Genomic DNA, 55446 nt, shown 5'->3' with positions numbered 1-55446 from the left:
CGCGAGCGCTTGTACAGGTCGGTGAGGTCCTTCGGGTCTTCACAACGGTAGCCGAAGCGTACGCCGTCGAAGCGCGACAGGTTGGAGGAGGCTTCCGCCGGGGCGATCACGTAGTACGCGGGGATTGCGTGCTGCATGTTCGGCAGGCTGATTTCCTTGACCACTGCGCCGAGCTTTTCCAGCTCCTTGACGCTGGCCAGGACCAGGTCGGCGATGCGTGGGTCGAGGCCGGCACCGAAATATTCTTTCGGCAGGCCGATGCGCAGGCCTTCGAGCGGCGCATTGAGGTTGGCGCTGTAGTCCGGCACCGGCTCATCGATGCTGGTCGAGTCCTTGGCGTCGAAGCCCGCCATACCTTGCAGCAGCAGTGCGCAGTCTTCGGCGGTGCGCGCCAGTGGGCCACCCTGGTCGAGGCTCGAGGCGTAGGCGATCATGCCCCAGCGCGAGACGCGGCCGTAGGTCGGCTTGAGGCCGGTGAGGTTGGTCAGCGCCGCCGGCTGGCGGATCGAGCCGCCGGTGTCGGTGCCGGTGGTTACCGGCAGCAGGCGTGCGGCCACGGCAGCGGCGGAGCCACCCGACGAGCCGCCAGGCACGTGCTCGAGGTTCCACGGGTTTTTCACCGGGCCATAGTGGCTGGATTCGTTGGCCGAACCCATGGCGAACTCGTCCATGTTGGTCTTGCCCAGGGTGACCATGCCGGCTTCGGCCAGCTTGGCGACCACGGTGGCGTCATACGGCGCCTTGAAGTTGTCGAGCATCTTCGAGCCGCAGCTGGTGCGTACGCCGTTGGTGCAGAACAGGTCCTTGTGGGCGATTGGCGCGCCCAGCAGCGCACCGGCTTCACCCGCGGCGCGGCGGGCGTCGGCGGCACGCGCCTGGCCCAGGGCCAGGTCTTGGGTGACGCTGATGAAGCTGTTCAGTTGTGGGTCGAGTTGCTTGATCCGCGCCAGCAGGGCGCCGGTTAGCTCTTCGGAGGAAAACGACTTGTCGGCGAGTCCGCGGGCGATCTCGGCCAGGGTCAATTGATGCATGGCAGGTGCTATCCCTTACTCGATGACTTTCGGAACCAGGTACAGACCGTTTTCGGTCGACGGGGCGATGGCCTGATAGCTATCGCGCTGATTGCTTTCAGTGACCTGGTCGGGGCGCAGGCGTTGGCTGGCCTCCAGGGGGTGGGCCAGAGGCTCGATACCGCTGGTGTCGACGGCTTGCATCTGGTCGACCAGCCCGAGAATACTGTTCAAGGCATCGGTGATGCGTGGCAGTTCGCCTTCATTCAGGCCCAGTCGGGCCAGATGGGCGATCTTTTCCACGTCGGAGCGTTGAAGCGCCATTGGGGATCTCCAGGGAAACAAAACGGATTAGGTCCGCGATGAGGAACATGCCAGCATTTTGGCGGTCAAAGGGCCGCGATCATCTGCAGGCTTGCTCGGAAAAACTGCCAATTTAACATATTGGCTCCTTGCCCAAAATCCCTGCCATTGTTAGAGTTTGCCGCACTTTTTTACCCACGCTTTCCCCAGGGTCACTTTCCCATGTTCAAGAAACTGCGTGGCATGTTTTCCAGCGATCTTTCCATCGACCTGGGTACTGCCAACACCCTTATTTACGTGCGTGAGCGCGGTATCGTCCTGAATGAGCCCTCGGTTGTTGCCATCCGTACCCACGGCAACCAGAAAAGCGTCGTCGCCGTCGGTACCGAAGCCAAACGCATGCTGGGCCGTACGCCTGGCAACATTGCTGCCATTCGTCCGATGAAGGACGGCGTGATCGCAGACTTCAGCGTTTGTGAAAAAATGTTGCAGTACTTCATCAACAAGGTCCACGAAAACAGCTTCCTGCAGCCCAGCCCACGTGTGCTGATCTGCGTGCCGTGCAAATCGACCCAGGTCGAGCGCCGTGCCATCCGTGAGTCGGCCCTCGGCGCCGGTGCACGTGAAGTGTTCCTGATCGAAGAGCCAATGGCTGCCGCTATCGGTGCCGGCCTGCCGGTCGAAGAGGCGCGTGGTTCGATGGTCGTCGATATCGGTGGTGGTACCACTGAAATCGCCCTGATCTCGCTCAATGGCGTGGTCTATGCCGAGTCCGTTCGCGTTGGCGGCGACCGCTTCGACGAAGCGATCGTGACCTACGTGCGCCGTAACTACGGCAGCCTGATCGGCGAATCCACCGCCGAGCGCATCAAGCAGGAAATCGGCACCGCCTACCCAGGTGGCGAAGTGCGTGAAGTCGACGTACGCGGCCGTAACCTGGCCGAGGGCGTGCCACGCGCCTTCACCCTCAACTCCAACGAAGTGCTCGAAGCCCTGCAAGAGTCGCTGGCGACCATCGTTCAGGCGGTCAAGAGCGCCCTTGAGCAGTCGCCGCCTGAGCTGGCCTCGGACATCGCCGAGCGCGGCCTGGTGCTGACCGGTGGTGGCGCCCTGCTGCGCGACCTGGACAAGCTGCTGGCCCAGGAAACCGGCCTGCCGGTGATCGTCGCCGAAGACCCACTGACCTGCGTCGCCCGTGGCGGCGGTCGTGCGTTGGAAATGATGGACAAACACGCCATGGACCTGCTCTCGAGCGAGTGATCCACGGCGTAGTCCAACGTTCGGTAATGATCGCCCGGTTTACAGGTGGCACGTGCAGTGCTACCTGTATGCGCTGGGCTGGCGTCCGTTGGGCGCTGTTTCCGTCAACCCGCAGCAGGCCGGTGCATTGCTCCATGTCCAATGACCTCCTGAATCGTCGTCCACGAGGAACGGCCCATTAAACCGCTTTTCTCCAAGGGCCCTTCGCTGGGCGTTCGCCTGCTGGTGCTGGTGGTCCTGTCGGTCGCGCTGATGGTGGTCGACTCGCGCTTTGCCTTGCTCAAACCGGTACGCAGCCAGATGGGGCTGGTGCTGATGGAATCCTATTGGCTGACCGACCTGCCGCAGCGCGTGTGGCAAGGTGTGGCCAGCCAGTTTGGCAGCCGCACCGAGCTGGCCGCCGAGAACGAGAAGCTCAAGACCGAGGCCCTGCTGCTGCAAGGGCGGCTGCAGAAGCTGGCCGCGCTGACCGAGCAGAACGTGCGCTTGCGTGAACTGCTCAATTCTTCGGCACTGGTCAACGAGAAGGTCGAGGTCGCCGAGCTGATCGGTGTCGACCCCAACCCCTTCACCCACCGCATCCTGATCAACAAGGGCGAGCGCGACGGCGTGTTCCTCGGCCAGCCGGTGCTCGATGCCCGTGGCCTGATGGGCCAGGTGGTCGAGTTGATGCCGTACACCTCGCGGGTCCTGCTGCTGACCGACACCACCCATAGCATTCCGGTGCAGGTCAACCGCAACGGTCTGCGCGCCATCGCCAGTGGCACCGGCAACCCGGAGCGCCTGGAACTGCGGCATGTCGCCGATACCGCCGACATCAAGGAAGGCGACCTGCTGGTGAGCTCGGGCATGGGCCAGCGCTTCCCGGCAGGCTACCCGGTGGCCACGGTCAACGAAGTGATCCACGACTCCGGCCAGCCGTTTGCCATTGTCCGCGCCATCCCTACCGCCGCGCTGAACCGCAGCCGCTACATGCTGCTGGTGTTCAGTGACCGGCGCACACCGGAAGAGCGTGCCACCGAGGCGGCGATTGCCCAGGAGGAAGCCGACCGTAAAGGTGTGGCACCGGCTCCGCTGAGCGGTAGCCCGTCCACGGCGCCCGCCGCCCCGGCCCCCGCTGCGCCGACAGGTGCCGCGCCGGCCACCCCGGCCGCACCTGCTACCCAGGGCGCAGCCCCCGTCAATCCGGCAGCGGCGCCTGTGGCGCCGAGCCAACCTGGGAGGCATTGATGGCCAGTTCGCGCAGTAAGAACGGTTGGTTCATCTGGCTGACCTTCGTCATTGGCTTGCTGCTCAGCGTTTCGCCGATGCCGCAGTTCATGGAAGTCTTCCGCCCGATGTGGCTGGCCATGCTGGTGTCGTTCTGGGCGCTGGCAGTGCCGAACAAGGTCGGCATGACCACCGCGTTCATCCTCGGCCTGGCCGAGGACGTGCTGTATGGCACGCTGTTGGGGCAGAACGCATTGATCCTGACCCTGATCACCTTCCTGGTGCTGTCGCTGCAACAGCGCCTGCGTATGTTCCCCATGTGGCAACAAAGCCTGGTGATCCTGGTGATCTTCGGCATCGCCCAGCTGATCCAGCTGTGGTTGAGCGCGCTCACCGGCAATCGCCTGCCAACCCTGGCGCTGGTCTGGTCAGCGGTGATCAGTGCCTTGCTCTGGCCGTGGATCAGCTTTGCCTTGCGCGATATTCGCCGCCGCTTGCACATCCACTGACCGGCAACGCCGCGACTGACAGGGAGCTGTCCCATGACCCCGCTGTACCTAGCCTCCGGCTCGCCGCGCCGTCGTGAACTGCTGACCCAGATCGGCGTGCCGTTCACCACGATCAGTGCCCCCATCGATGAAACCCCGTTGCCTGATGAAACTGCTCCGGCCTATGTCGAGCGCTTGGCGCAAGCCAAGGCCGCCGCAGGTCTTGGCCAGGTGTCAGGCCCGGCGGTAGTGCTCGGTGCAGATACAGCAGTGGTGCTCGATGGGCGCATCCTGGGCAAGCCTGAGAGCCGTGAACATGCCATGGCCATGCTCGCCGACCTTGCGGGCCGTGAGCATCAAGTGCTCACTGCGCTAGCGCTGAACGATGGCCAGCGTTGCTTGAGCGTGTGTGTCAGCAGCACTGTGCGCTTTCGCCCGATCAGTAGCGACGAAGCGGCCCGCTACTGGGCCAGCGGCGAACCGCTGGACAAAGCCGGTGGCTACGCCATCCAGGGGCTGGGCGCGGTGTTCGTCACCGGCCTGGTCGGTAGCTACTCGGCAGTGGTTGGCTTGCCCCTGAGCGAAACCGCCGATCTGCTCGGTCAATTCGCCATTGCCTGCTGGCAACTGCCGGCGGCTCAGCCAGAGGATTGAACGCTTCGCTAGCCAGGGATCGGTCAGCGATCCATCATTATCCAAGACCTTTGACGAGAGCCTGCCATGAGTGAAGAGATCCTGATCAACATCACCCCGATGGAATCGCGCGTGGCAGTGGTGGAAAACGGTGTCCTGCAAGAGGTGCATGTCGAGCGCACCCAGCGCCGCGGCATTGTCGGCAACATCTACAAGGGCAAGGTGGTGCGGGTGTTGCCGGGCATGCAGGCGGCCTTCGTCGACATTGGCCTGGAGCGCGCGGCGTTCATCCATGCCTCGGAGATCTCCCAGCGCGAAGGCTCGGCGGTGGAAACCATCACGGCGCTGGTGCATGAGGGCCAAGCCTTGGTGGTGCAGGTGACCAAGGACCCCATCGGCACCAAGGGCGCTCGCCTGACCACCCAGCTGTCGATCCCCTCGCGCTACCTGGTGTACATGCCGCGTAGCAGCCATGTCGGGATTTCCCTGAAGATCGAAGACGAAGCCGAGCGCGAGCGGCTCAAGCAGGTGGTCAGCAACTGCGTCGAGCAGGAGAACATCAAGGACGCCGGTGGCTTCATCCTGCGCACCGCCGCCGAAGGCGCGCGCCAGGAAGACATCCTCCAGGACATCCGCTACCTGCGCCGCCTGTGGGAGCAGATCGGCAGCCAGATCCAGACCTGCGGCGCGCCGACTGTCATCTACGAAGATCTCGGCCTGGCCCTGCGGACCCTGCGCGACCTGGTCAACCACAAGATCGAGAAAATCCGCATCGACTCGCGGGAAACCTTCCAGAAGACTACCCAGTTCGTCGGCGAGCTGATGCCTGAGATCGCAGATCGTCTGGAGCATTATCCTGGCGAGCGACCGATCTTCGACCTGTACGGCGTCGAGGACGAGATCCAGCGTGCCCTGGAGCGCAAGGTACCGCTCAAATCCGGTGGCTACCTGGTGGTCGATCCGGCCGAGGCGATGACTACCATCGACGTCAATACCGGCGCCTTCGTCGGTCATCGCAACCTTGAGGAAACCATCTTCAAGACCAACCTGGAGGCGGCCACCGCCATTGCCCGGCAACTGCGCCTGCGCAATATCGGCGGGATCATCATCATCGACTTCATCGACATGGAAGACGAAGAGCATCAGCGCCAGGTCCTGCGCACCCTGGAAAAGCAGCTTGAACGTGATCACGCCAAGACCAACATCATCGGCATCACCGAGTTGGGCCTGGTGCAGATGACCCGCAAGCGCACCCGTGAAAGCCTTGAGCAGGTCCTGTGCGAGCCATGCGCCGGCTGCCAGGGGCGCGGCAAGCTGAAAACCCCTGAAACCATCTGCTACGAGATCTTCCGCGAGATCCTCCGGGAGGCGCGCGCCTACCAGGCCGAGGGCTATCGAGTGCTGGCCAATCAGAAGGTGGTCGACCGCCTGCTCGATGAAGAATCGGGCAATGTCGCCGAGCTTGAAGCCTTCATCGGTCGAACCATTCGCTTCCAGGTCGAGTCCATGTACTCCCAGGAACAATACGATGTGGTGCTCCTCTGACGCGTTCTGAAACCCTTCGCCAGCTGGCGAAAACCAGGCTTGGGGCCATAGTTAAGGCACGACTTGGAGGGCCATGGCCATGGGACGTCTGACCCGCGTTCTGAGCGCCTTGACCCGCTGGGGGCTGGGCCTGTGCGCCCTGTTGGCGGTGCTGGTGGCGCTGTATGTCAGCCTCGGTCGGCAACTGGTACCGCTGGTAGCCGAATACCGCGCTGATGTAGAGAGCAAGGCCGAGCAGGCCTTGGGCTTGCCTGTGCACGTAGGTGCGCTGGAAGGGCGCTGGAGCGGCCTGGCACCGGTGTTGCGCGTGCGTGATCTGCAATTGGGCGAGGGCGCTGACGCCCTGCGTCTGGACGATGTGCGGGTGGTGCCTGATCTGTGGGCCAGCCTCAAGGCCCGCGAAATACGCCTGGCACGTATTCAACTGGGCGGCCTGCAACTGATTCTGCGCGAGGACGAGCAAGGCGCCTGGGTGCTCGAAGGCCTGCCGAAAAAAGACGATAGCCCGCTCGATCCTGCGCAAGCGCTGCAACTCTTGCAGCAACTGGGCCGTATCGATGTGTTCGACAGCCAGGTGACCCTGCACCCCTGGCAGCGCGACCCGCTGACCCTCACCTACGTGAGCCTTGGTCTGCAGGCCGGCGCCTCGCGCCAGGCCGTCGACCTGCGTGCCACCTTGCCGGACGGCCAGCCGCTGGCAGTCAATTTGCGCAGTCGCGCCAGCGCCAGTACGTGGCGTGAGGGTTCGTTGCAAGGTTACCTGAGCTTGCCGCAGAGCGATTGGGCGCGCTGGTTGCCGCCGCGCTTGCTCGGCCAGTGGCAGGCCAATGTCCTCAAGGCCGGCGGTGAACTGTGGATCGACTGGCGCAAAGGCCAATTGCAGCAGGCGGTGGTTCGCCTCAATGCCCCGCAGTTACGCGGCGGCTATGGCCAGCGCAAAGCGGTAAGCCTGGAAGACCTGGCGCTTTCGGCGTGGGTCCAGCGCGATAAAGAGGGCTATGCAGTCGTGCTCGACTCGCTGGCGGCGAGCATCGGCAAGACCCGCTGGGAAACGCACCTGCAAGCACGCCAGCAATTGGGCCAGACGCCTGCCGATGAAACCTGGACCGTTCAGGCCGACCGCCTCAACTTGACCCCGCTGACGCCGCTGATCAATGCCCTGGCACCGCTGCCGGAAAAAGTCATGGCGGTAGTCGATGGCCTGAACGTGACAGGTGCCTTGCGCAATGTGCACCTGGATATCCGCCCCAAGGCCGAAGGTGATCAGCGCTTGCAGTTTGCCGCCAACCTGGAGCGAGTCGGTTTCGATGCCTATCACGGCGCGCCTGCGGCCGGTAATGTCAGTGGCAGCATCGCCGGCGACCTGGGACACGGCGAACTGCGCCTGGATACCGATGCCTTCATGCTGCACCTGTACCCGATCTTCGCCAAACCCTGGCATTACCAGAAGGCCAACGCCCAGCTGAACTGGCGCCTGGACAAACAAGGCTTCACCTTGATCGCGCCTTATCTCAAGGTGCTGGGCGAGGAGGGCAAGATCGCTGGCGACTTCCTCATCCGCCTGCTGTTCGAAGACGGGCGCGAAGACTACATGGACCTGCGTGTCGGCTTGACCGAAGGCGACGGGCGCTATACCGCCAAGTACCTGCCTGAAGTGCTCAGCCCGGCACTCGATGAATGGCTGCGCAGCGCCATCGTCAAAGGCACGGTCGATGAGGGTTATTTCCAGTATCAAGGTTCGCTGAACCACGGCGCGACGCCTGAGGCGCGCAGCATCAGCCTGTTCTTCAAGGTGCGCGATGCAGCGCTGGACTTCCAGCCTGGCTGGCCGCAGGTGCAGCACGTTGCCGGTGATGTGCTGATCGAAGACAGCGGCGTGCGCATCAAGGCCCAGCGCGGCCAGCTGCTCGATACCCAAGTCAGCGATGTCAGCGTCGATATTCCTCATGTCGAAGAAGGCCAGCACAGTCATCTGTATCTGGATGGCGACTTCGATGGCGGCCTGGGCGACGGCCTGAAGATCCTCCAGCAAGCACCGATCGGCACTGGCGAGATCTTTGCGGGCTGGGAAGGCGAAGGGCCGCTCAAGGGCAAGGTCAAACTGGATATTCCCTTGGCACGCGGCGAACGGCCGAAAGTGCGGGTGGATTTCACCACCGCTGATGCGCGCTTGAAAGTCGCCCCGCCAACCCTGGAATTGAACAAGCTCAAAGGCGATTTCAGCTTCGACCTCGACAAAGGCCTGAGCGGCAAGGACATCACCTTGCAGGCCTTCGGCAAGCCGGTCAGCGCGCAAATCAGCGCCGAAGGTCAGCCTGGCCAGATGCAGACCCGGATCAATGCCTCCGGCCAGGTGGCGCTCAAGGCCCTGACCGACTGGCTGCAATTCAAGCAGACCTTGCCAGCCAGTGGTGAGCTGCCTTATCAGCTGCAGTTGAGCCTGGGCAGCCGGGACAATCGCCTGAGCATCAATTCGTCACTCAAGGGGCTGGCCATCGATTTGCCGGCGCCGTTTGGCAAGACGGCCCAGCAGACGCGCGATAGCCGCTTCAGCATGACCCTGCAGGGCGCCGAACGACGATTCGATGCCGCTTACAGCGATCTTGCCCGCTTTGCCTATGCCGCGCCTGGCGACAAGCTGGATCAGGGCCGCGGTGAGTTGCTACTGGGCACGGGCGAGGCGCAAGTGCCTTCTGGTCAGGGCCTGCGCGTGCGCGGCCGGCTGGAAACGTTGGACCTGGAGCCCTGGCAGCAGCAGGCGCAACGCTTCGCCGGACAAGACCCTGGCGGCAGTGCCCGGCAGAATCTGCAAGGGGTTGACCTGAGCATCGGTAAGCTCAAGGCCTTCGGCATGGACTTGAACCAGGCCGTGGTGCGCCTGGCCCGCGCTGCCAATGCCTGGGACCTGCGCCTGGACAGCCGCGAAGTGATGGGCAACGCACGCATCCCCGACGCCAAGGCGCAACCGATGGTGGTCAAGTTGCAGACTTTGCGTCTGCCGCCTGCCGATCCTGCCGAAACCCAGAGCGAGGATGGCCCCGATCCGCTGGCCACGTTCGACCCGCGCAAGGTGCCCGCGCTGGACCTGACCATTGACAAGCTGTACCGCGGCGACGATCTGTTCGGCAACTGGGCGTTGAAGTTGCGCCCCACCCCGCGCGGCGTTTCTTTCGATGATATCGACATCGAAATCAAAGGCCTGCACATCGATGGCAGCGGCGGCTGGGAAGGCGATCCAGGTGCTACCGGCAGTTGGTACAAGGGCCGGTTGGACGGCAAGAACCTGGCTGATGTGCTCAAGGGCTTTGGCTTTGCGCCAACGGTCACCAGCCGAGATTTTCGCCTGGATGTCGACGGGCGCTGGCCTGGCTCGCCGGCTGCAGTGGGGCTGAAAAGCTACTCCGGCAGCCTCGATGCCGCGCTGCGCACCGGTCAGTTCGTCGAAGTCGAGGGCAGTGCCCAGGCCTTGCGGGTATTTGGCTTGTTGAACTTCAACTCGATCGGCCGGCGCCTGCGCCTGGACTTTTCCGACCTGTTTGACAAGGGCTTGGCCTATGATCGGGTCAAAGGCCTGCTGGTGGGCAGCGAGGGGGTCTACGTGACCCGTGAGCCGATCACTGTTACCGGGCCGTCGAGCAACTTCGAGCTCGATGGCACCCTGGACATGGTCCGCGACCGGGTCAACGCTAACTTGCGAGTGACCCTGCCGGTGACCAATAACCTGCCACTGGCAGCGCTGATTGTCGGGGCGCCGGCCATCGGTGGCGCACTGTTCCTGGTCGATCGGTTGATCGGTGATCGGGTAGCGCGGTTTGCCAGCGTGCATTATCGCGTCGAGGGGCCATGGAAAGAGCCTAAAATCACCTTTGTGAAACCTTTCGAAAAGTCGCGCTAGGAGCTGGGATGAAGTCAGCGGTGATTCAGATGGTCAGCCAGGATGACATTTTGGCCAACCTGCAGCGTGCCCAGGCCCTGCTCGAACAAGCCGCTGAGGGCGGGGCACGGCTGGCCGTGTTGCCGGAGAACTTCGCCGCCATGGGTCGCCGTGACGCCGCAGCCATCGGTCGCGCCGAGGCATTCGGGCAAGGGCCGATCCTGCCCTGGTTGAAACGCACCGCCCGTGACCTCAAGTTATGGATTGTCGCCGGTACTTTGCCGTTGCCGCCGGTCGGCCAGCCTGAGGCCAAGTCGCATGCCTGCTCGCTGCTGATCGACGAGCACGGGGAGGTGGCCGCTCGCTATGACAAGCTGCACCTGTTCGATGTCGATGTTGCGGACAACCGCGGCCGCTATCGCGAGTCCGATGACTATGCCCACGGCAGCCAAGTGGTGGTTGCCGATACGCCGGTGGGACGCGTGGGCCTGTCGGTGTGCTACGACCTGCGGTTTCCCGAGCTGTACAGTGCCTTGCGTGCAGCCGGAGCGGAGCTGATTACCGCGCCGGCGGCTTTTACCGCCGTGACCGGTGCGGCGCACTGGGAGGTGCTGATTCGCGCGCGGGCGATCGAAACCCAGTGCTACCTGCTCGCTGCGGCGCAAGGTGGCACGCATCCCGGACCCCGGGAAACCCACGGTCATGCGGCGATTGTCGACCCCTGGGGGCGAATCGTTGCGCAGCAGGCGAGCGGCGAAGCCGTCCTGCTGGCAGAACGTGACAGCGATGAACAAGCGTCCATACGGGTGCGGATGCCGGTGATCAAGCACCGGCGCTTTTTCTCGCAGGACGCCTTGCGGCCTGCGCACACCTCGGAGTGACTATGAGCGAGATGTTAACCACTGTCAGCGATCATCTGCTGGCGCCGGGCGGTCTGACCCTCGACAGCCTGCAATCAGTGCTGGGCGAGCTGGCCGGGCCAGGCATCGATGCCGCCGACCTGTACTTCCAAGGGCAGATCTCGGAAACCTGGGCCCTTGAAGACGGTATCGTCAAGGAAGGCAGCTTCAACCTTGACCAAGGCGTGGGCGTGCGTGCCCTGTCCGGTGAGAAGACCGGCTTCGCCTACAGCAACGCGATCAACCTCGAAGCGCTGACTTCGGCCGCCCGTGCCGCCCGCTCGATCTCCCGCGCCGGCCAGAACGGCACGGTACAGGCTTTCCGCAGCCAGGACGTCGCTGCTTTGTATGCGCCGAACAACCCGCTGGATGTGCTCAGCCGGGCGGAGAAAGTCGAGCTGCTCAAGCGCGTCGATGTCGCCACGCGTGCGCTCGATCCACGTATCCAACAGGTCAGCGTGAGCATGGCTGGGGTCTGGGAACGCATCCTGGTCGCCGCCGCTGACGGCAGCCTGGCCGCCGACGTGCGCCCATTGGTGCGCTTCAATGTCAGCGTGATCGTCGAGCAGAATGGCCGTCGCGAGCGCGGCGGGCAGGGCGGTGGCGGTCGTACCGACTACCGCTTCTTCACCGACGAGCGAGTCATGGGGTATGCCCGCGAGGCCTTGCGTCAGGCGCTGGTCAACCTCGAAGCGCAGCCTGCGCCAGCAGGCACCTTGCCTGTGGTGCTGGGGCCGGGCTGGTCCGGGGTGCTGCTGCACGAAGCCGTAGGGCATGGCCTGGAAGGTGACTTCAACCGCAAGGGCAGCTCGGCCTACAGCGGCAAGATTGGCCAGAAGGTCGCCTCCAGCCTGTGCACCATCGTCGATGACGGCACTCTGCAAGATCGCCGTGGCTCGCTCAGCGTCGACGACGAAGGCACGCCGACCGAGTGCACCACGCTGATCGAGAACGGCATCCTCAAAGGCTATATGCAGGACAAGCTCAACGCACGCCTGATGGGCATGGCCGTCACCGGTAATGGCCGGCGTGAGTCCTACGCCCACCTGCCGATGCCGCGCATGACCAACACCTACATGCGTGCGGGCGAGAGTGATCCGGCGGAGATCATCGCTTCGGTCAAGAAGGGCATCTACTGCGCCAACCTGGGCGGCGGTCAGGTCGATATCACCAGCGGCAAGTTCGTCTTCTCCACCAGCGAGGCGTACTTGATCGAAGACGGCAAAATCACCGCGCCCGTCAAAGGTGCGACGTTGATTGGCAATGGTCCGGAGGCGATGAGCCGGGTATCGATGGTCGGCAATGACCTGGCCCTGGACAGTGGTGTCGGGACCTGTGGCAAGGATGGCCAGTCGGTGCCGGTAGGCGTTGGGCAGCCGACGCTGAAACTGGATGCGATTACCGTTGGCGGAACCGGCGGGTGATTTCTGGGGCTGCGCTGCAGCCCCAAATGACGTTACTCAGCGCAGGCCGCGCTGGGTTTCGTCGAGCTCGCGGATGTATTTGAACACCTTGCGCGCAGCGGCCGGTGGTTTGTTCCGGGCCTTTTCGTGCTGGGCATGACGGATCAGCGAACGCAGGTGCTGACGGTCGGCCTCGGGGTACTCGTTGATGAAACGCTCCAGGTCTTCGTCAGTGCCGTCGACCAAGCGATCACGCCAGCGCTCCAGGCCATGGAAACGCTCGTTGTACTGGCGGGTCGAACTGTCGATCTGATCGAGCAGGGCGAGGATCGCGTCAAGGTCCTGGTCGCGCATCAGCTTGCCGACAAACGACATGTGACGTTTGCGGGCGCCGTACGCGGTGTGCTTGCTCGATTCGGCCAGCGCTTTGCGCAGGCCATCGGTCAGGGGCAGTAGAGCCAGGGTATCGGGCTTGAGCGTGGTCAGGCGCTCGCCCAGTTCGACCAGCGCATGCAGCTCGCGCTTGATCTGGGTTTTGCTTTTTTCGCCGTCGAAGGCGTCGTCGTATGAATCAACCATGGTGGCAGTCCGCTGGAAAACGCCGCCATGATAACCAGTCGGGGGCCGCTTGTCCGGCCCGGTCGTAGAATGACCCTCGCCGTAAGCAGAATTTGAGTGGAGAAGACCATGAGTGCAGTCCAGAGCATAGGCCCCAAGGACCTGCCGGCATTGCAGGAGCAAGTCGAAGCGATCGTTGCCGAGGCGCGTCGCCAAGGCGCCAGCGCTTGCGAGGTCGCGGTGTCGCTGGAGCAGGGGTTGTCCACCACGGTGCGCCAGCGCGAAGTGGAAACGGTCGAGTTCAACCGTGACCAAGGCTTTGGCATCACCCTCTATGTTGGCCAGCGCAAGGGCTCGGCCAGCACCTCGGCGAGTGGCCCGGAGGCGATTCGCGAAACGGTTGCAGCGGCCTTGGCGATTGCCAAGCACACCTCTGAGGACGAGTGCGCAGGTTTGGCCGATGCCGCGCTGATGGCCCGGGATATCCCCGAGCTTGATCTGTACCACGACTGGGACATCGATCCGGAGCAAGCCATTGAAAAGGCCCTGGCCTGTGAAGCGGCTGCGTTCGAGGCCGATGCGCGGATCAAGAACGCCGATGGCACCACCCTCAATACCCACCAGGGTTGCCGGGTCTATGGCAACAGCCATGGATTCATCGGTGGCTATGCCTCCACGCGGCACAGCCTCAGTTGCGTGATGATCGCCGAAGGCGACGGGCAGATGCAGCGCGATTACTGGTACGACGTCAACCGCCAGGGCGAGCTGTTGGCCGACCCCCGCAGCATCGGCCTGCGTGCCGCGCAGCGTGCGGCCAGTCGTCTGGGCGCGCGGCCGGTGCCGACCTGTGAAGTGCCGGTGCTGTTCTCGGCAGAGCTTGCCGGTGGCTTGTTCGGCAGCTTCCTGGGGGCGATTTCCGGCGGCAACTTGTATCGCAAGTCGTCGTTCCTGGAAGGCGCTATTGGCCAGCGCTTGTTCCCTTCCTGGCTGACCCTCGACGAGCGCCCGCACCTGCCGCGAGCGTTGGGCAGTGCTGCCTTCGATGGTGATGGCCTGGCGACCTATGCCAAGCCGTTCGTCGAAAACGGCGAGCTGGTGTCCTACCTGCTGGGCACGTACTCCGGGCGCAAGCTGGGTTTGCCCAGCACCGCTAACTCGGGAGGGGTGCACAACCTGTTCGTTACCCATGGCGAGGAAGACCAGGCGGCGTTGATCCGGCGCATGGGCCGTGGCTTGTTGGTGACTGAGCTGATGGGGCATGGCCTGAACATGGTCACCGGTGACTACTCACGCGGTGCGGCGGGCTTCTGGGTCGAACATGGCGAGATCCAGTTCCCGGTGCAGGAGGTGACTATCGCCGGCAATATGAAAGACATGTTCCAGCAAATTGTAGCGATTGGCAGCGATATCGAAACGCGCAGCAACATTCACAGCGGCTCGGTACTGATCGAGCGCATGACAGTAGCAGGCAGCTGAGTTTAGCTCGTGGGAGCGGGCTTGCCCCGCGATGGCGTCCGCTCAAACGACCTCGTCAGCAAAGCGTTCACTATCGCGGTGGCAAACCCGCTCCCACGTTTTCCTTGAGTATCAGACCCTAACCCGGCCATCGCGCCGGGTTTTTTGTTTGTCGCTTTGCACTTGAAGTGATTCTATTTATCACTTAATAATGAATATCATTATCCAAGCACCCGGCGATGATGTTCATGAAAACCGTCCTCCACGAGTTGCCCTACCTGGAAAACTGGCGCTGGCTCAGTCGGCGTATTCGCTGCGCCCTCGAACCTGACGAGCCGCGCTTGATCGAGCACTACCTGGCCGAGGGTCGCTATCTGGTGTGCTGCACCGAGACCTCGCCATGGACGGTCGCCCTGACCTCATTCCGCCTGCTGCTCGATACCGCCTGCGATCGCATGCTGCCATGGCATTGGCGCTGCCAGTGCCTGGACCAGGCCTGGCGACCACTGCTCGACCTGCGCAACCTCGACCGCCGCGAGCAAAACCTCAGGTGGCAACCTTACGCCCTGCAATTGGCCAATTGTGTGTTGCTACCTTCGATTTCTCCCGATGAACTGATGCAAGGATTTGATGATGAGTGATACCCGTATCGAGCGTGACAGCATGGGTGAGCTGCAGGTGCCGGTTCAGGCCCTGTACGGCGCCCAAACCCAGCGCGCGGTCGACAACTTCCCGATCAGCGGCCAGCGCATGCCGGCTCAGTTCATCCGCGCGCTGCTGCTGGCCAAGGCCGCGGCGGCCAAGGCCAACGTCGAGCTGGAGCAGCTCTCCCCGGCGCAAGGCCAGGCCATCGTCAAGGCCGTCGAGCAACTGCTGATCGAGGGCTTCATCCAGCACTTCCCGGTCGACGTCTACCAGACCGGCTCCGGCACCAGCTCGAACATGAACGCCAACGAGGTGATCGCGACCTTGGCCAGCCGTGTGCTGGGCGAGCAGGTCAATGCCAACGACCACGTCAACTGCGGGCAGAGCAGCAACGACATCATCCCCACCACCATCCACGTCAGCGCGGCACTGGCCCTGCATGAGCAGCTGTTGCCAGCCTTGCGTCACCTGGTCCAGGTGATCGACGCCAAGGCCGCTGAGGTACACCAGTACGTCAAGACCGGCCGGACCCACCTGATGGACGCCATGCCGGTGCGCATGAGCCAGGTGCTTGGTGGCTGGGGCGCGCAAGTCAAGGCGGCCCAGGCGCATATCGAAGCCACCCTGCCGAGCCTGCAAGCGCTGGCGCAAGGCGGCACCGCCGTGGGCACCGGGATCAACGCCCACCCGCAGTTCGCGGCAGGTTTTGCCCGCCAGCTCAGCGGCCTGACCCACGTTGAATTCACCCCAGGTGACAACCTGTTCGCACTGATCGGCTCGCAGGACACTGCCGTCGCCCTGTCTGGCCAGCTCAAGACCACTGCCGTGGCGCTGATGAAGATCGCCAACGACCTGCGCTGGATGAACTCCGGCCCCCTGGCTGGCCTCGGTGAGATCGAGTTGGAGGCGCTGCAGCCGGGCTCCTCGATCATGCCGGGCAAGGTCAATCCGGTGATTCCGGAAGCCACTGCCATGGTCGCCGCGCAAGTGATCGGCAACGACGCCACCATCGCCGTCGCCGGCCAGTCAGGCAACTTCGAGCTGAACGTGATGCTGCCGGTCATCGCCCGCAACCTGTTGGAAAGCATCGAGCTGATGGCCAACGCCAGCCGCCTGCTGGCCGACAAGGCCATTGCCAGTTTCAAGGTCAACGACGCCAAGCTCAAGCAAGCGCTGTCGCGCAATCCGATCTTGGTTACCGCGCTGAACCCGATCATCGGTTACCTGAAGGCCGCCGAGATTGCCAAGACCGCCTACAAGCAAGGTCGACCGATCATCGATGTGGCGCTGGAGCACACCGACCTGTCCCGCGATCAGCTCCAAGCGCTGCTCGATCCGGAAAAACTCACTGCTGGCGGCATCTGATCAGAGTCGCCCTGGAGGCACGTCATGCAGCACTGGAAACGCACCACGGATTACGCCAATCGCTTGTTCGAACAAGGCGAGCTGGTCGATGCCCGGGAACATTACCTACAAGCCCTGGCCCTGGCCCAGGTGCTGCTCGAGCGCTGGCATGACGTCGACGAAGCGGTCGCCGCTTTCGTCATCGCTCACCACAACCTGGCCGATTTGCACCTGCGCCTGAACCAGCCGCACGAGAGCGCCGATTACTTGTGCGCCGCGCATCAGCGGCTGCTCCAGGCCAGCCAGGAGGCGCGCCTGCCCCAGGCCTTGCGTGACGCAGCGCTGCGTCACAGCGGGCGTACCTACACCGAGCTGCTGAACTTCATTGCCGAGTACGGCCAGTACCCGCGCACCGAGCGCCTGCTCAATCGCCACGCACCTGAGGCGAGCGAGCTGGCTGCCCAGGTGGACGTCACTCATCGCCCATTAGCCTATGGAATCCACTGACATGCCGCATACCTTGCCTGCCTTGCCTTACGCCTACGATGCGCTGGAGCCGCACATCGATACCCAGACCATGGAGATCCACCACAGCAAGCACCACCAGACCTACATCAACAACCTCAATGCCGCCATCGAAGGCACCGAGTGGGCCGAATGGCCGGTTGAGCAACTGGTGGGTGCGGTCAAGCAACTGCCGGAAAAGCTGCAGGGCGCAGTGATCAACCAGGGCGGTGGTCATGCTAACCACAGCTTGTTCTGGACGGTGATGTCGCCCAAGGGCGGCGGTTTGCCAGAGGGTCAGGTGGCCAAGGCCATCGATGAGCAGCTAGGTGGTTTCGAGGCATTCAAAGACGCCTTCACCAAGGCCGCCCTGACCCGCTTTGGCAGCGGCTGGGCCTGGTTGAGCGTGACCCCCGGGAACACGCTGGTCGTGGAAAGCAGCGGCAACCAGGACAGCCCGCTGATGCACGGCAACACGCCGATCCTCGGCCTGGACGTCTGGGAGCACGCTTACTACCTCAAGTACCAGAACCGCCGCCCGGAATACATCGGTGCGTTTTATAACGTCGTCGATTGGGCTGAAGTGGAACGCCGTTACCTTGAAGCCCTGAAGTGAGTTGACCCGGTATGCGCTCTGAGGTGATGTCTGTCAGCAGTGTGCGTCTGTTTCGACTGGCGCTAGGGACTTTGCTGTTGCTGGTCGGCACCGCGCTGCTGGTTGCGCGTGGCATCGACTGGCTAGACCTGGAACCGCGCATGCTGCGGGCCCTGGAGGGCGGCGCATTGTGTGCATTGGGCACGGCGCTGGGCGCAGTACCGGTGTTGGTCATCCGCAACATGCCGGTTGCCCTGGCGGACACATTGCTGGGTTTTGGCGCCGGGGTGATGCTGGCGGCCACTGCATTCTCGCTGATCATCCCCGGCCTGGATGCGGCCCAGGCCATCGGTTTCAGCCCTTGGGGCGCCGGTGGCGTGATCAGTTTTGGCCTGTTGTTCGGTGCCTTGTGCCTGTTTCTGGTCGACCTGAAAGTCTCCGGCGCATCGCCGGAAGCCTTGGTCGGCAGCGACAATCAGCCGGTGATCGCCGCGCGGATCTGGCTGTTCGTCATCGCCATCATTGCCCACAACATTCCCGAAGGCATGGCCATTGGCGTGTCTGCGGGGGGCGGTATGGCCGATGCCGACAGCCTGGCCATGGGCATCGCCTTGCAGGATGTGCCTGAAGGGCTAGTGATCGCCTTGGTCTTGGCGGGGGCGGGGATGTCGCGGTTCAAGGCGTTCTTGATCGGCGCCGCTTCTGGGCTGGTCGAGCCATTGGCGGCGGTGATTTGCGCCTGGCTGGTCAATGTCGCTGAACTGCTGTTGCCGTTGGGCCTGGCCTGCGCGGCGGGGGCGATGTTGCTGGTGGTGACCCAGGAGATCATTCCGGAATCGCGCAGCAATGGCCATCATCGTCTGGCCAGTTTGGGGCTGTGTGTTGGCTTCTGCCTGATGATGGTGATGGATACGGCGATGGCCTGATTTAGTTCTTGGGGCCGCTTTACGGCCCCGACGTTCTTCAGCGTCTTACTCGCCTTCGTCGAAATAGTTGTTGATCAGCGCCACCAGCGCTTCAAGGGCATCGTGGTCCTGCTCGCCCTCGGTATGCAGGTGCACTTGGGTGCCTTTACCTGCGGCGAGCATCATCACGGCCATGATGCTTTTGCCATCGACCAGTTTGTCTGGCGCGCGGCCAACCCTCACCTGGCACGGGTAGCGCCCGGCCACGCCGACGAACTTTGCCGCCGCCCGGGCATGGAGCCCCAGCTTGTTGATGATGGTGATTTCGCGGGCGGGCATCGTTGGGTGGATCCTGTGGGCTAGAGGTCGCGGTGGCGGACCTGGACGTTTTTCAGGGTTTGCTGCAGCGACTGGCCGAGGCGTTCGGTCAGGTACACCGAGCGGTGATGACCACCCGTGCAGCCGATGGCGATAGTGACATAGGCGCGGTTGCTGGCGGCGAAGCGTGGCAGCCATTTGAGCAAGTAGCTGGAGATATCCTGGTACATCTCCTCGACATCGGGCTGTGCAGCCAAATAATCGATCACCGGCTGTTCAAGGCCGGAATGCTCACGCAGCTCTGGCTTCCAGTACGGGTTAGGCAGGCAGCGCACATCGAACACCAGGTCGGCATCAACCGGCATGCCCCGCTTGAAGCCGAAGGATTCAACCAAAAAAGCCGTGCCAGGCTCGGGTTGGTTGAGCAGGCGCAGCTTGATCGAGTCACGCAGCTGGTAAAGGTTGAGGTTGGTGGTGTCGATCTTCAGGTCGGCCAAGTCGGCGATCGGCCCGAGCAGTTCGCTTTCAACCCGGATCGCTTCAGCCAGGGAGCGATCGGCGTTGGTCAGCGGATGGCGTCTGCGCGTCTCGGAGAAGCGCTTGAGCAGCGTGTCTTCGTCGGCGTCCAGATACAGTACGTCGCATTGAATGTGCCGCGCGCGCGCCTCTTCGAGCAGCTCTGGGAAGCGCGACAGATGGCTGGGCAGGTTACGCGCGTCGATCGACACGGCAACCTTGGGTTGCATCAGTTCGGTGTTGATCAGCGCATTTTCCGCCAGCTGCGGCAGCAACCCGGCGGGGAGGTTGTCGATGCAGTAATAGCCGTTGTCTTCCAGCACGGCAAGGGCAGTGCTCTTGCCGGAACCGGAACGGCCGCTGACGATGATCAGGCGCATGTTCAGCTCCCGTTTTGTACGTCCAGGACGACCTGGTAGAGGGCCTCGTTGCTGTCAGCAGCACGCAGGCGCTTACGAACGTCCTCGCGATCGAGCATGCTGGCAATCTGGCGCAGCAGCTCAAGGTGGGCATCGGTGGCAGCTTCGGGTACCAGCAGGACGAACAGCAAGTCCACTGGCGCACCATCGATGGCATCGTAGTCGATAGGGGCATCCAGGTGCAGCAGCGCACTGACCGGCGCCGTGCAGCCTTCGAGGCGGCAGTGAGGAATGGCGATGCCATTGCCAAATCCGGTGGAGCCAAGCTTTTCGCGGGCGATAAGCTTTTCGAAGACGTCCTGCATCTCCAGCTCGGGGATTTGCTCGGCAATCACGTTGGCGACCTTTTCCAGGGCGCGCTTTTTACTGCCGCCCGGCACGTTCACGAGGGAACGGCCGGGGGTCAGGATGGTTTCAAGTCGGATCATGGATGAGGGGGATCAGCGGGCGGCTGCACCTTGCAGCAGGCTTTGCTGTTTTTCCTTATGTTTTTTCAATTGGCGGTCGAGCTTGTCAGCCAAAGCATCGATCGCTGCATACATGTCTTGGTGTTCGGCATTGGCAACCACTTCGCCGCCGGGAATCTGCAGGGTCGCTTCAATTTTCTGCTGAAGCTTTTCAACCTTCATGATCACCGTCACGTTGGTGATCTTGTCGAAGTGACCCTCCACGCGGGCGAGCTTTTCAAGCACATAGTCGCGAAGAGGTTGGGTAACTTCTACATGCTGTCCACTGATGTTGACTTGCATACAGCTTCTCCTTTGTTGCCCGTGCATAAAGAGGCAGGTATTGCACCTGCCACACAAACGCTGTGGCACATCCCGGGGCTACATCAGTCGCTTGCGTTCACTCGACGGTGCGATGCCGAGCGACTCGCGGTACTTGGCGACGGTGCGACGGGCTACCTGGATGCCTTGTGCCTCCAGTAAACCAGCGATCTTGCTGTCACTCAATGGCTTTTTCTGATTTTCCGCCGCAACCAATTTCTTGATGATCGCGCGGATCGCCGTAGACGAGCATTCGCCGCCTTCGGCGGTGCTCACGTGGCTTGAGAAAAAGTATTTCAGTTCGTAGATGCCACGCGGGGTGTGCATGTATTTCTGGGTGGTAACCCGGGAAATCGTCGACTCGTGCATGCCCACCGCTTCGGCGATGTCATGCAGAACCAACGGCTTCATCGCCTCGTCGCCATGGTCGAGGAAGCCACGCTGGTGCTCGACGATCTGCGTGGCCACCTTCATCAGGGTCTCGTTGCGGCTTTGCAGGCTCTTGATGAACCAGCGCGCTTCCTGCAGCTGATTGCGCATGAAGGTGTTGTCGGCGCTGGTGTCGGCGCGGCGCACGAAGCCTGCGTACTGCGGGTTGACCCGCAGGCGTGGGATGGCTTCCTGGTTCAGCTCGACCAGCCAGCGCTCGCTGTCTTTGCGCACGATCACGTCGGGCACCACGTACTCAGGTTCGCTGGATTCGATCTGCGAGCCTGGGCGTGGGTTGAGGGTCTGTACCAGTTCGATGACCTGGCGCAGCTCGTCTTCCTTGAGCTTCATGCGGCGCATCAGCTGGCTGTAGTCGCGGCTGCCGAGCAGGTCGATGAAGTCGGTGACCAGGCGCTGGGCCTCGGCCATCCACGGCGTGTTGCCGGGCAGTTGGCGCAGTTGCAGCAGCAGGCATTCGCCCAGGGTGCGCGCGGCGACGCCGGCTGGCTCGAACTGTTGGATGCGGTGCAGAACTGCCTCGACCTCATCGAGTTCGATATCCAGCTCCGGGTCGAACCCTGCGCAGATTTCCTCGAGGGTGTCTTCCAGGTAGCCCTGCTGGTTGATGCTGTCGATCAGGGTGACCGCGATCAGGCGGTCGGTGTCGGACATCGGCGCCAGGTTCAGTTGCCACAGCAGGTGGCTTTGCAGGCTTTCGCCAGCAGAGGTGCGGGTGGTGAAATCCCACTCGTCGTCATCGTTGCTGGGCAGGCTGCTGGCACTGGTCTGGTAGATATCTTCCCAGGCGGTGTCGACTGGTAATTCGTTGGGGATGCGCTCGCTCCATTCGCCGTCCTCGAGGTTCTCGGTGGAGACGGTGCTTTCCTGGAAACTGTTGTCCTGAGCTTCGGCAGCCGGCTTGCTCTCGGCGTTATCGGCCATCGGGTCGCTGTTGTCGAAGTCCTCGCCGTCTTCCTGACGTTCGAGCATCGGGTTGGATTCCAGCGCCTCCTGGATTTCCTGTTGAAGGTCCAGGGTGGAGAGCTGAAGCAGACGAATGGCCTGTTGCAACTGAGGGGTCATCGTCAGTTGCTGGCCCATTTTTAGGACGAGCGATGGTTTCATGGCTGGGGCTTAATACCTTGTTCGCCGGCGCGCATGCGCCATCCACTACACGAAGGGCGCCGCGGCGCCAATTTCAAGCAAGTTATATGCCTTAATTTGTAGCGTTTGCCTAGAGCACTGTAGCACTTAAGCCGGGCAGAGGCCGTTTTACTGGCCGTCTGACAGTGCTCAGGCAAGCCTGGGCATCAGAGTCGGAACTCGTGACCCAGGTAAACTTCCTTGACCAGATCGTTGGCCAGGATGGTCTCGGCATCGCCTTCGGCGATCAGCTGGCCATCGTTGACGATGTACGCGGTTTCACAGATATCCAAGGTCTCGCGGACGTTGTGGTCGGTGATCAGTACACCGATACCCTTGGCCTTGAGGTGGTGGATAATTTGCTTGATGTCGCCCACGGAAATCGGGTCGACACCAGCGAAGGGTTCATCGAGCAGGATGAACTTCGGCGCGGTCGCCAGGGCGCGGGCAATCTCGACCCGGCGACGTTCGCCACCGGAAAGGCTCATGCCGAGGTTGTCGCGGATGTGGCTGATGTGGAATTCCTGCAGCAGGCTTTCCAGCTCCTTGCGCCGGCCATCACGGTCGAGTTCCTTGCGGGTCTCGAGAATGGCCATGATGTTGTCGGCCACCGACAGCTTGCGGAAGATCGAGGCTTCCTGCGGCAGGTAGCCAATGCCGGCGCGTGCGCGACCGTGCATGGGCTGATGGCTGACGTCGTTGCTGTCGATCAGCACGCGGCCCTGGTCGGCCTGGACCAGGCCGACGATCATGTAGAAGCAAGTGGTCTTGCCGGCGCCGTTAGGCCCCAGCAGACCGACGATCTGGCCGCTGTCGATCGACAGGCTGACATCGCGAACCACCTGGCGGCCCTTGTAGCTCTTGGCCAGGTGCTGGGCTTTGAGGGTTGCCATTTACTCGGCCTTCTTCTTCGGCTGGATCACCATGTCGATACGCTGACGTGGCGTGGACACATTGCCGCCACGGCCGGCGGTCGCCACCTGGGACTTGGTGTTGTAGACGATCTTCTCGCCTTCGGTGGTGTTGCCTTCGTTCTCGACCTTGGCGCGGTCGGTGAGGATCACCATGTCTTTCTGCGCCTGGTACTGGATGGTCACAGCCCAGCCTTTCATCTTGTCGGGCTTGGCGGCGCTCTGCTGCTGTTCGAAGTAGGCCAGGTTGCCCACCGAGGTCACCACGTCGATGTCGCCATTGGCGGCACGGGTCATGGTCACGGTGTTGCCTTTGATCATCATCGAGCCTTGGGTGATGATCACATCGCCCTTGTAGGTAGCTACGCCTTGCTTGTCATCCAGGTGAGCGTCGTCGGCCTGGATACGAATTGGCTGGTCACGATCGTTCGGCAGGGCCAAGGCGCTCGCGCTTCCCAGTGCTGCGCTCAGGCTGAGCAAAAAGGGGAGGGTTTTAACGAGCCTCATACTGTCCTCTTACGTTGGACAGCAGGTCCATCCTGCCGTCTTTCAAATACGCTTTCATTCCTTTGCCCGTAGTTGTGCCACCGGCGCCGTCGATTCTAACGGCTTGCTCGGTCTGCGCATATTGCTTCTGCGGGAACACCGTCATGCGGGTGGTAGTGATGATGGTCTCGCGCTGCTTTTCGTCAGTGCGGGCCACTCGAACCTGGTCGATCAGTTCGACCTCGCTGCCATCCGGATTGACCTCGGCGCGCACGCTCTGCACGTGCCACGGGTAGGCGGTGCCACGGTACATGTGCAGGTCTGGGGTGGTCACCAAGGTGACTTCGCTGGCCTTGAGGTGCTCGACCTTGTCGGCAGTCATTTCGTACTGCATCTTGCCGTCAGGCAGGAACTGCACGCTATGGGCGTTGATCGCGTAATAGTCGATGGCGTTTTCATCGACCTGGGTCACCGGCTTGTCGAGAAAGCTCTCGGGGCTGATGTTCCAGTAGCCGACCGCCACCAGCAGCGCGGCGATCACGCTGAACAGTGCGATGTTTTTGGCTTTCTTGCTGAACATGTGCGGCCTTACAGGTAATTGGCGTTGGCAGCGTCCAGGGTGCCCTGGGCCTGCATGATCAGTTCACAGAACTCGCGGGCGGCGCCTTCGCCACCGCGCGCCTGGGTCACCCCATGGGCGTGCTGGCGAACGAACGGTGCGGCGTTGGCCACGGCCATGCCCAAGGCTACCCGGCGGATCACCGGCAGGTCAGGCAGGTCATCGCCCAAGTAGGCGACCTGTTCATAGCTTAGGCCCAGTTCTGCCAGAAGGCCGTCGAGAACCACCAGTTTATCTTCCCGGCCCTGATACAGGTGGGGGATACCCAGGTTCTTGGCGCGGCGCTCGACCACCGGGGTCTTGCGGCCACTGATGATCGCCGTGGTCACGCCCGAGTTCATGAGCATCTTGATGCCCTGGCCGTCGAGGGTATTGAAAGTCTTGAATTCGCTGCCGTCTTCGAGGAAGTACAGGCGCCCGTCGGTCAATACGCCATCGACGTCAAACACCGCCAGCTTGATGGCTTTGCCGCGTTGCAGCAGATCTTGGCTCATTCACATTACTCCAGCGCGCAGCAGGTCGTGCATGTTCAGGGCGCCGCTTGGGCGGTCATCCTGATCGACCACGACCAGCGCGCCGATCTTGTGGTCTTCCATGATTTTCAAGGCCTCGGCGGCGAGCATCTCGGCGCGGGCGGTCTTGCCGTGCACGGTCATGACGTCGTCGATCAGCGTGGTGTGCACGTCAATGTTGCGGTCCAGGCTGCGGCGCAGGTCACCGTCGGTGAACACCCCGGCCAGTGTGCCGTCACGTTCGACGACCACGGTCATGCCCAAGCCTTTGCGGGACATTTCGAGGAGTGCTTCCTTGAGCAGGGTGCCGCGTTGCACCTGGGGCAGTTCGTCGCCCGAGTGCATGACGTTCTCGACCTTCAGCAGCAGGCGACGGCCAAGTGCGCCACCAGGGTGCGAGAAGGCGAAGTCCTCGGCGGAGAAGCCGCGCGCCTCAAGCAGGGCGATCGCCAGCGCATCGCCCAGCACCAGGGCAGCGGTGGTCGATGAGGTTGGCGCCAGGTTCAACGGGCAGGCTTCCTGCTCGACCCGCGCGTCGAGGTTGACCTCGGCGGCCTGGGCCAGCGGCGAGTCGGGGTTGCCGGTGAGGCTGATCAGCTGGATGCCCAGGCGCTTGATCAACGGCAGCAGGGTGACGATTTCAGCAGTGCTGCCAGAGTTGGACAGGGCCAAGATGACATCGTCGCGGGTGATCATGCCCATGTCGCCATGGCTGGCTTCGGCCGGATGGACGAAGAACGATGGCGTGCCGGTGCTGGCAAGGGTGGCAGCAATTTTGTTGCCGATATGCCCGGACTTGCCCATGCCGACCACCACGACCCGGCCTTTGCTGGCCAGGATCAGCTCGCAGGCCTTGACGAAATTGGCGTCGATGCGGGCCAGCAGGCCCTCGACGGCCTCGAGTTCCAGGCGCAAGGTACGCTGGGCGGATTGGATCAGCTCGCTGGATTGGCTCATGTTCGGGAAGCAATGCCTGATGAAAAGGCGGCGATTATAGCCCTAATGTGCGAAAGGCTCATCCTTCGATTGTCATACGGATGTTGCACAAGCCTGTCGTTGGCCTGAACCACTGCGTGGATGGCCTTGGGGCGGGCCTGTCTGCGGTGCTATAGTTCGCCGCTATTCGGCCCGCGGGGGGCGCGTGTGCCTTCACGATGAGGGCAGGCGTCCATTGAGACGAGGCTGTTTTGCAAGGAGTCTAGATGAGTGTGGATAGCGCCTACGCGGTCGAGTTGAAGGGGCTTACCTTCAAGCGCGGTTCGCGCAGCATTTTCAGCAATGTCGACATCCGCATCCCGCGCGGCAAGGTCACTGGCATCATGGGGCCATCGGGGTGCGGCAAGACCACCCTGTTGCGCCTGATGGGCGCGCAGCTGCGGCCTTCGAGTGGCGAAGTCTGGGTGGCCGGGCAGAACCTGCCGAGCTTGTCGCGCGGCGATCTGTTCGATGCGCGCAAGCAGATGGGCGTGCTGTTCCAGAGCGGTGCGCTGTTCACTGACCTCGATGTGTTCGAGAACGTCGCCTTCCCGCTGCGGGTGCATACCCAGCTGTCGGAAGAGATGATCCGCGATATCGTCCTGATGAAGCTGCAGGCCGTGGGCTTGCGCGGCGCCATCGACCTGATGCCCGATGAACTGTCCGGTGGCATGAAGCGCCGGGTAGCCCTGGCCCGGGCTATTGCCCTGGATCCGCAGATTCTCATGTACGACGAGCCGTTCGTCGGCCAGGACCCGATCGCCATGGGCGTATTGGTGCGCCTGATCCGCCTGCTCAACGATGCCCTGGGCATCACCAGCATCGTCGTCTCCCATGACCTGGCCGAGACCGCGAGCATTGCCGACTACATCTACGTGGTCGGTGATGGCCAGGTGCTGGGGCAGGGCACCCCGGACGAACTGATGGGCTCGGACAATCCGCGCATCCGCCAATTCATGAAGGGCGACCCTGACGGCCCGGTACCTTTCCACTTTCCTGCGCCTGACTACCGCGCCGATCTGCTGGGGACGCGTTGATGCGCAGAAGATCCTTACTCGAACGAATCCGCCTGCTCGGGCGCTCGGCCATCGACGTGGTGGCGGTGCTGGGGCGCTCTTGCCTGTTCCTGTTTCATTCGCTGATTGGTCGTGGCGGCATTGGCGGCGGCTTCCAGCTGCTGGTCAAGCAGCTGTATTCGGTGGGCGTGCTGTCGCTGGCGATCATCGTTGTCTCCGGCGTGTTCATCGGCATGGTGCTGGCGCTGCAGGGCTACAGCATCCTGACCAAGTACGGCTCCGAGCAAGCGGTAGGGCAGATGGTTGCGCTGACCTTGCTGCGCGAGCTGGGGCCGGTGGTCACCGCCTTGCTGTTCGCCGGGCGTGCCGGTTCTGCGCTGACTGCCGAGATCGGCAACATGAAGTCCACCGAGCAACTGTCGAGCCTTGAAATGATTGGCGTCGACCCGCTCAAGTACATCGTTGCGCCACGCCTGTGGGCTGGCTTCATCTCGCTGCCGTTGCTGGCGCTGCTGTTCAGCGTGGTCGGCATCTGGGGTGGTTCGTGGGTCGCGGTCGACTGGCTGGGCGTCTACGAGGGCTCGTTCTGGGCCAACATGCAAAACAGCGTTTCCTTTACCGACGACGTGCTCAACGGCCTGGTGAAAAGCCTGGTGTTCGCCTTCGTCGTGACCTGGATTGCCGTATTCCAGGGGTATGACTGCGAGCCCACCTCAGAAGGGATCAGCCGTGCCACCACCAAGACCGTGGTCTATGCCTCGTTGGCAGTCCTGGGTCTGGACTTTATTCTGACCGCCTTGATGTTTGGAGATTTCTGATGCAAAACCGCACCCTGGAAATCGGTGTCGGCCTGTTCCTCCTGGCCGGGATCCTGGCGTTGCTGCTGCTGGCCCTGCGTGTCAGCGGGCTGTCCGCCAGCCCGAGCAGCGATACCTATAAAGTTTATGCCTACTTCGACAATATCGCCGGTTTGACGGTCAGAGCTAAAGTGACCATGGCCGGTGTGACCATCGGCAAGGTCACGGCCATCGATCTGGACCGTGATTCCTATACCGGTCGGGTGACCCTGCAGCTGGACAAAAATGTCGACAACCTGCCAGTCGACTCCACTGCCTCGATCCTGACCGCAGGTTTGCTCGGTGAGAAGTACATCGGCATCAGCGTGGGCGGTGAAGAAGAGGTGCTCAAAGATGACAGCACTATCCATGACACCCAGTCGGCGCTGGTCCTGGAAGATCTGATTGGCAAGTTCCTGCTCAATACAGTTGGCAAAGAACCGAAAGAAGCCACCCCAGCTAATCCAGCTAATTAAGGAGTTTCCATGATCTCGATCCTGCGACGCGGCCTGTTGGTCCTGCTGGCGGCCTTCCCCCTGCTGGCCCTGGCTGCCCCTGGGCAGTCTGCCCGTGAGGTGATCCAGACCACCACCAATCAACTGCTGAGCGATCTGAAGGCCAACAAGGAGCAGTACAAGGCCAGCCCCCAGGCCTTCTACGACGCGCTCAACAGCAACCTTGGCCCGGTAGTCGATGCTGACGGCATCTCCAAGAGCATCATGACCGTCAAGTACTCGCGCAAGGCCACGCCTGAGCAGATGCAGCGCTTCCAGGAAAACTTCAAGCGCAGCCTGATGCAGTTCTATGGCAATGCCTTGCTCGAATACAACAACCAGGGCATCACCGTTGACCCGGCCAAGGGTGAAGAGGGTGATCGCACCAGCGTTGGCATGAAGGTCACTGGCAACAATGGCGCGGTCTATCCCGTGCAGTACACCATGGTCAAGCTGGGCGGCGAGTGGAAAGTGCGTAACGTCATCGTCAATGGCATCAACATAGGCAAGCTGTTCCGTGACCAGTTCGCCGATGCCATGTCGCGCAACGGCAACAATCTGGACAAGACCATCGACGGCTGGGCTGGCGAAGTCGCCAAGGCCAAGCAAACCGCCGACAGCTCGCCGGATAAGGAAGTGCAATGAGCGAAGCCGGCGTGAGCATGACCGAACCAGGCGTTCTGCGCCTGGCCGGGGTGCTGGATTACCGCAGCGGCCCGGCCCTGCGCAAGGAAGGCAAGGCGCTGATCGTCGCCAGTGGCGAGCAACGCCTGGTCCTGGACTGCTCGCAAGTGGTCAAGTCCAGCAGCGTTGGCTTGTCCCTGCTGCTGGCGTTCATGCGTGATGCCCAGGCGGCTGGCAAGTCCTGGGAGCTGCGCGGCATGCCCGATGACATGCGCGAAATCGCCGAGGTCTATGACCTGGATGAAGTATTGGCGGGCTGATTGCCCGACAAGGTGAAAGGCCCCTCGGTCAGCGTGTCCGTTCATGGGCTTCGCAGGCGAGGGGCTTTTTTGTATGATGGCCGACCCGCGCGCACAGGGCGCCGATTGAGGTTGAGCATGCAGGCCGTAGAAGTTAAGAGTTTTCTTGAAGAGAAATTGCCGGGAACCCAAGTCGAAGTTGAGGGTGAAGGCTGCAACTTCCAGTTGAACGTGATCAGCGACGAGCTGGCCGGCCAGAGCCCGGTAAAGCGTCAGCAGGCGATCTATGCTCACCTGAATCCGTGGATTGCCGATGGCAGTATCCACGCGGTAACCATGAAATTTTTCAGCAGCGCAGCCTGGGCTGAGCGCACCTGAGCCTACTTGGCGGCGAGATTCCTATGGACAAACTGATTATTACTGGCGGCGCTCGTCTTGATGGCGAGATCCGCATTTCCGGGGCGAAGAACGCCGCCCTGCCGATTCTTGCAGCGACCCTGCTGGCCGATGGCCCGGTCACCGTCGGCAACCTGCCGCACCTGCACGACATCACCACCATGATCGAGCTGTTCGGTCGCATGGGCATTGAGCCGGTGATCGACGAGAAGCTGGCGGTGGAAATCGATCCACGCACCATCAAGACCCTGGTCGCGCCGTACGAGCTGGTGAAGACCATGCGCGCCTCGATCCTGGTGCTGGGCCCGATGGTCGCCCGTTTCGGCGAGGCCGAAGTGGCCCTGCCTGGCGGTTGCGCGATTGGCTCGCGTCCGGTCGACCTGCACATCCGCGGCCTGGAAGCCATGGGCGCGAAGATCGAAGTCGAAGGCGGCTACATCAAGGCCAAGGCGCCTGAAGGCGGCCTGCGTGGCGCGCACTTCTTCTTCGATACCGTCAGCGTCACCGGTACCGAGAACATCATGATGGCCGCTGCCCTGGCCAAGGGCCGCAGCGTGCTGCAGAACGCCGCGCGCGAGCCGGAAGTGGTCGACCTGGCCAACTTCCTGATCGCCATGGGCGCCAACGTCCAGGGCGCTGGCACCGACACCATCACCATCGATGGCGTCGAGCGTCTGCACTCGGCCACCTACCGGGTCATGCCTGACCGTATCGAAACCGGCACCTACCTGGTGGCCGCTGCCGTCACTGGCGGCCGGGTCAAGGTCAAGGACACCGATCCGACCATCCTCGAAGCGGTCCTTGAGAAACTCAAGGAAGCTGGCGCCGACATCACCACCGGCGAAGACTGGATCGAGCTGAACATGCACGGCAAGCGGCCGAAAGCCGTCAACCTGCGTACCGCGCCGTACCCAGCGTTCCCGACCGACATGCAGGCGCAGTTCATCTCGCTCAACGCCATTGCCGAAGGCACCGGCGCAGTGATCGAGACGATCTTCGAAAACCGCTTCATGCACGTCTATGAAATGCACCGCATGGGCGCCCACATCCAGGTCGAGGGCAACACCGCCATCGTCACTGGCGTGCCAGCGCTCAAGGGTGCACCGGTCATGGCTACCGACCTGCGTGCTTCCGCCAGCCTGGTGCTGTCGGCCCTGGTCGCCGAAGGCGATACCCTGATCGATCGCATCTACCACATCGACCGTGGTTATGAGTGCATCGAGGAAAAACTGCAGATGCTCGGCGCCAAGATCCGCCGCGTTCCGGGTTAATCTGTGACAGGCGCAGGGATGCGCCTACCGAATTTCAAGCGGCCAGGTCACCGACCTGGCTGGCTATAGCCGCTTAAGGACCGACGTTTTCCATGTTGACCATCGCGCTATCCAAAGGCCGAATCCTCGACGATACCCTGCCATTGCTGGCCGAGGCCGGTATCGTGCCGACCGAGAATCCGGACAAGAGCCGCAAGCTGATCATCCCCACGACCCAGGACGACGTGCGCCTGCTGATCGTGCGCGCCACCGACGTGCCGACCTATGTCGAGCATGGTGCCGCCGACCTCGGGGTGGCCGGTAAGGACGTGCTCATGGAGTACGGTGGCCAGGGTCTGTACGAGCCGCTGGACCTGCAAATCGCCCGCTGCAAGCTGATGACCGCTGGTGTGGTCGGTGCGCCCGAGCCCAAGGGCCGGCTGCGTGTGGCCACCAAGTTCGTCAACGTAGCCAAGCGCTACTACGCCGAGCAGGGCCGTCAGGTCGATATCATCAAGCTGTACGGTTCGATGGAGCTGGCCCCGCTGATCAACCTCGCCGACAAGATCATCGACGTGGTCGACACCGGCAATACCCTGCGCGCCAACGGCCTGGAGCCCCAGGACCTGATCGCCACGGTAAGCTCGCGCCTGGTCGTCAACAAAGCCTCCATGAAGATGCAGCACGCACGCATCCAGACACTGATCGACACGCTGCGCAAAGCGGTCGAATCGCGACACCGCGGCTGATTCCTGCGCGCGACCTTCGCTGTCGCGCCCGTCTATCCGCGTCATAGCCAATTTTTCTCAGGTGCCCGCGCGGATCGACTGGTAGCCTAGGGCGCCTGAGCATTCGCTAATAATCGAGGCCCTCGCCATGACCGTGTCCACTGCTATTGCCCGTCTCAACGCCGCTGATCCGGATTTCGCCCGACATCTGGATCATCTGCTGAGCTGGGAGAGTGTGTCCGATGACGCGGTCAACCAGCGTGTGCTCGACATCATCAAGGCAGTGCGCGAACGCGGTGACGCCGCGCTGGTGGAGTTCACCCAGCGTTTCGACGGCGTCAATGCCACCTCGATCGATGACCTGATCCTTGGCCGTGAGCGCCTGGAGCTGGCCCTGACCCGCATTACCCCGGCCCAGCGCCAAGCGCTGGAAAAGGCCGCCGATCGCGTGCGTATGTACCACGAGCGGCAGAAGCAGGACTCCTGGCAGTACACCGAAGCTGACGGCACTGTGCTCGGCCAGAAAGTCACGCCGCTGGACCGCGCAGGCTTGTACGTGCCAGGCGGCAAGGCTTCGTACCCCTCCTCGGTGCTGATGAACGCCATCCCGGCCAAGGTCGCAGGCGTTGCCGAAGTGGTGATGGTGGTGCCGACCCCGCGCGGCGAGCTCAATGAGCTGGTGCTGGCAGCGGCCTGCATCGCTGGTGTCGACCGGGTGTTCACCGTCGGTGGCGCCCAGGCGGTAGCGGCGCTGGCCTATGGCACCGAGAGCGTGCCGCAGGTCGACAAGATCGTTGGCCCCGGTAACATCTATGTCGCCACCGCCAAACGGCATGTGTTCGGCCAGGTCGGTATCGACATGATTGCTGGCCCGTCGGAAATCCTCGTGGTCTGCGATGGCCAGACCGATCCGGACTGGATCGCCATGGACCTGTTCTCCCAGGCCGAGCACGATGAAGACGCCCAGGCCATTCTGGTCAGCCCCGATGGCGAGTTCCTCGACCGCGTGGCGGCGAGCATCGACAAACTGATGCCGACCCTGGAGCGCGCCGAGATCATCGAGAAATCGATCAACGGCCGTGGCGCGCTGATTCAAGTGCGCGACATGCAGCAGGCGATTGAAGTGGCCAACCGCATCGCGCCTGAGCACCTGGAGCTGTCGGTGGCCGATCCGCAGGCCTGGCTGCCGCAGATTCGCCATGCCGGCGCGATCTTCATGGGCCGTCACACCAGCGAAGCCCTGGGCGACTACTGCGCAGGCCCCAACCACGTGCTGCCAACTTCCGGCACTGCGCGCTTTTCCTCGCCGCTGGGGGTGTATGACTTCCAGAAGCGTTCATCGATCATCTTCTGCTCCGAGCAGGGCGCATCCGAGCTTGGCCAAACCGCCTCGGTGCTGGCCCGTGGCGAGTCGCTGACTGCCCACGCCCGTAGCGCCGAATACCGCATCCTTGCCGACAAGAAGGGGAACTGAGCATGAGTAAATTCTGGAGCCCCTTCGTCAAGGACCTGGTGCCTTACGTGCCGGGCGAGCAGCCGAAGCTGACCAAGTTGGTCAAGCTCAACACCAACGAGAACCCCTATGGCCCATCGCCCAAGGCGCTGGAGGCCATGCGTGGTGAGTTGAACGACAACCTGCGCCTGTACCCGGACCCTAACGGCGACCGGCTCAAACAGGCCGTCGCCGAGTACTACGGGGTTATGCCGCAGCAGGTATTTGTCGGCAACGGTTCGGACGAGGTGCTCGCGCACATCTTCCACGGCCTGTTCCAGCACGGCGCGCCGCTGTTGTTCCCCGATGTCAGCTACAGCTTCTATCCGGTGTACTGCGGCTTGTATGGCATCCCCTTCGAGCAGGTGCCACTGGATGAGCAGTTCCAGATCCGCATCGAGGACTACCAAAGGCCCAACGCCGGGATCATCTTCCCCAACCCCAACGCACCGACCGGCTGCTTGATGCCGCTGGCGGTGGTTGAGCAGCTGCTGCAGGCCAATCCCGACTCGGTGGTGGTGGTCGATGAGGCCTACATCGATTTTGGCGGCCAGACCGCCATCAGCCTGGTCGACCGCTACGACAACCTGCTGGTCACCCAGACCCTGTCCAAGTCGCGTTCGCTGGCAGGCCTGCGGGTGGGTCTGGCAGTTGGCCACCCAGACCTGATCGATGCGCTGGAGCGGATCAAGAACAGCTTCAACTCCTATCCGCTCGATCGCATGGCGATTGTCGGTGCGGCGGCAGCGTTCGAAGACCGTGCTTATTTCGAACAAACCTGCCGCAAGGTGATCGACAGCCGCGAACTGCTGGTCGAGCAATTGCAGGGCAAAGGCTTCGAAGTGTTGCCATCGGCGGCCAACTTCATCTTCGCCCGCCATCCGCAGCAGGATGCCGCAGAACTGGCAGCACGCCTGCGCGAGCAGGGCGTGATCGTGCGGCACTTCAAGCAAGCGCGCATCGCTCAGTTCTTGCGGATCACAATTGGCACGCCGGAAATGAACCAGGCGCTGATCGATGCCTTGAGCTGATCGCTCGCCCGCTCTACCTACCGGCCTGTTCACGGCCGGTAGGTTTGTTACTGCCTTAGTCCCGCCTTCCTTTCATCGCTCAAGCTCAGCGCCATCCATACCGATGAATGGCGTTTTCGGCGACCTTGTCTGTGCGGGTTGGCCTTGGATCACCAGGCTGAACACCAGCGCGGTCACGGCCACCAAAGCAATCACTATGGCCAGGCCTCTGTGGTCACGCATCACTCATTTCTCGCTGACGAACGGTAGGCGAAGCGTCACAAAGCCCTTCCGGCCGCGCAACTAGCAATATTACCAGGTGGTTTTCAGGGGCCAGTGTGCTGGAGTAGACTCTAAGAATTCGTAGGATGATTGGGTGAGTGGGCATGGCAACTGAATTAGTCCGTCGCTCCTTGGTGGAAATGGCCGTGGAGCAGCTGCGTGAACGCATCCTCGACGGCGTGTGGACGGTGGGCCAACGTCTGCCGACCGAACCTGAGTTGGCCGCTGAGCTGGGCATCAGCCGCAATACCGTGCGCGAGGCGATGCGGGTGTTGGCGTTCAGTGGCTTGGTGGAAATTCGCCAGGGCGATGGCAGCTACCTGCGTACCGCCCAAGACCCATTGCAGGCAGTGCAGGCGATGTCCCGCTGCACGCCGGAGCAGGCCCGTGAGACGCGGCATATTCTGGAGGCCGAAGCCATTGGCCTGGCGGCCCTGCGCCGCAGCGAAGCGGATTTGCAAGGTCTGCGCGAGGCGCTCAAGGGCAGCGAGGCGCACTTTCATGCCGACCTCGACGCTTACATCGCCTGTGACCTGGTGTTCCACCAGCGCCTGGTCGACGCTGCGCACAACCCAGCGCTGAGTGAGCTGTACCGCTATTTCTCTGGCGTGGTTGCGGCTGCGTTGCAGCGCAACATGAGCGCCGTCCCCCGTTGCCAGTCGGTGTTCGACCTGCATGAGCAGATCCTCGACGCCATCGAGCAACGTGATCCGGAGCGGGCCAAGCGCCTGAGCCGGACCCTTATCGAATCCTGAAAACGAGAAGCCCCATGGCCGAACAACTGACGCGCACTTCCCCTGCCCATGAGCCGGAGCTCGATGAACTGCTGATCGACGCCGAGGCCGATGATGAGCAGGTTCAACAGCAACCGGTGGTGCTGCAGCGCCCCTGGCTCCTGCTGTTGGGCCTGGTCCTGGTGGCCCTGAATCTGCGCCCGGCCTTGTCGAGCATGGCGCCGGTGCTGGGGCAGGTGTCCGAGGGGCTCGGTCTGAGTGCTTCGGCAGCAGGTTTGCTGACCACCTTGCCGGTGCTGTGCCTGGGCTTGTTCGCGCCACTGGCGCCGGTACTGGCGCGCCGCTTTGGCAGTGAGCGGGTGATCCTCGGCATTCTCCTGACCCTGGCCCTGGGCATCGTGGTACGCAGCGCGTTTGGTGCAATCGGGGTGTTCCTCGGCAGCCTGATGGCAGGCGCCAGCATCGGCATTATCGGGGTATTGCTGCCTGGCATCGTCAAGCGCGATTTCCCTCAGCAGGCCGGTACACTGACCGGCGTCTACACCATGGCGCTGTGCCTGGGCGCGGCCATGGCCGCCGGCGCCACGGTGCCGTTGAGCCAGCATTTTGCTGGGAGCTGGGCAATGGGCCTGGGCTTCTGGATGATCCCGGCGTTGTTGGCCATGCTGGTCTGGTTACCGCAGGCACGCCAGGGCCATGGCGCCCACAAGGTGGCCTACAAGGTGCGCGGCCTGTGGCGCGACCCGCTGGCCTGGCAGGTTACGCTGTACATGGGCCTGCAATCGTCGCTGGCGTACATCGTCTTTGGTTGGTTGCCGTCGATCCTGATCGGTCGTGGCCTGAGCCCGACCGAGGCCGGGTTGGTGCTGTCGGGATCGGTGATCGTGCAGTTGATCAGTTCGCTGAGCGCGCCGTGGCTGGCGACGCGTGGCAAGGATCAGCGGCTGGCCATCGTGATCGTCATGTTGGTGACCTTGGCGGGCCTGTTCGGCTGCCTGTATGCGCCGCTGTCAGGGCTGTGGGGCTGGGCGGTGCTACTGGGCCTGGGGCAGGGCGGTACCTTTGCCTTGGCGCTGACGCTGATCGTGCTGCGCTCAAAAGACGCGCACGTCGCTGCCAACCTGTCGAGCATGGCCCAAGGCGTGGGTTACACCCTGGCCTCGATGGGGCCGTTCGCGGTGGGCCTGGTGCATGATCTGACCGGCGGCTGGGCGGCGGTGGGGTGGATCTTTGCCGTGCTGGGCACCGGGGCGATTGTATTTGGCCTGAAAGCCGGGCGTGCGCAGCATGTGCAAGTGGTCAGCGAGCGGGTTTAGCGGTTGTCGGTACCGGCCCTATCGCGGGACAAGCCCGCTCCCACGTAGAGCGGGCTTGTCCCGCGATAGGGGCGACGCAGAAAACATTCATGACTCAAATGGGCATGGCATTGCGCCGCAACGCAGATTATCGTTCAGCTCTTGAGCCCCAGGACGGACACACCCATGAGCGACGCCAACCAAGCCCTGATCACCCGCTTCTACCAGGCCTTCCAGCGCCTCGATGCCGAAGCGATGGTGGCCTGCTACAGCGCTGATGTCGAATTCAGCGACCCGGTCTTCGGCACCTTGCGCGGCCAGGATGCCGGCGACATGTGGCGTCTGCTCACCACTCGCGCCAAGGATTTCAGCCTGACCTTCGATCAAGTGCGTGCCAACCAGGACAGCGGCTGCGCGCATTGGGTGGCCACCTACCTGTTCAGCCAGACCGGCCGGGTGGTGATCAACGATATTCAGGCACGCTTCGTCATTCGCGACGGCCTGATCAGCCAGCACCACGACAGCTTCGACCTCTGGCGCTGGTCACGCCAGGCCCTGGGCATGCCAGGGGTGCTGCTGGGCTGGTCGCCGATGTTGCAGAACAAGGTTCGCCAACAGGCGTTCAAGGGTTTGCGGGCGTTTCAGCAGGCGCGTTGAGCGGGTAAGCTTGGCGCCTTCCCGTTGGCTTGAATACATCCGTGAGCGAGACTGCTATCACACAGCCCGGCATCCCCCCGTCTGCCAAGCCCTGGTACGTCTACCTGGTGCGCGCCGCCAATGGCTCGCTGTACTGCGGCATCAGCGACGATCCACAGCGGCGTTTTCTCAAGCACCAGAAAGGTCAGGGCGCGCGCTACTTCAAGACCAGCCCGGCGCAGGCGCTGGTGTATGTCGAGCAATGGCCAGACAAGTCCGAAGCGTTGCGCCAGGAGCGGCTGGTGAAGAAGCTGCGCAAGTCTGCCAAGGAGGCCCTGGTGGCCTCCTGGCCAGGTCTTAGTCGGTGCGACGCTTGAGCTGATCGATCAGCTGGGTCGGCAGGCCCTTGATGATCAGCGTGCCTGCTTCTTCGTCATATTCCACTTTCGAACCCAGCAGGTGAGCCTCGAAGCTGATCGACAGGCCCTCGGCGCGCCCGGTGAAGCGGCGGAATTGGTTGAGCGTGCGTTTATCGGCTGGAATTTCCGGCGACAGGCCGTAGTCCTTGTTGCGGATGTGATCGTAGAACGCCTTGGGGCGGTCTTCGTCGATGAGGCTGGAAAGCTCTTCCAAGGTGACCGGCTCGCCCATCTTGGTCTGGCTGGTGGCGTAGTCGACCAGGGTCTGGGTCTTCTCGCGCGCCGACTCCTCAGGCAGGTCTTCGCTTTCGACGAAGTCGCTGAACGCCTTGAGCAGGGTGCGGGTCTCGCCGGGGCCATCGACGCCCTCCTGGCAGCCGATGAAGTCGCGGAAGTACTCCGAGACCTTCTTGCCGTTCTTGCCCTTGATGAACGAGATGTACTGTTTGGAAGCCTGGTTGTTCTGCCATTCGGACAGGTTGATCCGCGCCGCCAGGTGCAGTTGGCCCAGGTCCAGATGGCGAGAGGGGGTCACGTCGAGCTCGGCGTTGACCGCCACGCCGTCGCTGTGGTGCAGCAGGGCGATGGCCAGGTACTCGGTCATGCCTTGCTGGTAGTGAGCGAACAGCACATGGCCACCGGTGGAGAGGTTGGACTCTTCCATCAGTTTTTGCAGGTGCTCGACGGCGATCCGGCTGAAGGCGGTGAAGTCTTTTTCTTCACTCAGGTACTGCTTGAGCCAGCCACTGAACGGGTAGGCGCCGGACTCGCCGTGGAACAACCCCCACGCCTTGCCTTGCTTGGCGTTGTAGCTGTCGTTGAGGTCGGCCAGCAGGTTTTCGATGGCGTCCGATGCGCCCAGCTCGTTATCCCGTGCATGCAGCACGGCGGGGCTGCCATCAGGCTTCTTGTCGATCAGGTGAACGATGCAATGACGGATTGGCATGGAAATCTCGGAGGTTGGAGCACGCGTGGCGATGGCCAAGGGTGCGCTGTGCAAAGTCGATCAGTTTAACCCAGAGATTGGGTGATGCAGTGGCCAGAAGTTGGCGTAAATGGCTGTTGTTCGTTTTTTGTTCGATTTTTTGCGTTTTCGGGGTAAACCCCCGAAAAACCTGCATAAAAACCAAGCTGGCAGCGGATATTTATCTATTCCTGTGGTAGCTTTGCGCGGTCTTGCGCCCCTTGAATGGCGCATTGCTGGCAGATCGCTTGCGTCGTGTCGAACCAAACGCCGATTTTCGTATCTACATACGCGATTGGCGCGGCCCGCCGGACAGTTTCGGGCTGGCCCGATAACGACGTAGCACGCTGCATAACCTCTGAATTTTTAGGGAAGGAACACCACAATGGCACTGACCAAAGACCAACTGATTGCCGACATCGCCGAAGCAATCGACGCGCCAAAAACCACCGCTCGCAATGCTCTGGAGCAACTGGGCCAGATCGTTGCTGACCAGCTGGAAAACGGCGCTGAGATCACCCTGCCAGGCATCGGCAAGCTGAAAGTCACCGAGCGTCCTGCCCGTACCGGCCGCAACCCTTCGACTGGCGCTGCCATCGAAATCGCTGCCAAGAAAGTCGTCAAGTTCGTACCTGCCAAGGTCCTGACCGACGCCGTCAACAAGTAATTGTCGACGCTTGCGTAAAACCGCGCCCGGCTTGCCCGGACGCGGTTTTTTTACGCCTGCGTTTTACCCTGGCGCTGGGCATGCCAGGCCTGGCGCGCGGCATCGTCGTGAAAGCTCCAGGCAACCATGCGGCTCTGCTTCTGGCCTTGGCCCATCTCGATGACCCGCACCGCTTTGGCGGCGGCTTTCTTCAGGGCCACTTCGATGCCTGGCAGATTGCTCGCCTTGGACACCAGGCTGGTGAACCACAGCACCTGATGGCCACAGGCAGCGCTCTCGGCGATCAACTGGGTGACGAAGCGAATCTCGCCGCCTTCGCACCACAGCTCATTGTTCTGCCCACCAAAATTGAGCACCGGCAGCTTGCGCTTGGGGTCCTGCTTGCCGAGGTTTTTCCACTTGCGTTGACTACCGCGGGTGGCTTCGTCGCGCGAGCTGTGGAAGGGCGGATTGCTCAGGGTGATATCGAAGCGTTCGTCTGCCTGCAGCAAGCCGCTGAGGATGTGCTTGCTGTTGCTCTGCTGGCGCAGGCTGATGGCTTTATTGAGACCGTTGGCCTGGACGATGGCTTTGGCCGAGGCCAGGGCTATCGGGTCGATGTCCGAGCCGAGGAAGCGCCAACGGTAGTCGCTGTGGCCGAGCAGCGGATAAATGCAGTTGGCACCTACGCCAACGTCCAGGGCACGTACCTGGGCGCCACGCGGGATCTCGCCAGCATTGTCTTCGGCAAGCAGGTCGGCCAATACGTGGATGTAATCGGCGCGGCCTGGAATCGGTGGGCACAGGTAGTCGGCTGGGATGTCCCAGTGCTGGATGCCGTACTGGGCCTTGAGCAGGGCGCGGTTGAACACCCGTACCGCTTCAGGGTTGGCGAAGTCGATGCTGGGCTTGCCGTAGGGGTTGGTGATGGTGAAGCGGGCCAGGTCCGGGTGCGCCTTGATCAGGCTGGGGAAGTCATAGCGGCCCTGGTGGCGGTTGCGCGGGTGCAGGGTGGGTTTGTCGGTCATAGGGGTGTCCTGTGTAAAGCATCGCGGGGCAAGCCCGCTCCCACGCCTTCACTCCATACCGGAGCGGATGCGTGGGAGCGGGCTTGCCCCGCGATGGCCTCACTGAGGTTTAGAGCGCGGCAATCCGCGCATGCTGCTCGGTGAAGTTGGCCAGCGCCTGCTCGGCTTCAGCCAGCTTGGCGCGTTCCTTGTCGATTACCGCAGGCGGTGCCTTGTCGACGAAGGCGGCGTTGGACAGCTTGCCGCCAACGCGTTGCACTTCACCTTGCAGACGCTGGATTTCCTTGTTCAGGCGAGCCAGCTCGGCGTCCTTGTCGATCAGACCGGCCATTGGCACCAGCACCTGCAGATCGCCAACCAGTGCGGTGGCCGACAGTGGCGCTTCGTCCTGTTCGCCGAGCACGGTGAACGACTCGACCTTGGCCAGCTTCTTGAGCAGCGCTTCGTTTTCTTGCAAGCGACGCTGGTCGTCGGCATTGGCGTTCTTGAGGAACAGCGGCAGCGGTTTGCCTGGGCCAATGTTCATCTCGGCGCGAATGTTACGCAGACCGACCATCAACTGTTGCAGCCACTCGATGTCACCTTCGGCCGCTACGTCGATGCGGCTGTCGTTGGCCACGGGCCATGGTTGCAGCATGATGGTCTTGCCGTCGATGCCTGCCAGCGGCGCGATGCGCTGCCAGATTTCTTCGGTGATGAACGGCATGAACGGGTGGGCCAGGCGCAGGGCCACTTCCAGCACGCGTACCAGGGTGCGACGGGTGCCGCGGGCGCGCTCGACCGGGGCGTTTTCGTCCCACAGGACCGGCTTGGACAGCTCCAGGTACCAGTCGCAGTACTGGTTCCAGATGAACTCGTACAGGGCCTGGCTGGCCAGGTCGAAGCGGAACTGCTCGAGCTGACGGGTCACTTCAGCTTCGGTGCGCTGCAGCTGCGAGATGATCCAGCGGTCGGCCAGCGACAGCTCGTAGGCCTCGCCGTTCTGGCCGCAGTCTTCGCCTTTGTCCAGCACGTAGCGGGCGGCGTTCCAGATCTTGTTGCAGAAGTTGCGGTAGCCTTCGACGCGGCCCATGTCGAACTTGATGTCGCGGCCGGTGGAGGCCAGCGAGCAGAAGGTGAAGCGCAGGGCGTCGGTGCCGTAGCTGGCGATGCCTTCGGGGAACTCGGCCTTGGTCTGCTTGGCGATCTTCTCGGCAAGCTTGGGCTGCATCATGCCGCTGGTGCGTTTTTCCAGCAGGGCGTCGAGGGTGATGCCATCGACGATGTCCAGCGGGTCAAGCACGTTGCCCTTGGACTTGGACATCTTCTGGCCCTGGCCGTCGCGCACCAGACCGTGGACGTAGACGGTCTTGAACGGAACCTGCGGAGTGCCGTCCTCGTTCTTCACCAGGTGCATGGTCAGCATGATCATCCGGGCGACCCAGAAGAAGATGATGTCGAAGCCGGTGACCAGCACGTCGGTGGAGTGGAATTTCTTCAGGAACTCGGTCTGCTCCGGCCAGCCGAGGGTGGAGAAGGTCCACAGGCCGGAACTGAACCAGGTGTCGAGCACGTCGTCGTCCTGGCGCAGGACCACGTCGCTGCCCAGGTTGTGCTTGGTACGCACTTCTTCCTCGTTGCGGCCAACGTAGACCTGGCCGGCCTCGTCGTACCACGCCGGGATCCGGTGGCCCCACCACAGCTGACGGCTGATGCACCAGTCCTGGATGTCACGCATCCACGAGAAGTACATGTTTTCGTACTGCTTGGGCACGAACTGGATGCGGCCGTCTTCCACAGCGGCGATGGCAGGTTCTGCCAGCGGCTTGGTGGAGACATACCACTGGTCGGTCAGCCACGGCTCGATGACGGTGCCGGAGCGATCGCCTTTCGGCACTTTCAGCGCGTGGTCATCGACGCTGACCAGCAGGCCCTGGGCATCGAGGTCGGCAACGATCTGCTTGCGCGCGACGAAGCGGTCGAGGCTGGCGTATTGCGCTGGCAGGCTGGTGTCGATCTGTTCGTTGACGCTGCCGTCGAGGTTGAAGGCCTGGGCACTGGCCAGCACCAGGGCGTTCTTGTCGAAGATGTTCAGCAGCGGCAAGTTATGGCGCTTGCCGACTTCATAGTCGTTGAAGTCGTGGGCTGGGGTGATCTTCACGCAGCCGGTGCCGAATTCCGGGTCGCAATAATCGTCGCCGATGATCGGGATCAGGCGGCCGACCAGCGGCAGCTTGACGAACTTGCCGATCAGGGCCTGGTAGCGCTCGTCATTCGGGTTGACCGCGACCGCAGCGTCACCCAGCAGGGTTTCCGGACGGGTGGTGGCCACGACCAGGTAGTCCTTGCCATCGGCAGTCTTGGCGCCGTCGGCCAGCGGGTAGCGCAGGTTCCACAGGTGACCTTTCTCGTCGTGGTTTTCCACTTCCAGGTCAGAGATGGCGGTGTGCAGCTTGGTGTCCCAGTTGACCAGGCGCTTGCCGCGGTAGATCAGGCCGTCTTCGTGCAGGCGGACGAAGGCTTCCTTGACCGCGTCGGACAGGCCGTCGTCCATGGTGAAGCGCTCGCGGCTCCAGTCGACCGACGAACCCAGGCGGCGGATCTGCCGGCTGATGTTGCCACCGGACTGCTCCTTCCACTCCCAGACCTTCTCCAGGAACTGCTCGCGGCCCAGGTCATGACGGTTCTGGCCCTTGGCCTCCAGCTGGCGCTCGACCAGCATCTGGGTGGCGATACCGGCGTGGTCGGTGCCTGGCTGCCACAGGGTGTTGCGACCCTGCATGCGGCGGAAACGGATCAGGGCGTCCATGATCGCGTTGTTGAAACCGTGGCCCATGTGCAGGCTGCCGGTCACGTTCGGTGGCGGGATCATGATGGTGTAGGACTCGCCTGCACCTTGTGGGGCGAAATAGTTCTCGGACTCCCAGGTGTTGTACCAGGAAGTTTCGATGGCGTGCGGCTGGTAGGTCTTATCCATGCGCGGCGGGACCCTTAGGCATTAATTCGGGAAAGCCGAGAAGTATAACGGAGCCGTAGGTTTCAGGCGACAAGCTGCTGGGGTCTTGTTATGCAGGTCTGGCCCTATCGCGGGGCAAGCCCGCTCCCACGCAGGCTTGTCCATTGACAAGGCGCTAGAACAGGCGCTCTTCCCACGCAGGCTTGTCCATTGACAAGGCGCTAGAACAGGCGCTCCTCCCACGCAGGCTTGGCATTGACAAGGCGTGGGAGCGGGCTTGCCCCGCGATAGGGTCACAACGGACACATTCAGGTTCGAGGCTTACTCGGGGCGCTTGAGCAGGCGCTCCATGCGCGCATCGAGGCGGCGCTTGATCTCGGTTTCGATATGCGGGGTGAAGTCGTTGATCACGTCTTGCATGATCAACTGGGCAGCGGCACGCAGTTCGGCGTCCAGGCGCAGCAGGGTGTCCTGGCGGCGAGTCTGCGGGTCTTCTTCTTCGGCAGCGGCAGGGGCTACCGGCTGCGCTACAGCCGGTGCATTGCCGGCGGGCTCGTCCAGCAGCAGGGGAATCTGTTCGACCGTATCGGTCAGCAGCGGTGGTTGCAGGTCGGCATCACCCAACAGCTCGCGGATCGACTCCAGGTCGTCGAGCAGATGGGCAGAATCGGGCAGGGGAGAGTGCTTGTCCATCGTCGTTAAAGTCGCTGTAGGCGGTGATCTTGCAGAGCATAGCCCCGTTCACGGTAGAAACGGAACCGCTCTCGTGCGGCAAGGCGAATGCTGGGCTCCTCGACGACGATCTCGGCCACCCGGGCGAACTGCTCGACAAACCCCGGAACGTCGCCGCCCAGGTTGATCAGCAAGTCGCGATGGTCACCGGCGTCACTCCCCAAACCCAGGACCACTGCAGCGTCGGCATGGGCCTCGGCCAGGTCGTGGGGCACGAAGGCCTCGCCCTTGAAGTGCCACAGGCGTTGGTTGAGTTGTTCACGCTGTTCGCCGTCCTGGCAATGCAGGTAGACCCGGTGGCCGAGGCGCCAGGCTTTCTCACACAGCTTGCAGGCGAAATCCAGCCGCGCCGACAGCGAGTCGGTGGGCAGGATATAGAAATCTACTTGGCTCATGGTTCAGTCCGTTGGCGGGTGGCCGCGAGCGGCGCACCCGCCGTGCGGGGTCAGGCGTTGGCGCGGTCGAGCAGGTATTGGGTCAGCAGGGGCACGGGGCGGCCAGTGGCGCCTTTGTCCTTGCCGCCGCTGATCCAGGCGGTGCCAGCGATGTCCAGGTGCGCCCAGTTGTAGGCCTTGGCAAAGCGCGACAGGAAGCACGCCGCGGTAATGGTGCCGGCCTTCGGCCCGCCGATGTTGGCGATGTCGGCGAACGGGCTGTCCAGCTGCTCCTGGTACTCGTCGAACAGCGGCAGCTGCCAGGCGCGGTCGTCGGCCCGCTTGCCGGCGCTGAGCAGTTGCTCGAGCAGATCGTCGTTGTTGCCCAGCAGGCCGGTGGTGTGGCTGCCCAGGGCGACGATGCAGGCGCCAGTCAGGGTGGCGATGTCGATCACCGCCTGCGGCTTGAAGCGTTCGGCGTAGGTCAGGGCATCGCACAGCACCAGGCGGCCTTCAGCGTCGGTGTTGAGGATTTCGACGGTTTGCCCGCTCATGGTGGTGACGATGTCGCCAGGACGGGTGGCGTTGCCGCTTGGCATGTTCTCGGCACAGGCCAGGATGCACACCAGGTTGATCGGCAGCTTGAGCTCGAGCACCGCACGCAGGGTGCCGAACACGCTGGCCGCGCCGCACATGTCGTACTTCATTTCATCCATGCCGGCGCCTGGCTTGAGGCTGATGCCGCCGGTGTCGAAGGTGATGCCTTTACCCACCAGCACGAACGGTTTTTCGCTCTTCTTGCCGCCCTGGTATTGCATGACGATCAAGCGTGGTGGCTGTTCGCTGCCCTGGCCAACGGCGTAGAACGCGCCCATCCCGAGGTCTTTGATCTTCTTCTCGTCGAACACTTCGACCTTCAGGCCTTTGTTGGCCTTGCCCAGTTCCTTGGCCTGTTCGGCCAGGTAGCTTGGGTGGCAGATGTTCGGCGGCAGGTTGCCCAGGTCGCGGGTCAAGGACATGCCGCTGGCGATCGCGCTGGCGTGCTTGACGGCACGCTCGACCTCGGCCAGGCCGGCCTTGTCGGCCAGCAGGGTGATTTTCTTGAGCACGCGCGGCTCGGCCTTCTGGCTCTTGAAGCGGTCGAACAGGTAGTCGCCGTCAAGCAGGGTTTCGGCCAGCAGGCGGTATTTGCCGTAATGCGCGTCGCGGCCAGTGACGGCGATATCGTCCAGGGCCAGTACCGCGTCGCTGCCACCCAGGCTCTTCAGCACACCGGCCACGCTCACGGCCAGCTTGCGCCAGCTGCGATCGCCCAGGGCGTCCTTGCCGCTGCCAACCAGCAGCACGCGCTCGGCCTTCAGGCCCGGCAGGCTGTGCAGCAGCAGGGTCTGGCCAGGCTTGCCAGCCAGGTCGCCACGCTTGAGCACGGCGGAGATGGCGCCATTGGACGTTTCATCGACGGCCTTGGCGATGTTGCCGAGCTTGCGCCCCTCGCCGACGGCCACTACCAGCGTGGCGGTTTTCAACGATGCAGCAGCTACGCTTTTTACAACCAGTTCCATGTCAGGACCCCGTAGATCTGTGAGTTGGCGCAATGAGTGCGCGCTCGAAGCGGGCTTGGCCGCGTGGTCGCGTGCCAGCGGAAAAGCTGCCAGTTTGAGCCTGGGGCAAGGCCGCTGACAACCCCGATATGTACTGTCATGCGCGGCCAAGTGACAGGCGAGGTCAATCACAGGATAATGCGCGCACTTTACATGGAGGTTCGCCGTTGGCGAACCGGCATAGGTCTTGGCTGTCCGAAGCCATTAATTGGCTGTTCGCCCCTGACAACCCAGGAGTGTCTGGTTTGATCGTCTTTCGTTATCTGTCCCGCGAGGTCCTGCTGACCTTGAGCGCCGTCAGCGCTGTGCTGCTGGTGATCATCATGAGCGGGCGTTTCATCAAATACCTGGCACAGGCCGCCCAGGGCGTGCTCGACCCGAGCGTGCTGTTCCTGATCATGGGCTTCCGGCTGCCGGGTTTCTTGCAGCTGATCCTGCCGTTGGGCTTGTTCCTGGGCATTCTGCTGGCTTATGGCCGGTTGTACCTTGAGAGCGAGATGACCGTGCTCTCGGCCACCGGCATGAGCCAGCAACGCCTGCTGGCGATGACCATGGCCCCAGCGGCCCTGGTCGCCCTGCTGGTCGCTTGGCTGAGCTTGAGCCTGGCGCCACAAGGTGTGTCGCAGGTGCAGCAGATCATCAATCAGCAAGATGCCCTGACCGAGTTCGACACCCTGGTGCCTGGGCGTTTCCAGACCCTGCGCGATGGCTCACGGGTGACCTACACCGAGCAGCTGTCCGATGACCGGGTCAATCTGGCTGGCGTGTTCATTTCCGAGAAGCGCTTTAACGCCGACAAGACCAAGGACCGCGCGCCTTCGGTACTGGTTGCCGAAAAAGGCCACCAGGAAGTGCAGGCCGACGGCAACCGTTACCTGATCCTGGAAAACGGCTACCGCTACGACGGCAACCCTGGCCAGGCCGACTACCGGGCGATCAAGTACGACACTTACGGCGTGCTGCTGCCCAAGCCTGAAGTCAGTGAAGAAGTCACCGAGCGTGAGGCCATCCCGACGTCCGAGCTGATCGGTCATAAAGGCCTGCGTGAGCGTGCCGAGCTGCAATGGCGGCTGTCGCTGCCGCTGCTGGTGTTTGTCGTGACCTTGCTGGCAGTCCCGCTGTCGCGGGTCAATCCTCGCCAGGGCCGCTTCCTCAAGCTGCTGCCGGCGATCCTCCTCTACATGGCTTACCTGACAATGCTGATTTCCGTACGCGGCGCCCTGGAGAAGGGCAAGCTCCCGATCGCCCTGGGCATGTGGTGGGTGCACGGGCTGTTCCTGCTGATCGGCCTGGGCCTGATGTACTGGGAGCCAATGCGCCTCAAACGTGCTGCGCGGCGTGCGGGGGTGTCTCATGGTTAAGCTGGATCGCTATATCGGCATGAGCGTGCTGCTGGCCATCCTGGCTGTGCTCGGCATCATTCTTGGCCTGGCCTCGCTGTTCGCCTTCATCGATGAGATGGGCGACCTGAGCGATACCTACACCGTGCTCGACGCCGGTTACTTCGTCTTGATGACCGCGCCTCGCCGGCTCTACGAGATGCTGCCGATGGCGGCCTTGATCGGCTGCCTGATCGGCCTGGGTAGCCTGGCCAGCAGCAGCGAACTGACCATCATGCGGGCTGCCGGCGTATCGATCGGGCGGATCGTCTGGGCGGTCATGAAACCGATGCTGGTGCTGATGCTGGTCGGTCTGCTGATCGGCGAGTACGTCGCCCCGGTTACCGAAAACAAAGGCCAGGCCGAGCGCTCGCTGGCACAGGGCGGTGGCGAGGCGCAGAGCTCCAAGCGCGGCATGTGGCACCGCCAGGGCGAAGAGTTCGTGCACATCAACTCGGTGCAGCCTAACGGCCTGCTGCTGGGTGTGACCCGCTATCGCTTCGACGATGAGCGCAAGATCGTCACCTCCAGCTTTGCCCGTCGGGCCAAGTACAACGAAGACCACTGGGTGCTCAACGATGTCACCACCACTCACTTCCGTGGCGACCACACCGAAGTGGTCAAGGCCCCGGAAGAGCGCTGGGATGTGTCGGTAACCCCGCAGTTGCTCAATACCGTAGTGCTGGCGCCCGAGTCGCTGTCGATTACCGGGCTGTGGGACTACATCCATTACCTGTCTGACCAAGGCCTGAACAATGCCCGCTACTGGCTGGCGTTCTGGACCAAGGTGCTGCAGCCGGCGGTGACTGCGGCGCTGGTGCTGATGGCGATTTCGTTCATCTTCGGCCCACTGCGTTCGGTGACCCTGGGGCAACGTGTGTTCACCGGTGTATTGGTGGGCTTTGTGTTCCGGATTGCCCAAGACCTGCTTGGCCCATCCAGCCAGGTGTTTGGCTTCCCGCCGCTGTTGGCGGTGGTGATACCGGCAGGCGTTTGTGCGCTGGCCGGGCTGTGGTTGCTGCGTCGAGCGGGCTGATGGCCTGGGCGATGTGAAAAAGCCGACCTTAGGGTCGGCTTTTTCATGGCCAATTTTCTGTAGGAGCTGATCCACTGGGCAGGTTATTTCTTCTGTTTCGGAACCCGCACCAGTTGGGTCTCGGAGTAGATGTCATGCCAGCTGCGCTTGCGCTTGTCGATCAACGACCAGACAAACCCCATCCCCAAGCACAGCCAGGACGCGATCGACACGACAAACCGCAGCAGCGCCTGCCACAGGCTGATCGCGCTGCCATCGGCGTTCTGCACGCGCACGCCCCACACTTGCATGCCCAGGGTCTGGCCGCCATGGGTCCAGAACTTGGCAAAAAAGCCAAACAGCGCAAACACCAGGATCGTCGACAGCAGCGGATCACCATCCAACGCACCGGCATCGGTCAGCTCGCGCATGCGCGCCTCGCCGATGATCGCCATCTGGATCATCTTGTAGACCCCGGCAGTGACGATCAGCAGGGCGGTGCACAGCAGGAAGTCATAGAACATCGCCGCCAGGCGACGGCCCAGGCCAACAGGCGGGAAATCACCCTGGGGAGAAAGGGAATGCTTGGGCATGCAGGGCAACTCCAGATGGCAAAGGCCCATTCTATGGAATTGCAGGCATAAAAAAGCCCCTGCGGATCAATGCAGGGGCTTTTTTAACGCAGATCAGCCTTCGGCTTGAACTTCGTCAGCCTGCATGCCTTTCTGGCCCTGGACGGCAACGAAAGTCACCTTCTGGCCTTCTTTCAGGCTCTTGAAACCGTTGCCTTGAATGGCACGGAAGTGAACGAACAGGTCAGCACCGCTCTCTGGGGTGATGAAACCGTAACCTTTTTCGTCATTGAACCACTTGACGGTACCGTTCTGACGCTCAGCCATTGTCTTATTTCCTATGAATCTTTAGAGAGTAATAACAGTTTCTTTCGTATCGAATAGACGAAAGCGTACTGGGCTGGGTTGCAGGAAAGTAAGAGACGTCGAACGGGTTGTAGCAGATTGCAGCTACTGGCCCAGGTCACGAACTGTTGCGACCCATGCAAACACAGTGAGCTGAATGTACGCCAACTCCCAAGACAAAAACAAGCCCTGCCGATTCGCCGATTTCGGCCTTTTTCCGATAACCGCCCCGTTTGTCTGCAGGCGGCATGGCGCCTGGGCTGGCGCCATGTTCAAAAGTTATGGAGCAGGTTCGAAAACGAATATTGCCCGCCTGCTCGAAACGGCTTTCAACCGCGATAGTAACGTTGCGCGACAAAAGGCATTTTGCTGACTTTCAAGGCAACTCGTTTGCCCCTGACCAGGGCATACAGCGAGGTATCGAGTGCGGCATGTTCGCTATCGACATAACCCATTGCCAGCGGTGCACCGAGTGTCGGGCCGAAGCCGCCGCTGCACACTGCGCCAACAATGTTGCCGGCCTCGTCGACAATCTCGGCACCCTCACGCACCGGAGTACGTTCTTGCGGCAACAGGCCGACTCGCTTGCGTGCCACGCCTTGCTGCTGCTGGGCGAAGATCGCAGCGGCGCCGGGGAAGCCACCTGCGCGCGCACCATCGGCCCGACGCACTTTGGAAATGGCCCAGAGCAAGCTGGCCTCGATCGGTGTGGTGGCGCTGTTCATATCGTGGCCATACAAGCACAGGCCTGCCTCCAGGCGCAGCGAGTCGCGCGCGCCCAGGCCGATGGCCTGGACTTCAGGCTCAGCCAGCAGGCGACGGGCCAGGGCCTCGGCAGCGGCTGCAGGCACGGAAATCTCGTAGCCGTCTTCGCCGGTGTAGCCCGAGCGGCTGACGTAGCAGTCCTGGCCGAGCAATGTGATGGGACGGAACTGCATGAAGGTCATGCCAGCCACTTCGGGTGCCAGGCGCGCAAGCACCGTGACCGCCGCTGGGCCTTGCAGGGCGAGCAGGGCGCGCTCTTCGAACAGTGGCTGGACCTCGCAGCGGTTGCCGATGTGCTGTTGCAGGTGGGCCAGGTCCTGCTCTTTGCAGGCAGCGTTGACCACCAGGAACAACTCATCGTTTACCAGGTTGGCGACCATCAGGTCATCGAGGATGCCGCCGCTTTCATTGGTGAACATGGCGTAGCGCTGCATTCCCACCGGCAGGTCGACGATATCCACTGGCACCAGGGTTTCCAGGGCACGGGCGGCGTCGGCCCCGAGCAGGCGGATCTGACCCATGTGCGAAACATCGAACAGGCCGGCCTGTTCGCGGGTGTGCAGGTGTTCCTTCATCACCCCCAGCGGGTACTGCACGGGCATGTCAAAGCCGGCGAACGGCACCATGCGTGCGCCCAGTTCCAGGTGCAGGGCGTGCAGTGGGGTCTTGTGCAGTGTTTCGGACATCAGCAACTCCTTGATTTGTTGTTGGCTCAACATTCGATGATGTTGACGGCAAGACCGCCGCGGGCGGTCTCCTTGTATTTGCTTTTCATGTCGGCGCCGGTCTGGCGCATGGTGCGGATCACCTTGTCGAGCGAGACGAAGTGCTGGCCGTCACCGCGCAAGGCCATGCGCACGGCGTTGATCGCCTTCACCGAGCCCATGGCGTTGCGCTCGATGCAGGGCACCTGAACCAAGCCGCCGATGGGGTCGCAGGTCAGGCCCAGGTTGTGCTCCATGCCGATTTCGGCAGCGTTCTCGACTTGCTGCGGGGTGCCGCCCATCACTTCGCACAGCGCCCCAGCGGCCATCGAGCACGCCACGCCGACCTCGCCCTGGCAGCCCACTTCGGCGCCGGAGATCGAGGCGTTTTCTTTGTACAGGATGCCGATAGCGGCGGCGGTCAGCAGAAAACGCACTACGCCGTCGTCACTGGCACCCGGCACGAAGCGCATGTAGTAGTGCAGAACCGCCGGGATGATCCCGGCCGCGCCATTGGTCGGCGCGGTGACTACGCGCCCGCCGTTGGCATTTTCTTCGTTGACCGCCAGGGCATAGAGGTTGACCCAGTCGAGCACCGACAAGGCGTCGCGTAGGCTCGCCTCCGGGTGCTGGCTGAGCTGCCGGTACAACGCCGGCGCCCGGCGCTTGACCTTCAGCCCGCCCGGCAAGATGCCCTCATGGCGACAGCCGGCCGCGACACAGTCCTGCATCACTTGCCAGATCCGCAGCAGGCCGGCACGGGTCTCGCTTTCTGGGCGCCAGGCGGCTTCGTTGGCCAGCATCACCTGGCTGAACGACAGTTGCTGGGCGCTGCAATGGGCGAGCAGCTCTTTGCCGGTGGTGAAGGGGTAGGTCAGTGGCGTGCGGTCCTCGACGATGCGATCGTGCCCGGCCGCCTCTTCGTCGACCACGAAACCGCCACCGACCGAGTAGTACTCGCGGCTGCGGATTTGTAATCCGGCTGCGTCGAAAGCGCGGAAGATCATGCCGTTGGGGTGGTAATCCAGCGGTTTGCGGATCATCGCCAGGTGCTGTTTTTCGACGAAGCCAATCGGCTGTTCGCCGAGCAGGCGCAACTGGCCGCTTTCGCGGATTGCCTGCAGGCGGGCGGGGATGGATTCGGTGTCGACCGTATCGGGCTGCTCGCCTTCCAGGCCGAGCAACACCGCCTTGTCACTGCCGTGGCCTTTGCCGGTAGCGCCCAGCGAGCCGTACAGCTCGGCTTTGACGCAGACGGTTTGGCTCAACAGGTGATCGCGCCGCAGCCCTTCGGCGAAGCGCGCAGCGGCCCGCATCGGGCCGACGGTGTGAGAACTGGAGGGGCCGATGCCGATCTTGAACAGGTCGAAGACGCTCAGTGACATTAGCTTGCTCCTTGGTTCGGTGGGCTTGGCGCAGCAGCAGGACCGCTTTGCGGCCCCTCGCAGGCAACGCCCGCTCCTACAGGGCTATGAGTGTTGCTGGTGCAGGAGCTGGCGGAGCCTGCGATGGGCTGCAGCGCAGCCCCCGCATGTACCTGGGCTCAGACGTCCTGATAGCTCTCGATCGACGGGCAAGCGCACACCAGGTTGCGATCACCAAACACGTTGTCGACGCGGCCCACCGGTGGCCAGTACTTGGCTTCGATCAGGCTGGCCAGCGGGTACACCGCCTGCTCACGGCTATAACCATGGCTCCACTCGCCGACCAGCTCTGCGGCGGTGTGCGGCGCGTTCTTCAGCGGGTTGTCGTCCTTGTCCAGGCTGCCGCTCTCGACTGCGCGAATTTCCTCACGAATCTTGATCATCGCCTCGCAGAAACGGTCCAGTTCTTCCTTGGACTCACTTTCGGTCGGTTCGATCATCAGCGTGCCGGCGACCGGGAAAGACATGGTCGGAGCGTGGAAACCAAAGTCGATCAGGCGCTTGGCCACGTCATCGACGCTGATGCCGCTGGTGTCCTTGAGCGGGCGCAGGTCGAGGATGCATTCGTGCGCTACCAGGCCATTGCCGCCGGTGTACAACACAGGATAGTGCTCTTCCAGGCGACGGGCGATGTAGTTGGCGTTGAGGATGGCCATCTGCGAAGCCCGGGTAAGACCCGCACCACCCATCATTCGAATGTACATCCAGGTGATCGGCAGAATGCTGGCGCTGCCGAACGGTGCCGCGCAAACGGCGCCGCTAGTGTTTTCCAGCGCGGCGTGGCCTGGCAGGAACGGCGCCAGGTGCGACTTGACGCCGATCGGGCCGACGCCCGGGCCGCCACCCCCGTGGGGGATGCAGAAGGTTTTGTGCAGGTTCAGGTGCGACACGTCGCCACCGAACTTGCCGGGGGCACACAGGCCGACCATGGCGTTCATGTTGGCGCCATCGATGTACACCTGGCCGCCGTTGTCGTGGATGATCGCGCAGATCTCGCCGATCGCTTCTTCGAACACGCCGTGGGTCGATGGGTAGGTGATCATGATCGCCGCGAGCTGCTCGCGGTGCTCGAGGGCCTTGGCGCGCAGATCGTCGATGTCGACGTTGCCACGTGCGTCGCACGCGGTGACCACCACGCGCATACCGGCCATGTGCGCGGTAGCGGGGTTGGTGCCGTGGGCCGAGGAGGGGATCAGGCAGATATTGCGATGCGCCTCGCCGCGGCTGCGGTGGTAGGCACGGATCGCCAACAGGCCTGCGTATTCGCCCTGGGAGCCAGCGTTGGGTTGCAGCGACACGGCGTCATAGCCGGTGGCGGCGCAGAGCATGGCTTCCAGCTCAGTGGTCATCTGCAGGTAGCCCTGGCTCTGCGCGGCAGGCGCAAACGGGTGCAGATTGCCGAACTCGGCCCAGGTCACTGGGATCATTTCGCTGGCGGCGTTGAGCTTCATGGTGCACGAGCCCAGCGGGATCATACTGCGGTCCAGCGCCAGGTCCTTGTCGGCCAGGCGGCGCAGGTAGCGCATCAGCTCGGTTTCGCTGTGATAGCGGTTGAATACCGGGTGTTCGAGAATTGCCGATTGGCGCAGCAGCGCGGCCGGCAGGCGCGAGGCGCTGGCGGCGGCAAGGGCGGCGAACTCAGGCACAGGCTGGTCGCCTGCGAACAACTGCCAGAGGGTTTCGACATCGGCCTGGGTGCTGGTTTCGTCGAGCGACAGGCCCAGATGATCGGCGTCGACCTGGCGCAGGTTGATGCGCTGGGCGCGTGCCTTGTCGTGCAGGGCGGCGGTCGCTTGGCCGGTGGCCAGGGTCAGGGTATCGAAATAGGCTTGGGTGACGACCTTGGCGCCCAGTTGCTCAAGACCTGCGGCCAGGATCGCGGTCAGTGCATGGGTGCGCTCGGCGATGCGCTTGAGCCCGGCCGGGCCGTGGTACACGGCGAACATGCTGGCGATGTTGGCCAGCAGGACCTGCGCGGTGCAGATGTTGCTGGTGGCCTTCTCGCGGCGGATATGTTGCTCGCGGGTCTGCATGGCCAGGCGCAGGGCGGTCTTGCCGAAGCGGTCGATCGACACGCCGACCAGACGCCCCGGCATGTCGCGCTTGAACGCGTCGCGGGTGGCGAAGTAAGCCGCGTGCGGGCCACCGAAGCCTAGCGGCACGCCGAAACGCTGGGCGCTGCCGATGGCCACGTCGGCTTCGAACTCACCCGGCGGGGTCAACAGGGTCAGGGCCAGCAGGTCGGCAGCGACTGCGACCAGGGCGTTGGCAGCATGGAAACGCTGCACCAGTTCGCGGTAATCGAACACGTCGCCATTGCTCGCCGGGTATTGCAGCAGCGCGCCGAAGAAGGCACTGACGTCGGTCAGTTCACGCTCATCGCCAACCACCACGTCGATGCCCAGCGGTTCGGCGCGGGTGCGCAGTACGTCGAGGGTTTGCGGGTGGCAATGGGCCGAGGCGAAGAAGGCATGGCTGCCCTTGTTCTTCGACAGGCGTTTGCAGAAGGTCATGGCCTCGGCGGCCGCGGTGGCTTCGTCGAGCAGGGAGGCGTTGGCGATCGGCAGGCCGGTCAGGTCGCTGATCAGGGTCTGGAAGTTGAGCAGCGCTTCCAGGCGGCCTTGAGAGATTTCTGGCTGGTACGGGGTGTAGGCGGTGTACCAGGCCGGGTTTTCCAGCAGGTTGCGCAGGATCGGCGCCGGGGTGTGGGTGTTGTAGTAACCCTGGCCGATCAGGCTCTTGAACAGTTGGTTCTTGCCGGCGATGGCTTTAAGCGCGGCGAGCGCATCAGCTTCGCTCTGGCCGTCGCTGCTGCCCAGGACGCTGGTGCCCTTGATGCTGTCGGGGATGACGGCGGCGCTCATCGCCTCGAGCGAGTCGAAGCCCAGGGTGGCGAGCATGGCGTGCTCGTCAGCGCTGCGTGGGCCGATATGGCGGGCGATGAATTCGTTGGCGGTGCCGAGGTTGATGGTCATGGCAGTTCCTCAGGCGTCGGCGTTGGCTTTGATCAGGCGGTCGTAGGCGTCCTGGTCGAGCAGGGCAGCCAGGGCGTTGGCATCGGCGGGGATGAAGCGGAAGAACCAGCCTTCGCCCAGCGGATCTTCGTTGACCAGTTCGGGATTATCGGCAAGCTGCTGGTTGACCGCGACTACTTCACCGGTCAGTGGCATGTACACGCCGCTGGCGGCTTTGACCGATTCGACGGTAGAGGCTTCTGCACCTTGCTCGTAGCGTTGCAGCTCCGGCAGTTGCACATAGACCACGTCACCCAGGGCGTTCTGGGCGAAGGCGGTGATGCCTACGGTGACGCTGCCATCGGCTTCAGTACGCAGCCATTCGTGATCTTCGGTGAAACGCAACTCGCTCATGGGAATTCCTCAGGGAAGCTGGGGCGTGGGCGCGGTAGGCCGCGCTCTTGGGTGGGACTTCCCTAAGCAATATTGTGGCCAGTTAAATAAATCACTTATAAATCAATGACTTGATAAAGAACGTAAATATTCGGCTGTGAAGAATGGAATGAAATCGCTACAGAGATGGAGGCCTCAAAAGGTTCGAAGGATCAAACCCTTGGCCGTTATGGGTGAATTCGCCATGTATTGAATTCGATACGATGTATTTAAATCGATACAGAAAGCTTTTCAGGGCCTCATCGCGGGGCAAGCCCGCTCCCACGCAGCCTTTCCCACGCAGTCTCTCCCGTCGCACGTGGGAAAGGCTGCGTGGGAG

Annotated in this window: 57 protein-coding genes (1 of these 57 only partly in view); 31 read left to right on the top strand and 26 right to left on the bottom strand. The window is 62.6% G+C overall.

The window, feature by feature from the left end:
• A protein-coding gene (gatA, locus tag AAZU54_RS21705) for an Asp-tRNA(Asn)/Glu-tRNA(Gln) amidotransferase subunit GatA (protein WP_368973067.1) crosses the window boundary here: on the bottom strand, positions 1 to 1031 show its 5' portion. The gene continues 421 nt to the left of window position 1, outside the view; the window shows 1031 of its 1452 coding nt (coding positions 1–1031); its start codon is at positions 1029 to 1031; the stop codon falls past the left edge of the window.
• Between the two features lie 15 nt (positions 1032 to 1046).
• Positions 1047 to 1334, bottom strand: coding sequence for an Asp-tRNA(Asn)/Glu-tRNA(Gln) amidotransferase subunit GatC (gene gatC / locus AAZU54_RS21700; RefSeq protein ID WP_186554038.1), 288 nt, complete (start codon positions 1332 to 1334; stop codon positions 1047 to 1049).
• Between the two features lie 201 nt (positions 1335 to 1535).
• On the opposite strand from gatC, the gene mreB reads away from it, so the two are divergent.
• The 8 genes from mreB to tldD all read left to right on the top strand — a co-directional run bounded on the left by mreB (position 1536) and on the right by tldD (position 12645).
• Complete coding sequence (mreB, locus tag AAZU54_RS21695; protein WP_003255163.1) at positions 1536 to 2573, top strand: rod shape-determining protein MreB; 1038 nt, start codon at positions 1536 to 1538, stop codon at positions 2571 to 2573.
• Between the two features lie 177 nt (positions 2574 to 2750).
• Positions 2751 to 3803, top strand: a complete 1053-nt coding sequence (gene mreC, locus AAZU54_RS21690; RefSeq protein ID WP_186554294.1) for a rod shape-determining protein MreC — start codon at positions 2751 to 2753, stop codon at positions 3801 to 3803.
• Positions 3803 to 4291, top strand: a complete 489-nt coding sequence (gene mreD / locus AAZU54_RS21685; RefSeq protein WP_186554037.1) for a rod shape-determining protein MreD — start codon at positions 3803 to 3805, stop codon at positions 4289 to 4291. The genes mreC and mreD overlap by 1 nt, the downstream gene beginning before the upstream one ends.
• A 33-nt stretch (positions 4292 to 4324) precedes the next feature.
• Positions 4325 to 4924, top strand: coding sequence for a Maf family protein (locus AAZU54_RS21680; protein WP_186554036.1), 600 nt, complete (start codon positions 4325 to 4327; stop codon positions 4922 to 4924).
• A gap of 66 nt (positions 4925 to 4990) precedes the next feature.
• Positions 4991 to 6448, top strand: a complete 1458-nt coding sequence (rng, locus tag AAZU54_RS21675; RefSeq protein ID WP_186554035.1) for a ribonuclease G — start codon at positions 4991 to 4993, stop codon at positions 6446 to 6448.
• Positions 6449 to 6521: 73 nt separating this feature from the next.
• Positions 6522 to 10343, top strand: coding sequence for a YhdP family protein (locus AAZU54_RS21670; protein WP_434727662.1), 3822 nt, complete (start codon positions 6522 to 6524; stop codon positions 10341 to 10343).
• Positions 10344 to 10351: 8 nt separating this feature from the next.
• Entirely contained in the window at positions 10352 to 11203 is an 852-nt protein-coding gene (locus AAZU54_RS21665) for a carbon-nitrogen hydrolase family protein (RefSeq protein WP_434727661.1), read from the top strand.
• Positions 11204 to 11205: 2 nt separating this feature from the next.
• Positions 11206 to 12645 (top strand): metalloprotease TldD, encoded by a 1440-nt coding sequence (gene tldD, locus AAZU54_RS21660; RefSeq protein WP_186554032.1) that lies wholly within the window; start codon positions 11206 to 11208, stop codon positions 12643 to 12645.
• A gap of 36 nt (positions 12646 to 12681) precedes the next feature.
• Here tldD and yjgA read toward each other — a convergent pair whose 3' ends face one another.
• Positions 12682 to 13203, bottom strand: coding sequence for a ribosome biogenesis factor YjgA (gene yjgA / locus AAZU54_RS21655; protein ID WP_434727660.1), 522 nt, complete (start codon positions 13201 to 13203; stop codon positions 12682 to 12684).
• A 108-nt stretch (positions 13204 to 13311) separates the two neighbouring features.
• Here yjgA and pmbA point away from each other — a divergent pair, with 108 nt between their 5' ends.
• From pmbA to AAZU54_RS21625, 6 genes are all read left to right on the top strand, one after another.
• On the top strand, positions 13312 to 14658 hold the full coding sequence (gene pmbA, locus AAZU54_RS21650) for a metalloprotease PmbA (RefSeq protein WP_186554030.1): 1347 nt from the start codon (positions 13312 to 13314) through the stop codon (positions 14656 to 14658).
• Positions 14659 to 14876: 218 nt separating this feature from the next.
• Positions 14877 to 15278: a FagA protein gene (locus tag AAZU54_RS21645; RefSeq protein WP_186554029.1), complete on the top strand. Its 402-nt coding sequence runs from the start codon at positions 14877 to 14879 to the stop codon at positions 15276 to 15278.
• On the top strand, positions 15271 to 16647 hold the full coding sequence (locus AAZU54_RS21640; RefSeq protein WP_434727659.1) for a class II fumarate hydratase: 1377 nt from the start codon (positions 15271 to 15273) through the stop codon (positions 16645 to 16647). Before AAZU54_RS21645 ends, AAZU54_RS21640 begins: the two co-directional genes overlap by 8 nt.
• A gap of 24 nt (positions 16648 to 16671) precedes the next feature.
• Positions 16672 to 17133, top strand: coding sequence for a hypothetical protein (locus AAZU54_RS21635; RefSeq protein ID WP_186554027.1), 462 nt, complete (start codon positions 16672 to 16674; stop codon positions 17131 to 17133).
• A 1-nt stretch (position 17134) separates the two neighbouring features.
• The gene (locus tag AAZU54_RS21630; protein WP_312152262.1) at positions 17135 to 17746 is read left to right on the top strand and encodes a superoxide dismutase; all 612 of its coding nucleotides are present in this window, start codon (positions 17135 to 17137) and stop codon (positions 17744 to 17746) included.
• 11 nt (positions 17747 to 17757) lie between these two features.
• Complete coding sequence (locus AAZU54_RS21625; protein WP_312152263.1) at positions 17758 to 18651, top strand: ZIP family metal transporter; 894 nt, start codon at positions 17758 to 17760, stop codon at positions 18649 to 18651.
• 45 nt (positions 18652 to 18696) lie between these two features.
• On the opposite strand, the gene AAZU54_RS21620 is transcribed toward AAZU54_RS21625, so the two are convergent.
• From AAZU54_RS21620 to AAZU54_RS21575, 10 genes are all read right to left on the bottom strand, one after another.
• Entirely contained in the window at positions 18697 to 18969 is a 273-nt protein-coding gene (locus tag AAZU54_RS21620; RefSeq protein WP_186554024.1) for an HPr family phosphocarrier protein, read from the bottom strand.
• Positions 18970 to 18989: 20 nt separating this feature from the next.
• Positions 18990 to 19844, bottom strand: coding sequence for an RNase adapter RapZ (gene rapZ / locus AAZU54_RS21615; protein ID WP_186554023.1), 855 nt, complete (start codon positions 19842 to 19844; stop codon positions 18990 to 18992).
• Positions 19845 to 19846: 2 nt separating this feature from the next.
• Positions 19847 to 20311: a PTS IIA-like nitrogen regulatory protein PtsN gene (gene ptsN, locus AAZU54_RS21610; RefSeq protein WP_186554022.1), complete on the bottom strand. Its 465-nt coding sequence runs from the start codon at positions 20309 to 20311 to the stop codon at positions 19847 to 19849.
• A 12-nt stretch (positions 20312 to 20323) separates the two neighbouring features.
• Complete coding sequence (gene hpf / locus AAZU54_RS21605) at positions 20324 to 20632, bottom strand: ribosome hibernation-promoting factor, HPF/YfiA family (RefSeq protein WP_023629086.1); 309 nt, start codon at positions 20630 to 20632, stop codon at positions 20324 to 20326.
• A gap of 78 nt (positions 20633 to 20710) precedes the next feature.
• Complete coding sequence (locus AAZU54_RS21600) at positions 20711 to 22204, bottom strand: RNA polymerase factor sigma-54 (RefSeq protein WP_186554021.1); 1494 nt, start codon at positions 22202 to 22204, stop codon at positions 20711 to 20713.
• Between the two features lie 185 nt (positions 22205 to 22389).
• Positions 22390 to 23115 (bottom strand): LPS export ABC transporter ATP-binding protein, encoded by a 726-nt coding sequence (gene lptB / locus AAZU54_RS21595; protein ID WP_186554020.1) that lies wholly within the window; start codon positions 23113 to 23115, stop codon positions 22390 to 22392.
• Positions 23116 to 23640: a lipopolysaccharide transport periplasmic protein LptA gene (gene lptA, locus AAZU54_RS21590; protein WP_434727658.1), complete on the bottom strand. Its 525-nt coding sequence runs from the start codon at positions 23638 to 23640 to the stop codon at positions 23116 to 23118.
• A complete protein-coding gene (gene lptC, locus AAZU54_RS21585; RefSeq protein WP_186554018.1) occupies positions 23627 to 24199 on the bottom strand; it encodes an LPS export ABC transporter periplasmic protein LptC in 573 nt (190 codons plus the stop codon). The genes lptA and lptC overlap by 14 nt, the downstream gene beginning before the upstream one ends.
• An 8-nt stretch (positions 24200 to 24207) precedes the next feature.
• Positions 24208 to 24732, bottom strand: a complete 525-nt coding sequence (locus AAZU54_RS21580; RefSeq protein ID WP_186554017.1) for a KdsC family phosphatase — start codon at positions 24730 to 24732, stop codon at positions 24208 to 24210.
• On the bottom strand, positions 24733 to 25707 hold the full coding sequence (locus AAZU54_RS21575; protein ID WP_312152264.1) for a KpsF/GutQ family sugar-phosphate isomerase: 975 nt from the start codon (positions 25705 to 25707) through the stop codon (positions 24733 to 24735).
• 245 nt (positions 25708 to 25952) lie between these two features.
• Between AAZU54_RS21575 and AAZU54_RS21570 the strand changes: the two genes are divergently transcribed.
• From AAZU54_RS21570 to hisC, 10 genes are all read left to right on the top strand, one after another.
• Entirely contained in the window at positions 25953 to 26762 is an 810-nt protein-coding gene (locus AAZU54_RS21570; RefSeq protein ID WP_186554015.1) for an ATP-binding cassette domain-containing protein, read from the top strand.
• A complete protein-coding gene (gene mlaE, locus AAZU54_RS21565) occupies positions 26762 to 27559 on the top strand; it encodes a lipid asymmetry maintenance ABC transporter permease subunit MlaE (RefSeq protein WP_186554014.1) in 798 nt (265 codons plus the stop codon). The genes AAZU54_RS21570 and mlaE overlap by 1 nt, the downstream gene beginning before the upstream one ends.
• Positions 27559 to 28053, top strand: coding sequence for an outer membrane lipid asymmetry maintenance protein MlaD (mlaD, locus tag AAZU54_RS21560; protein ID WP_186554013.1), 495 nt, complete (start codon positions 27559 to 27561; stop codon positions 28051 to 28053). The genes mlaE and mlaD overlap by 1 nt, the downstream gene beginning before the upstream one ends.
• A gap of 9 nt (positions 28054 to 28062) precedes the next feature.
• Positions 28063 to 28716: an MlaC/ttg2D family ABC transporter substrate-binding protein gene (locus tag AAZU54_RS21555; RefSeq protein WP_186554012.1), complete on the top strand. Its 654-nt coding sequence runs from the start codon at positions 28063 to 28065 to the stop codon at positions 28714 to 28716.
• Complete coding sequence (locus tag AAZU54_RS21550) at positions 28713 to 29015, top strand: STAS domain-containing protein (protein WP_186554011.1); 303 nt, start codon at positions 28713 to 28715, stop codon at positions 29013 to 29015. Before AAZU54_RS21555 ends, AAZU54_RS21550 begins: the two co-directional genes overlap by 4 nt.
• Before the next feature lie 117 nt (positions 29016 to 29132).
• Positions 29133 to 29372, top strand: a complete 240-nt coding sequence (locus AAZU54_RS21545) for a BolA family protein (protein ID WP_186554010.1) — start codon at positions 29133 to 29135, stop codon at positions 29370 to 29372.
• Positions 29373 to 29395: 23 nt separating this feature from the next.
• Positions 29396 to 30661, top strand: coding sequence for a UDP-N-acetylglucosamine 1-carboxyvinyltransferase (gene murA, locus AAZU54_RS21540; RefSeq protein WP_186554009.1), 1266 nt, complete (start codon positions 29396 to 29398; stop codon positions 30659 to 30661).
• Between the two features lie 92 nt (positions 30662 to 30753).
• Positions 30754 to 31389 (top strand): ATP phosphoribosyltransferase, encoded by a 636-nt coding sequence (gene hisG, locus AAZU54_RS21535; protein WP_186554008.1) that lies wholly within the window; start codon positions 30754 to 30756, stop codon positions 31387 to 31389.
• Between the two features lie 127 nt (positions 31390 to 31516).
• A complete protein-coding gene (gene hisD / locus AAZU54_RS21530) occupies positions 31517 to 32842 on the top strand; it encodes a histidinol dehydrogenase (RefSeq protein ID WP_312152997.1) in 1326 nt (441 codons plus the stop codon).
• Positions 32843 to 32844: 2 nt separating this feature from the next.
• Entirely contained in the window at positions 32845 to 33891 is a 1047-nt protein-coding gene (gene hisC, locus AAZU54_RS21525) for a histidinol-phosphate transaminase (RefSeq protein WP_434727657.1), read from the top strand.
• A gap of 72 nt (positions 33892 to 33963) precedes the next feature.
• Here the strand turns inward: hisC and AAZU54_RS21520 are convergent, their stop codons facing one another.
• Positions 33964 to 34113, bottom strand: coding sequence for a hypothetical protein (locus tag AAZU54_RS21520; RefSeq protein ID WP_312153000.1), 150 nt, complete (start codon positions 34111 to 34113; stop codon positions 33964 to 33966).
• Between the two features lie 143 nt (positions 34114 to 34256).
• Between AAZU54_RS21520 and AAZU54_RS21515 the strand changes: the two genes are divergently transcribed.
• From AAZU54_RS21515 to AAZU54_RS21500, 4 genes are all read left to right on the top strand, one after another.
• On the top strand, positions 34257 to 34907 hold the full coding sequence (locus tag AAZU54_RS21515) for a FadR/GntR family transcriptional regulator (protein WP_186554004.1): 651 nt from the start codon (positions 34257 to 34259) through the stop codon (positions 34905 to 34907).
• Positions 34908 to 34921: 14 nt separating this feature from the next.
• Entirely contained in the window at positions 34922 to 36202 is a 1281-nt protein-coding gene (locus AAZU54_RS21510; RefSeq protein ID WP_186554003.1) for a CynX/NimT family MFS transporter, read from the top strand.
• A 165-nt stretch (positions 36203 to 36367) separates the two neighbouring features.
• Positions 36368 to 36838 (top strand): nuclear transport factor 2 family protein, encoded by a 471-nt coding sequence (locus tag AAZU54_RS21505; RefSeq protein WP_312153002.1) that lies wholly within the window; start codon positions 36368 to 36370, stop codon positions 36836 to 36838.
• 41 nt (positions 36839 to 36879) lie between these two features.
• The gene (locus tag AAZU54_RS21500; RefSeq protein WP_434727656.1) at positions 36880 to 37194 is read left to right on the top strand and encodes a GIY-YIG nuclease family protein; all 315 of its coding nucleotides are present in this window, start codon (positions 36880 to 36882) and stop codon (positions 37192 to 37194) included.
• Here the strand turns inward: AAZU54_RS21500 and yejK are convergent.
• Positions 37175 to 38182: a nucleoid-associated protein YejK gene (gene yejK, locus AAZU54_RS21495; RefSeq protein WP_186554001.1), complete on the bottom strand. Its 1008-nt coding sequence runs from the start codon at positions 38180 to 38182 to the stop codon at positions 37175 to 37177. The genes AAZU54_RS21500 and yejK overlap by 20 nt on opposite strands.
• 403 nt (positions 38183 to 38585) lie before the next feature.
• Between yejK and AAZU54_RS21490 the strand changes: the two genes are divergently transcribed.
• Positions 38586 to 38867, top strand: coding sequence for an HU family DNA-binding protein (locus tag AAZU54_RS21490; RefSeq protein WP_186554000.1), 282 nt, complete (start codon positions 38586 to 38588; stop codon positions 38865 to 38867).
• A gap of 50 nt (positions 38868 to 38917) precedes the next feature.
• Here the strand turns inward: AAZU54_RS21490 and rlmF are convergent, their stop codons facing one another.
• From rlmF to AAZU54_RS21465, 5 genes are all read right to left on the bottom strand, one after another.
• Positions 38918 to 39874: a 23S rRNA (adenine(1618)-N(6))-methyltransferase RlmF gene (gene rlmF, locus AAZU54_RS21485; protein ID WP_186553999.1), complete on the bottom strand. Its 957-nt coding sequence runs from the start codon at positions 39872 to 39874 to the stop codon at positions 38918 to 38920.
• Between the two features lie 109 nt (positions 39875 to 39983).
• Complete coding sequence (locus tag AAZU54_RS21480) at positions 39984 to 42830, bottom strand: valine--tRNA ligase (protein WP_186553998.1); 2847 nt, start codon at positions 42828 to 42830, stop codon at positions 39984 to 39986.
• 300 nt (positions 42831 to 43130) lie between these two features.
• Positions 43131 to 43502 (bottom strand): DNA polymerase III subunit chi, encoded by a 372-nt coding sequence (locus AAZU54_RS21475; protein WP_186556453.1) that lies wholly within the window; start codon positions 43500 to 43502, stop codon positions 43131 to 43133.
• Between the two features lie 5 nt (positions 43503 to 43507).
• Entirely contained in the window at positions 43508 to 43936 is a 429-nt protein-coding gene (locus tag AAZU54_RS21470) for a DNA polymerase III subunit chi (RefSeq protein WP_186556452.1), read from the bottom strand.
• A 50-nt stretch (positions 43937 to 43986) separates the two neighbouring features.
• Positions 43987 to 45477, bottom strand: coding sequence for a leucyl aminopeptidase (locus AAZU54_RS21465; protein ID WP_186556451.1), 1491 nt, complete (start codon positions 45475 to 45477; stop codon positions 43987 to 43989).
• A 284-nt stretch (positions 45478 to 45761) separates the two neighbouring features.
• On the opposite strand from AAZU54_RS21465, the gene lptF reads away from it, so the two are divergent.
• Complete coding sequence (gene lptF, locus AAZU54_RS21460) at positions 45762 to 46877, top strand: LPS export ABC transporter permease LptF (RefSeq protein ID WP_312154795.1); 1116 nt, start codon at positions 45762 to 45764, stop codon at positions 46875 to 46877.
• Positions 46870 to 47931: an LPS export ABC transporter permease LptG gene (lptG, locus tag AAZU54_RS21455; RefSeq protein WP_186556449.1), complete on the top strand. Its 1062-nt coding sequence runs from the start codon at positions 46870 to 46872 to the stop codon at positions 47929 to 47931. The genes lptF and lptG overlap by 8 nt, the downstream gene beginning before the upstream one ends.
• An 83-nt stretch (positions 47932 to 48014) precedes the next feature.
• Here lptG and AAZU54_RS21450 read toward each other — a convergent pair whose 3' ends face one another.
• The 6 genes from AAZU54_RS21450 to gcvH all read right to left on the bottom strand — a co-directional run bounded on the left by AAZU54_RS21450 (position 48015) and on the right by gcvH (position 55088).
• Positions 48015 to 48503: an RDD family protein gene (locus AAZU54_RS21450; protein WP_186556448.1), complete on the bottom strand. Its 489-nt coding sequence runs from the start codon at positions 48501 to 48503 to the stop codon at positions 48015 to 48017.
• Between the two features lie 93 nt (positions 48504 to 48596).
• A complete protein-coding gene (locus AAZU54_RS21445) occupies positions 48597 to 48809 on the bottom strand; it encodes a cold-shock protein (RefSeq protein ID WP_186556447.1) in 213 nt (70 codons plus the stop codon).
• A gap of 347 nt (positions 48810 to 49156) precedes the next feature.
• On the bottom strand, positions 49157 to 50281 hold the full coding sequence (gene gcvT / locus AAZU54_RS21440; RefSeq protein ID WP_434727663.1) for a glycine cleavage system aminomethyltransferase GcvT: 1125 nt from the start codon (positions 50279 to 50281) through the stop codon (positions 49157 to 49159).
• 23 nt (positions 50282 to 50304) lie between these two features.
• Positions 50305 to 51681 (bottom strand): L-serine ammonia-lyase, encoded by a 1377-nt coding sequence (locus AAZU54_RS21435; protein ID WP_186556446.1) that lies wholly within the window; start codon positions 51679 to 51681, stop codon positions 50305 to 50307.
• Positions 51682 to 51839: 158 nt separating this feature from the next.
• Positions 51840 to 54695 (bottom strand): aminomethyl-transferring glycine dehydrogenase, encoded by a 2856-nt coding sequence (gene gcvP / locus AAZU54_RS21430; RefSeq protein ID WP_434727655.1) that lies wholly within the window; start codon positions 54693 to 54695, stop codon positions 51840 to 51842.
• Positions 54696 to 54704: 9 nt separating this feature from the next.
• Entirely contained in the window at positions 54705 to 55088 is a 384-nt protein-coding gene (gene gcvH, locus AAZU54_RS21425; RefSeq protein WP_186556444.1) for a glycine cleavage system protein GcvH, read from the bottom strand.
• Positions 55089 to 55446 lie beyond the last annotated feature (358 nt).

The sequence above is a fragment of the Pseudomonas sp. Je.1.5.c genome, assembly GCF_051129895.1.
Taxonomy (GTDB): Bacteria; Pseudomonadota; Gammaproteobacteria; order Pseudomonadales; family Pseudomonadaceae; genus Aquipseudomonas; species Aquipseudomonas urmiensis.
Note: the sequence above shows the minus strand (reverse complement) of the source record. Positions and strands in the feature narration are given on the sequence as shown.

Bases quoted from the DNA above. Each gene is read 5' to 3' on its own strand.
- hisD (WP_312152997.1), top strand. From the start codon at position 31,517: ATGACCGTGTCCACTGCTATTGCCCGTCTCAACGCCGCTGATCCGGAT.
- rng (WP_186554035.1), top strand. From the start codon at position 4,991: ATGAGTGAAGAGATCCTGATCAACATCACCCCGATGGAATCGCGCGTG.
- AAZU54_RS21670 (WP_434727662.1), top strand. From the start codon at position 6,522: ATGGCCATGGGACGTCTGACCCGCGTTCTGAGCGCCTTGACCCGCTGG.
- AAZU54_RS21580 (WP_186554017.1), bottom strand. From the start codon at position 24,732: ATGAGCCAAGATCTGCTGCAACGCGGCAAAGCCATCAAGCTGGCGGTG.
- AAZU54_RS21665 (WP_434727661.1), top strand. From the start codon at position 10,352: ATGAAGTCAGCGGTGATTCAGATGGTCAGCCAGGATGACATTTTGGCC.
- rapZ (WP_186554023.1), bottom strand. From the start codon at position 19,844: ATGCGCCTGATCATCGTCAGCGGCCGTTCCGGTTCCGGCAAGAGCACT.
- AAZU54_RS21620 (WP_186554024.1), bottom strand. From the start codon at position 18,969: ATGCCCGCCCGCGAAATCACCATCATCAACAAGCTGGGGCTCCATGCC.
- mlaD (WP_186554013.1), top strand. From the start codon at position 27,559: ATGCAAAACCGCACCCTGGAAATCGGTGTCGGCCTGTTCCTCCTGGCC.
- mreD (WP_186554037.1), top strand. From the start codon at position 3,803: ATGGCCAGTTCGCGCAGTAAGAACGGTTGGTTCATCTGGCTGACCTTC.
- gatC (WP_186554038.1), bottom strand. From the start codon at position 1,334: ATGGCGCTTCAACGCTCCGACGTGGAAAAGATCGCCCATCTGGCCCGA.
- AAZU54_RS21635 (WP_186554027.1), top strand. From the start codon at position 16,672: ATGCAGCACTGGAAACGCACCACGGATTACGCCAATCGCTTGTTCGAA.
- AAZU54_RS21450 (WP_186556448.1), bottom strand. From the start codon at position 48,503: ATGCCCAAGCATTCCCTTTCTCCCCAGGGTGATTTCCCGCCTGTTGGC.
- AAZU54_RS21480 (WP_186553998.1), bottom strand. From the start codon at position 42,830: ATGGATAAGACCTACCAGCCGCACGCCATCGAAACTTCCTGGTACAAC.
- AAZU54_RS21545 (WP_186554010.1), top strand. From the start codon at position 29,133: ATGCAGGCCGTAGAAGTTAAGAGTTTTCTTGAAGAGAAATTGCCGGGA.
- AAZU54_RS21680 (WP_186554036.1), top strand. From the start codon at position 4,325: ATGACCCCGCTGTACCTAGCCTCCGGCTCGCCGCGCCGTCGTGAACTG.
- AAZU54_RS21520 (WP_312153000.1), bottom strand. From the start codon at position 34,113: ATGCGTGACCACAGAGGCCTGGCCATAGTGATTGCTTTGGTGGCCGTG.
- rlmF (WP_186553999.1), bottom strand. From the start codon at position 39,874: ATGACCGACAAACCCACCCTGCACCCGCGCAACCGCCACCAGGGCCGC.
- AAZU54_RS21510 (WP_186554003.1), top strand. From the start codon at position 34,922: ATGGCCGAACAACTGACGCGCACTTCCCCTGCCCATGAGCCGGAGCTC.
- hpf (WP_023629086.1), bottom strand. From the start codon at position 20,632: ATGCAAGTCAACATCAGTGGACAGCATGTAGAAGTTACCCAACCTCTT.
- mlaE (WP_186554014.1), top strand. From the start codon at position 26,762: ATGCGCAGAAGATCCTTACTCGAACGAATCCGCCTGCTCGGGCGCTCG.
- pmbA (WP_186554030.1), top strand. From the start codon at position 13,312: ATGAGTGCAGTCCAGAGCATAGGCCCCAAGGACCTGCCGGCATTGCAG.
- lptA (WP_434727658.1), bottom strand. From the start codon at position 23,640: ATGAGGCTCGTTAAAACCCTCCCCTTTTTGCTCAGCCTGAGCGCAGCA.
- AAZU54_RS21470 (WP_186556452.1), bottom strand. From the start codon at position 43,936: ATGAGCCAAGTAGATTTCTATATCCTGCCCACCGACTCGCTGTCGGCG.
- yjgA (WP_434727660.1), bottom strand. From the start codon at position 13,203: ATGGTTGATTCATACGACGACGCCTTCGACGGCGAAAAAAGCAAAACC.
- lptG (WP_186556449.1), top strand. From the start codon at position 46,870: ATGGTTAAGCTGGATCGCTATATCGGCATGAGCGTGCTGCTGGCCATC.
- AAZU54_RS21550 (WP_186554011.1), top strand. From the start codon at position 28,713: ATGAGCGAAGCCGGCGTGAGCATGACCGAACCAGGCGTTCTGCGCCTG.
- AAZU54_RS21490 (WP_186554000.1), top strand. From the start codon at position 38,586: ATGGCACTGACCAAAGACCAACTGATTGCCGACATCGCCGAAGCAATC.
- ptsN (WP_186554022.1), bottom strand. From the start codon at position 20,311: ATGATCCGACTTGAAACCATCCTGACCCCCGGCCGTTCCCTCGTGAAC.
- AAZU54_RS21505 (WP_312153002.1), top strand. From the start codon at position 36,368: ATGAGCGACGCCAACCAAGCCCTGATCACCCGCTTCTACCAGGCCTTC.
- AAZU54_RS21575 (WP_312152264.1), bottom strand. From the start codon at position 25,707: ATGAGCCAATCCAGCGAGCTGATCCAATCCGCCCAGCGTACCTTGCGC.
- AAZU54_RS21555 (WP_186554012.1), top strand. From the start codon at position 28,063: ATGATCTCGATCCTGCGACGCGGCCTGTTGGTCCTGCTGGCGGCCTTC.
- lptC (WP_186554018.1), bottom strand. From the start codon at position 24,199: ATGTTCAGCAAGAAAGCCAAAAACATCGCACTGTTCAGCGTGATCGCC.
- AAZU54_RS21645 (WP_186554029.1), top strand. From the start codon at position 14,877: ATGATGTTCATGAAAACCGTCCTCCACGAGTTGCCCTACCTGGAAAAC.
- AAZU54_RS21570 (WP_186554015.1), top strand. From the start codon at position 25,953: ATGAGTGTGGATAGCGCCTACGCGGTCGAGTTGAAGGGGCTTACCTTC.
- gcvP (WP_434727655.1), bottom strand. From the start codon at position 54,695: ATGACCATCAACCTCGGCACCGCCAACGAATTCATCGCCCGCCATATC.
- mreB (WP_003255163.1), top strand. From the start codon at position 1,536: ATGTTCAAGAAACTGCGTGGCATGTTTTCCAGCGATCTTTCCATCGAC.
- yejK (WP_186554001.1), bottom strand. From the start codon at position 38,182: ATGCCAATCCGTCATTGCATCGTTCACCTGATCGACAAGAAGCCTGAT.
- AAZU54_RS21625 (WP_312152263.1), top strand. From the start codon at position 17,758: ATGCGCTCTGAGGTGATGTCTGTCAGCAGTGTGCGTCTGTTTCGACTG.
- AAZU54_RS21465 (WP_186556451.1), bottom strand. From the start codon at position 45,477: ATGGAACTGGTTGTAAAAAGCGTAGCTGCTGCATCGTTGAAAACCGCC.
- AAZU54_RS21435 (WP_186556446.1), bottom strand. From the start codon at position 51,681: ATGTCACTGAGCGTCTTCGACCTGTTCAAGATCGGCATCGGCCCCTCC.
- gcvH (WP_186556444.1), bottom strand. From the start codon at position 55,088: ATGAGCGAGTTGCGTTTCACCGAAGATCACGAATGGCTGCGTACTGAA.
- AAZU54_RS21475 (WP_186556453.1), bottom strand. From the start codon at position 43,502: ATGGACAAGCACTCTCCCCTGCCCGATTCTGCCCATCTGCTCGACGAC.
- hisC (WP_434727657.1), top strand. From the start codon at position 32,845: ATGAGTAAATTCTGGAGCCCCTTCGTCAAGGACCTGGTGCCTTACGTG.
- AAZU54_RS21630 (WP_312152262.1), top strand. From the start codon at position 17,135: ATGCCGCATACCTTGCCTGCCTTGCCTTACGCCTACGATGCGCTGGAG.
- AAZU54_RS21445 (WP_186556447.1), bottom strand. From the start codon at position 48,809: ATGGCTGAGCGTCAGAACGGTACCGTCAAGTGGTTCAATGACGAAAAA.
- murA (WP_186554009.1), top strand. From the start codon at position 29,396: ATGGACAAACTGATTATTACTGGCGGCGCTCGTCTTGATGGCGAGATC.
- AAZU54_RS21640 (WP_434727659.1), top strand. From the start codon at position 15,271: ATGAGTGATACCCGTATCGAGCGTGACAGCATGGGTGAGCTGCAGGTG.
- AAZU54_RS21600 (WP_186554021.1), bottom strand. From the start codon at position 22,204: ATGAAACCATCGCTCGTCCTAAAAATGGGCCAGCAACTGACGATGACC.
- tldD (WP_186554032.1), top strand. From the start codon at position 11,206: ATGAGCGAGATGTTAACCACTGTCAGCGATCATCTGCTGGCGCCGGGC.
- lptB (WP_186554020.1), bottom strand. From the start codon at position 23,115: ATGGCAACCCTCAAAGCCCAGCACCTGGCCAAGAGCTACAAGGGCCGC.
- hisG (WP_186554008.1), top strand. From the start codon at position 30,754: ATGTTGACCATCGCGCTATCCAAAGGCCGAATCCTCGACGATACCCTG.
- AAZU54_RS21515 (WP_186554004.1), top strand. From the start codon at position 34,257: ATGGCAACTGAATTAGTCCGTCGCTCCTTGGTGGAAATGGCCGTGGAG.